Consider the following 57127-nt stretch of genomic DNA (forward strand, 5'->3'; position numbering starts at 1 on the left):
TATGACGCCCTATTCAGACTCGCTTTCGCTACGCCTACGCCTAACGGCTTAAGCTTGCCAAATACACTAAGTCGATGACCCATTATACAAGAGGTACGCTGTCACCCCTCAAAGAGGCTCCAACTGATTGTAGGCATTCGGTTTCAGGTACTGTTTCACTCCCCTCATCGGGGTGCTTTTCACCTTTCCCTCACGGTACTAGTTCGCTATCGGTCATGCACGAGTACTTAGGCTTGGAGGGTGGTCCCCCCATATTCAGACAGGATTACACGTGTCCCGCCTTACTCAAGGATCTGATCTCAACTGACGCATACGGGGCTATCACCCGCTCTGGCCGACGTTTCCAAGTCGTTCTGCTGATTTCGATCAGACCACTGGCCTGGTCCGCGTTCGCTCGCCACTACTAACGGAGTCTCGGTTGATGTCCTTTCCTCCGGGTACTGAGATGTTTCAGTTCCCCGGGTTCGCTTCTCCATACCTATGTATTCAGTATGGGATAATCTGATCATTAAACTTCGGACGACCCGAAGGTCGGACGAAATTTAATGAAGAGATTGGGTTTCCCCATTCGGAAATCTGCGGGTCAAAGGTTGCTCACACCTCACCACAGCTTATCGCAGCGTGCCACGTCCTTCATCGCCTGTGCATGCCAAGGCATCCACCAAATGCCCTTACCTCACGCTTGAAAACCCGCACCACCAACGACATCACTGTCGCTGGCCTTGCGGCCATCAAACGATCACTGTTTCGGCGTCAGAACCCACCAAGGCGGGAGGCCTGACACCAGGTACGTATCTCATTGGCTTGTATACCCAATGAGAACGACCCACGGCATCGTTCAAAAAAATCCATTCACAATGTCAAAGAAATTACCGCGACAGCAGATCTGCCGGGCAAACTGGTTACCTCATTCTGGAACGTTGGTGGAGCCTATCGGGATCGAACCGATGACCTCAAGCTTGCAAAGCTAGCGCTCTCCCAACTGAGCTAAGGCCCCTTATGCAGCAAAAGCCGCAACGAGAAGCGCATGGTGGGCCGAGAAGGATTTGAACCTTCGACCCCACGCTTATCAAGCGTGTGCTCTAACCCCTGAGCTACCGGCCCCCTTACCCTTTCGGGTGCGCATCGCCAAAAGCGACGGCGCGAGAGCCGCAGCTTTCGGCGTTTTCCAGAATGAAGGGACATGAGGGCGGCGGTAATGTTCTTTGGAACGGTTGACGCTCTTCCGGGCAAGCCCGGCGCAGTACAACCAAATCCTTAGAAAGGAGGTGATCCAGCCGCAGGTTCCCCTACGGCTACCTTGTTACGACTTCACCCCAGTCACTGAACCGACCGTGGTCAGCTGCCTCCCTTGCGGGTTAGCCCACTGCCTTCGGGTCAATCCAACTCCCATGGTGTGACGGGCGGTGTGTACAAGGCCTGGGAACGTATTCACCGCGGCATGCTGATCCGCGATTACTAGCGATTCCGCCTTCATGCTCTCGAGTTGCAGAGAACAATCCGAACTGAGACGGCTTTTTGAGATTAGCTCACCCTCGCGGGTTTGCAGCCCATTGTCACCGCCATTGTAGCACGTGTGTAGCCCAGCGTGTAAGGGCCATGAGGACTTGACGTCATCCCCACCTTCCTCCGGCTTATCACCGGCGGTTCCTTTAGAGTCCCCAACTGAATGATGGTAACTAAAGGCGAGGGTTGCGCTCGTTGCGGGACTTAACCCAACATCTCACGACACGAGCTGACGACAGCCATGCAGCACCTGTGTCCTAGTCTCTTGCGAGAAGGAATCCATCTCTGGAAACCGTCCAGGCATGTCAAACGCTGGTAAGGTTCTGCGCGTTGCTTCGAATTAAACCACATGCTCCACCGCTTGTGCAGGCCCCCGTCAATTCCTTTGAGTTTTAACCTTGCGGCCGTACTCCCCAGGCGGATAACTTAATGCGTTAGCTGCGCCACTGGAGCTCCAAGAGCCCCAACAGCTAGTTATCATCGTTTACGGCGTGGACTACCAGGGTATCTAATCCTGTTTGCTCCCCACGCTTTCGTGCCTCAGCGTCAACAACGGTCCAGTGAGCCGCCTTCGCCACTGGTGTTCTTCCGAATATCTACGAATTTCACCTCTACACTCGGAATTCCACTCACCTCTCCCGTGTTCCAGCCATCTAGTTTCAAAGGCAGTTCCAGGGTTGAGCCCTGGGCTTTCACCTCTGACTTGAATGGCCGCCTACGCACGCTTTACGCCCAGTGATTCCGAACAACGCTAGCCCCCTCCGTATTACCGCGGCTGCTGGCACGGAGTTAGCCGGGGCTTATTCTCCCGGTACGGTCATTATCTTCCCGGGTAAAAGAGCTTTACAACCCGAAGGCCTTCTTCACTCACGCGGCATTGCTGGATCAGGCTTTCGCCCATTGTCCAATATTCCCCACTGCTGCCTCCCGTAGGAGTCTGGGCCGTGTCTCAGTCCCAGTGTGGCTGATCATCCTCTCAGACCAGCTAAGGATCGTAGCCTTGGTGAGCCTTTACCTCACCAACTAGCTAATCCTACGCGGGCTCATCCCTAGGCGATAAATCTTTGGTCCGAAGACATCATACGGTATTAGCAGTAATTTCTCACTGTTATTCCGTACCTAAGGGCAGATTCCCACGCGTTACGCACCCGTGCGCCACTAACCCCGAAGGGTTCGTTCGACTTGCATGTGTTAGGCATGCCGCCAGCGTTCGTTCTGAGCCAGGATCAAACTCTCAAGTTCATGCAACCAGCTGCTACGGGGAAAACCGTTGGCAACTGACTGTTGTTCAGGAGCTTATTCTGTTCACAAGATCACTAACGTAACCGGCAAAAAGCCGGTGTGCTATGTGGTATTGAGACATATAAGCTTCGGTTTAACCACGGCACTCGGAACCTGAAATCCCGAACCGTGGACCGCCGCCCACATGTCCCTTCATTTTAACCTACGATGAGAAAGAGCGACACCGAACATTCCCCTGGCGAACCAAGTTCCTGACCGGTGTCAATTTCGAGGTCGGCGGCAAACGCTTTGCTCTGATCCAGAGGACCGGGGCGGTGGGTTCGTCGTCGGCGACGGAGGCGGCTTATGGTCCGCTCGAAAGTCTCCGTCAACAACTTTTTTTCCGACGCTTCCGAATTACTTCGGAAGCTTGAAATCCCCGGCACCGCAACGATTGTTTGCCCACTTTAAGGGTGGGTCAAGTTGACCGTCGCTGTTGTCTTGGCTGCCTGGGGAGCGTCACTCGGAAGCGGCGTCCCCGTTGGCCGGGAGCGCTCCTCTATGGGCGACCCACCGGCCTTGCAAGCGCTTTTTGCGAGATCGTGTAGTTTTCTGTCTCTTCCTTGGAAGAAGCGAACCTTCTCCACAGGGCGCCTGTGGGGACTGCCGCCATCACATCAGGGCAAGCCCGGCAGAATCAGTCCACCCCAATGTCCGGATCCGGCAGAATCGCCTCCACAGTCGCCGCATGGCAGCTCTAGGCCTTGTACAGAATCGGGTATTCCGCCGAATCAGTCGATCAGACGTGCCCGCATCAGCTGGTGATATAGTGCTTCAACGATTCGGCTTCAGCCTCGGCGTCCTCGATCCGGCGTTTCACCAGGTCACCGATCGAAACGAGACCCAGAAGCCGGTCGCCCTCCAGCACGGGCAGATGGCGGAATCGGCCTTCGGTCATGATCGCCATTGCATCAGACACGCTCGTGCGTGCGTCGGCGGTGATCACCGGCGCCGTCATGAGATCAGCGGCGGTGGCATCGTGCACGCCCTTCCCGTGCAGGTGCATGCCGCGGCAGATGTCACGCTCGCTCAACAGGCCGGCGATGACATCACCGTCCATCACCAGCACAGCGCCGATGCGATGTTCATGAAGCAGGGCAACAATGTGGGTGATCGGCAAATCGCGGCCGACTGTGACAAGCGGCTTCTTGCCGACGAGAAATGAACCGAGCATGGTTCGCCTCACAATAAGGGCGCCGCATTGGCGCCGCGGTTGGCAATCATGCGCCCATCATCACCGGAAGGCAAAATACAATGAATGGCCCAGGCCTCAACCCTTCCGATTCGGCTGCTACCAGCGCTGACTGGGTGCCGTTCTGGCGCCTGATCCGCATCGTGGCACTGTGTGCGCTGCTGGCCGTGCTGGCCGCGCTGGGCTGGCTGCAGGTCACAGGTTCGCCACAGCGATGGGAATTGTGGCTGGCGGTGGCGGGCGGCGTAGGCGGCACAGTGTTGCTGTCAGGCGCGCTGATGGGCCTGGTGTTCGTCTCCAATCGCTCCGGCCACGACGACAGCGTGGGCCGGGGCGACTAGGGGCGGGCGTCAATCAGCCGATTCGGTTTCCGCTGCCGGCTTGCGGGTGCGTCGGCGCACGGGCTTTTCAGTCGGAGCAGCTTCGGCGGCGACGGATTCGGCTGGAACCGGAGCTGCCGGGGCTTCCTCCGCATCGCGACGCACGCTCAGGCGACGGCCCTCGCCGCGCGAGACGGGGGGTGGCAGCGCCTGCAGAAACGATTCGCGGTCATCGACCGCCGGTGCATCAGTCGAATCCTGATCCCGCGGCTGCTCTGAGCGTTCCGGCCGGCGATCACGCCGATCACGCTGCCAATCACGGCGGTTGCCGTCGGCGCCACGATCTTCACGGGGCCGATCTTCACGGGGCCGATCTTCACGCGGACGTTCGTCACGGGGACGGTCATCGCGAGGGCGATCATCACGGGGACGTTCGTCACGCGGACGATCATCGCGGGGCCGGTCGTCACGGGTGCGGCCATCACGGTTGCGATCATCCCGGCGACCACGCTCACGGTCATCGCGGGGGCGATCATCACGGGGCCGGTCGTCGCGGGCGCGCTCATCACGGCGTTGATCGCCGTCATCACCACGATCGTCGTCGCTCTCGGCATTGCCGCTGTCGCCGTCCACGCCGTCATCATCGTAGGCGTCGCGGCCGTTACGGCCTTCGGGCTGGCGATCACGATGATCGCCCAAAATGCGGAAATAATGTTCGGCATATTGCAGATAATATTCTGCCGTCACCCGATCGCCGGCCTGTTGCGCATCACGCGCCAGGGCACGATATTTTTCCAGAAGCTGGGTGGCATTGCCGCGCTGGCGGTTATCAAGCCGGGCACCATAATTGTTGCCGCCAGCCATTTGTTGCGGGCGCGGACCTGTGTTGCCGCCTCCACGCCGCCGCCGCTGGTTGTTCCTGATCAAGATCGTTGTCCCCGTTGACTGGCCATATCGCGGCGGCTGTTGGGTGTAATCATGCCCTTCGCGCGGTTCGGACGCCGGGGGCCAACAGGCCCATCCGCGACCGGACTTGCCCTTTGCTGGCGTACCGGCTGATGCTGCGCGAGAGGCAGCCCGCTGCTTTCCTGCTGCGGCTACCTGAATGCGCCTTAGCCGGGCAAATCCCATCCGCCAAGGGAAAAACGACGCAGGCCCCTCAGCGTGCCACCTTGGGCGCCATGCCAGCCATCAACTGGAAGCAGGCTTCAGGGTCCTGCCGCTTCAGGCCGAGCAACTGCATTTCGGCTGCGCCTTCCCGCCCAACCGGGATTTCGGGCACATTGCCCGTGATCCCGGCGATGATCTGCTCGGCGGCTTCGTGGATGGAAATGCCGGCATCAACCGGATCCTCGCCATCACCTTTCTGGCTGCCGTCACCGCGCAAGGCGTTCTTGCCGATGCCGGTGGCGACAAAGCCGGGGGTGAGCACGTGCACCTGCACACCATATTGGGCGATCTCGGCCCTCAGCGCGTCGGACCAGCCGACCAACGCATGTTTGGCGGCGCAATAACCGGTGCGCAGCGGCGAGCCGACCTTACCCGCGACCGAAGCGTTGTTGATGATTCGCCCCGACCCGCGCGCAACCATGGCCGGCAGCACCAGCTGCGTCAGCCGCAGCGGCGCGAAGAAATCCACCTCCATCAGAGTGCGGTAAACCGGGAATTCGGTATCGAGCGCCAGGCTGCGCTGCGATATTCCGGCATTGTTCACCAGCCAATCGACACCGCCGGTCACCGCCGCCACCCGCGCGGCAATGGCCGGCAGCAAATCAAGGTCGGTCACCTCAAATGTTTCAACAATGCTGCCGGGGCATTGGGCGGCAACTTCTTCCAGCGCTGCCTGGTTGCGGCCCGACAGCACCAGCCGCGCGCCCTTTGCCGCCAGCGCCAGCGCCAGCCCCTTGCCGATCCCGGCCGAAGCCCCGGTGATCCAGATGGCCTTGCCTGCAACATCGCTCATTGGAAATAACTCCAGCCGGCGGCCGGCACGCCGATCAACATCGGGTGGGCCCACAAGATCAAGAACCACAACAGCAGCCCGCCTAGCACCGGCACCAGGCCGGGCCAGATCGCGTTCCGTGGTTGGCGGCCGGCCACGATGGCCAGAAACGGAAAATGCGAGGTGCGCGCCATGTGAGCGGCATAGGCGGGGTTCTGCGCCTTCTTCTTGCCGTCCTGCATGGCCGTGCCGAACAACGCCAGTACGGCCACACCGCTGGCCAGCACGATGGTGCGCGGATCAGCGGTCATCATGATGTGCACGCCGGCCCAGATCGCCATACTCCACATCATCGGGTGGCGAGTGATGCGCTGCAGGCCCTTGGGTTCCCCCTTCACGCCCGGCATCATCGCCGGGTTGGGCGCGCTCACCGATCCCACGAAGAAAATGCAAGCCACCAGCATCGCCGCCAGCGCCGGGATGTAAGCGCCTGCCGGCGTATCCCACAGCCGTTCCTTGGGCGTCTCGCGCCACAACTGCACGGCGCTGCCAAAACTGGCCAGCGCCACCAGCGAATAGACGACGGCGAAGCCCTTCTCCCCAAGCCGCGCCACCAGCGGGCCACGCAGGGGATGCGACAGCAATTCATGGCTGACCACGAACAGGCCCACCAGCAGCGCCAGCAGCATCAGATCAGACACGCGATACCCCTCTTCCGGCCGGCAATTCGCCAATTCATTGCGGATATTGCAACGGCAAATCAGTGCGGCCAAGCGCTTTGTAACGCTGCGCCAATAAGGTCTGCCGGCTGGTCATCGGCTGGGCCGCTACATCAATCCATACGGCAACTGGGGAGCTCATCAGTTCCAGCGGATCTCCATCCCACAGCACGATATCGGCCCGCTTGCCCACTTCCAGCCTTATCATGCCATTGTCGATGCGGCGCCCGGCGCCGTCATAGATGGTGGCCCCGCGGATCACCGTCACCTGGCCGGCATAAGGCCGGCACTGGCTTGGCCAGGGGTCCTTGCCCACGCGCACCATGTCGGGCGGTGAGGCGGGTACGTCTTTCGGCTTGTCCTTTGCGACGGCGACAGAGGCCAGCACCACACCGGCGATGCCCAACAACAAAATAGCCCGCATGTTCAATCAACTCCCCTGGTGGCCCCACGTTGGGCCAACAAGCACGCAAGCGCAAATTACCCTACCGCCACTATTTCACGCCGTGCATCAGGCGCTTGAGCAAGGGCGAGATCAGCAGCAGCACGCCGCCAATCGCCGCCGAAGCGAAGCCCATGGTTTCGAACACCCCGGCATAAGTATCGAGGCTGACCTTGAGATTGGTCACCTGCCCGCCCACTGTCTCAACGCTGGCTACCTGCGCCACCAGGCCGCCCACATATTGCGCGCAGGCGATGGAGACGAACCACAGGCCCATCATCAGGCCGACGATGCGCGCGATGGAAAGCTTGGTCACCATCGACAGGCCGACCGGCGAGATCATCAGTTCGGCCATGGAGTGGATGAGATAGAGGCCAGCCAGCCACCAGATACCCACCTTGAAATCATCGCCGGCAAACTGCGTGCCCCACACCAGGAACAGGAAACCACCGCCAACGCCGGCCAGCGCCATGCCGAACTTCACCGGAATGCCCGGTTCCAGCCCGCGCCGGCCCAGCGCCTGCCACAACAGGCTGAACAGCGGCGCCAGCATGACGATGAAGATGGCGTTGAAGAACTGCGTCTGCCCCGGCGAGATTTCAAACAGGCCAAAGATCGACAGATCGGTGTTGCGCGCCGCAAACAGCGTCAGGCTGGAACCAGCCTGTTCGAACAGCGTCCAGAACACGACGTTGAACACGATCAGGATGATGGCTGCCAGCATCATCTGCCATTCAGCGCGGTTGCCATAGACGATCGACCAGATCGGGATCAGCACCACGCAGGCCAGGAAGGTGGCAAACAGCACCTTTCCCAGGATCGGCAAGCCCATCAGATAGCCCATGAAGCCTGCGCCTTCCACCGGCGGTGGCGCCGCCATCAGGTTGGTGAACAGGAACCACACCAAGGGCACGAAGGCGATGGCGCCCAGATAGATCGGAATGTCGCGGTTGGGTGCGCCGACCGGCGGCTCGCCATAGCCTTCCAGCTTCGGCCCGGCGAACTGGATCAAATACCAGCTGAGCGCCATGCCCAGCGCCGCCAGCAGGAAGCCTGCCCACCAGCCATAGGCATCGGCCAGAAACGGACAGGCCAACTGGCTGCCCAGCGAGCCGAGGTTGATGCCCATGTAGAAGATGGTGAAGCCCGCGTCCCGCCGGCTGTCGCCCTTGGCATAGAGGCTGCCAACCATGGTGGAGATATTGGGCTTGAAGAAGCCATTGCCGATGGTGACCGCCGACAGGCCGATCAGCATGATGGTGACGAACAGCACATCGCGCTCCCCGCCGGCTTCGAAACCGCCCTTGTCGATATGGCGGGCTTCGGTACCGTCGGCACCAAGCAGCGAGACGCTGCCATCCTCATTGCCCTTGATCTGCAGTTTCTGGCCGTCGAGCGTGACGAACTGCGCCTTGTCATTGCCCTTGGTTTCGACGCTGACCGCATATTGCTGGCCATCGAATTTGGCCCAGGGCTTGGCCGCCTCACCACCGAAACAGAGCGTGAAATAGCCCAGGGCCATCAATATGGCGCCGAACTTCACGGCTTTCTTCGATCCCAGATAATTATCGGCCAGCAAGCCGCCGACCAGCGGGGTGAGATAGACCAGCGCGGTGAAGCCACCATAGAGGCTGGTGGTCGTGCTGTCGGAAAACAGGAAATGGTTGGCGAGATAGAGCGTCAGCAACGCCCGCATGCCGTAATAACCGAACCGCTCCATGGCTTCGGTGGTGAACAGCCGCGCCAGCTGCGCCGGGTGGCCGAACCATTGCGGGCGGGTATCTGCCGCCGCCGCGCTCGCGTTCTCGCTCAAAATGTCTCTCCCACGCACGCCAGACCCAGGCGCGCCATTTCCGGCACCGGTGATAGCGGGCAGCAACGGTTCCGCCAAGCCGACTTGACCTTGGCCGCCCGCAGGAGTCTGTTCGGGCCATGATCCGTCACCTGCTCCCCGCCCTCCTCGCCCTGCTGCCACTGCCTGCCGTGGCCGCGCCCATGCTGATAACGGCCGATCGGGTGTGGGATGGGGAGGCGATGCACGCGGGCTGGCAGGTGCTGGTCGATGATGGGCGCATCGTGGCGGTGGGGCCGAATCTTGCCGCCCCAGCCGATGCCCAGCGCATCGCCCTGCCCGGCCAGACCTTGCTGCCCGGCTTCATCGAAGGCCACAGCCATCTGCTGCTGCACCCCTATGACAAGGTGCCGTGGGACGATCAGGTGCTGAAGGAAAGCGAGGCCTATCGAGTTGCCCGCGCCGTGGTGCATGCCAAGGCAACGCTGATGGCGGGCTTCACCACCGTGCGTGATCTCGGCACCGAAGGCGCCGGCAATGCCGATGTCGGGCTGAAACGCGCCATCAATGAAGGCCATGTTCCCGGCCCCCGCATGATCATCGCCACTCGCGCGCTGGTCGCGCCCGGAAGCTATGCACCCAAGAACGACGCCTGGGCGGTGCCGCAGGGCGCGGAGGAAGCCGATGGCCCCAATCTTGTCAGCGCCGTGCGCCGCCAGATCGGCGCCGGGGCCGACGTGGTGAAGCTCTATGGCGATTATCGCTGGCACCCCGGCGAAGGCAGCCGGCCCACCTATTCGCAAGGTGAAATCACTGCTGCCGTGGCCGCCGCCCATGATGCCGGGCGGCAGGTTGCAGTGCACGCCAACACCGCCGAAGCCATGCGCCGCGCCTCTGCCGCCGGGGTGGAGGTGATCGAACATGGCAGCGAAGGCGACGCTTCCACCTTCGCACTGATGGCGAAGAACAAGACTGCGCTGTGCCCGACGCTCGCCGCCGGCGATGCCATCGCCCGCTATCGCGGCTGGAACGGCCAGGAACCGGCACCGGCCGATGTGCAACAGGACCGTACCGCCTTCCAGTTGGCGATGAAGGCCGGCGTGCCGATCTGCATGGGCGGCGATGTCGGCGTGTATGAACATGGCACCAATGCCCGCGAAATGCTGCTGATGGCCAAGGCGGGGATGCCCAACGCCGCTGTGCTCACCGCCGCCACGGCCGGCAACGCCCGCTATTTCGGGCTCACCGACCGCGGCCGCATCGCGCCCGGCCTGCTGGCCGATCTGGTGGCAGTGCCCGGCGATCCGCTCGCCGATCTGGCGGCCGTCTCCCGGGTGCGATTCGTGATGAAGGGCGGGGCAGTGGTACGGGCCGACTAGAGGGCGGCTGTCCTACAGGGGGCGATTCCGCTTATCATCCGGCCCGGGTTCACCCGCCGCTCTGTCTCAATCTGCAGTCCCGAACAGCCTCGCGCGCACGAAGAGAAACTGTAACCTTTGTAACCTACAGGCGCGCAGTGGCACGGCGATTTGGCAAAAGCCGCCAGCGCCATTACAGCCGCCGGCCATGGACAGTTTCAACGACACCACCAGCACCACCGCCCTGCTCGCCAGCCGCCGTTCCGGCAAGGCACGCGAAATGGTGGCGCCCGGTCCCGATGCCAGCCAGTTGCAGGCCATATTGGCCGCTGCGGCGCGCGTGCCGGATCATGGCAAGCTGAACCCGTGGCGCTTCGTGGTGATCGACAATCGCGCCGCCTTTGCAGACGCGCTGATGGCCATCTATCTGGCGGGCAAGCCAGACGCCGGTCGGCTGGAGCGTGAGGCGGTCACTCAGTTCGCCACCCAGGCGCCCTGCCTCGTGGTTGTGATCGCCAGCCCCAAGCCCAGCCATATCCCGGCCTGGGAGCAGGAGCTTTCCGTGGGCGCCGCCTGCCAGAATCTGGTGCTGGCCGCGCACGCCCATGGCTTTGTTGCCAACTGGCTGACCGGCTGGGCGGCATTTGACGATCAGGTGCTGGCGCTGCTGGGCGGCGTCGCCCCGGAACGCATCGCCGGCTTCTTCTTCATCGGCAGCCAGGGCAAACCGCTGGAAGAACGCCCCCGGCCCGACCTTGCCGCCATTACCAGCCACTGGCGCGGCTGAACCGCCTCAGCTGCACTGCACCGTGCCGCTGCCGGCGACTTTCTTGATGCAGCGGGCGCCGCCGGTGATGCGCACATCGCCAGAACCGGCGATTCGCACATCGGCCTGACCGCTGGCGCGCGCACTGACATTGCCCGAACCGGCAATGCTGATCGCGGTGTTGGAACAGGCCAGGCCAGCCAGATCAGCATCACCACTGCCGGCGATCTTCACATTGAGCGCACCACAGCGACCGGCGACCTTCACATCACCGGAACCCGAAATCGCCACATTAGCGGTGCGGGTATCAAGGCTGGCCAACAGCAGATTGCCGGAACCCTCCACTCGAATATCGAAGGTCTCGCCACTGCCCTTGTCAGCCTGCACATCGGCAGAGCCCGCCACCGACAGACCATGCAGGGCCGGCAGCGTGACGGCGACGTTCACGTCCTTCCCGCCCCAACCCCAATTGCCCTTCTTGCGGCCGATATGGAGCACGCCCTTTTCAACGCGCACCTCCAGCTTGTCGAGGTCGGCCGCTTCGCCGCTGGCGATAACCGAATAGCCATTGCCCTGACGAACCGAGACGTTGTCGCTGCCGCCGACGGCCACCTTATCAAAGCCTGACGCATCGAACCGGCGTTCCGCAGCGTTGGCTGGAGCGGCGGCAATGGCAGCGGTGAGCAGCAACAGGGCAGGGCGGATCATGGCAGAAGCTCCTTGTGTATTGCTGTATTAATACACAAAGGCTGGACAGCTGCAAGTCCATTACGAAACAGGCGCCGGTCCCTGGGTGGGAAGCGGCGCCTGTGTCATCGCGAAGCCGTGTTGGCTTCGTCGAAGCGGCTCACGCCGCTTTCAGCACTTGTTCGATCTTCTGCTGAGCAGCCGGCTCGTCGATGTTCTCCATCGCGGCCAGTTCACGGGCGAGGCGGCCAATGGCGGCGTCATAGATCTGCCGTTCGGAATAGCTCTGTTCCGGCTGGTCTTCGGCGCGATGCAGATCGCGCACCACTTCGGCGATGCTCACCAGATCGCCCGAATTGATCTTGGCTTCATATTCCTGGGCGCGGCGCGACCACATGGTGCGCTTGATGCGCGGCTTGCCCTTCAGGGTGGTCAGCGCTTCGTTCATGGTGGCCTGGCTCGACAGCTTGCGCATGCCAATGCCTTCCGCCTTGTTGGTCGGAACGCGCAGCGTCATCCGCTCTTTTTCGAAACGCAGCACGAACAGATCAAGCGACGCACCGGCGATATGCTGGCTCTGGATTTCCACCACGCGCCCCACGCCATGCTTGGGGTACACGACATAATCACCGACTTCGAAACCGAGCGGTTTGGCAATTGCCATAGATCCAGTATCCTTCTTTATCAGGCCGCCAGGATCAATCGCGCTGTGCCGGCGGGCGCGCGGCGCTGCCGGGGTACTGCTGACGACCCGTTGACGTGACTGCCTGCCTGTCTTGCATGACCCTGGCCCGTTGCCCGCCTGGCAGGTTGGCGAAGTTGGCGACGGAACCGGCGAACCCGGCCGGAGGCACATCACCGCCGACCACAGAATAGGTCATATCAGAAACTTGTCACAATTGCCATGACAATGGCGGCCCTCGCCGCCGAAATTGGCAGTTTTGGGTCAAAAAGTCTCACTCCCGGCCATTTTCAGGCCGAAAGTGGACCAGTTTTGCGGGCGATTACGAGCCCTTGCCGGGCGTTGGCGTGAAATATTTGTCGAACTTGCCGTCTTCGCCCTTGTGCGAATCGGCATCATCCGGGGTCTCACCCTTCATGGTGATGTTCGGCCACTGGGCGGCGTAGGTGGCGTTGATCTCCATCCACTTTTCCAGGCCGCCTTCGGTATCGGGCAGAATGGCTTCGGCCGGGCATTCCGGTTCGCACACGCCGCAATCAATGCATTCGTTGGGGTTGATCACCACCATGGTCTCGCCTTCGTAGAAGCAGTCCACCGGACACACTTCGACGCAATCCATATACTTGCACTTGATGCACGCTTCAGTGACGACGTAGGCCATAAATCTCCCCTCAAGGCAGCAGCAGCCGCCAAAGGCTGGTTACCCCTGTTATCCGTTCGCGCCTTAGGCGAGGGCGAAGGCTTCTGGCAAGAGGGCATCTTGCGAAGACAGGGTCGCATCAGCGTTGATCGCCGCTCTGCCGGGGGTGAGATCGGTGTAGAAATCGCGGGCTTCGGCATAGGGGCCGCGGTGATCCGGCAGGCCTTCCACGCGCACCACGACCACATCATCACCGCGTGGCCAGCTGAGCACCGCTCCGGCCCTGACCAATGTCGCTGCACGATCCACCACGCGGCCATCGATACGCAATCGTCGGCTTTCACACAGGTCCTGAGCGTGGGATCGGGATGGCGCCAGGCGCGCAAACCAGAGGAACTTGTCCAGCCTCAACCCTGCTCCGTAGACCAAATGCTACCTCCTCATCATCGCGGCCAGACTGGCAAAGGGCGAAGCCTCGTTCCCTCTGGCCGGGGGAACAACTTCGTCCGCAGGCGCTGACCGGCGGATGGCGGGACGTGGCCCGGCCCAGGCGAAATGCGGCGCGCCATCAACGAGGCGCGGGCGATAGCCCAATGCCCGCAGCAGCCGCGCCAACCCATCCTGCGAAAGGCCAAGCGTGGAGGCCCAATTGGGATCTGGCATGAACGGGGCGCGACCATCGCGACGCTCGTGGATATGGCGCGACAGGCGATCGACCATGTCGATGCGCACCGCAATCGCGTCCTTGCCCTGGCCCAGCCGCCAGAAGCCGGCGACCAGCAGCACATTGGCCGGCGCTTCCACGGCCGCGCCCGACAGCGAAACCCGGCCGGGTGCCGGCAGCGGTGGCAGGCTGGTCAGTTCGCTGGCCACGGCCCACAGGGCAAGCCGCCAGCGCGTCGGCTCCGGGCGCAGCAGCGCTGGCACAAACAGATGCAGCGGGCCCATGCGGACGCCGCAGCGGCTGAGCGCCTGCCGGTCGGTGCGGGTCACGCCCACCAATTGTTCGGCGACATGCTCGCGGGCCAGTACGCCCAAACCTTCCACCAGTTGCACGATCAGGCCGCGCGCCGGCGCGGAAACCTCGGCGCGAAGCGCCTGCACCTTAGCCAGCGGCGCCGCGACATGGGCGATGGCTTCACCCACAAAACGCTCCAGCCGCTCCTGCACCCGACGACGATCATCCGGGCCGAGCGCTGAAACGGCGCGATCAAGCTCCACGCGCGGGGTCAGCGCATCGCGGCCCTTGCGCAACACCGCCACCCGCGCGCCCTGCCACAACAGGCGCGGCGGCAGGCTGCCATCGAAATCAAGCGTGAAATCCGCGTCACCCGCTTCGGCCAAGCGCTTGGCGCGGGCGCCCAGTTCGCGCGACAAATGGCGCTCGGCCGCCGCCAACAGCAGCCGTTGTTCGCCGGCGCGGGCTGCCGCATCCGCGGTGAAGCGGAAACCATCGAGGCGGCCGATCACTTCGCCATCCACCGCTACGCCGCCATCGGCTTCGATCAGAACGTGGGCTGATACCCCGCGCGCCTTCAGATCCTTGAGCAACACGGCGGTGCGGCGATCGACAAAGCGCTGGGTTAGCGCGCCGTGCAGCGCGTCAGACAGGCGATCTTCAAGGGCACGGGTGCGTTCTGCCCAATGCGCGGGATTGTCGAGCCAATCGGGCCGGTGCGCGATATATGTCCATGTCCGCGCCGCCGCGATGCGATCGGCAATCGCTTCCACATCACCCGTCATACGATCGAGATGGGCGATTTCCGCCGCAATCCAGGCATCGGGCAGATGGCCGCGGCCTTCGGTGAGATGGCGAAACACACGCCCCACCAGCCGCGTGTGCGCTTCCACCCCGGTCTTGCGATAATCGGGCAGGCTGCACGCCTGCCACAGGCGGAACAGACCGCGTTCACCCAGCGTTCGGCTGCTGGCACGCTCCATCACCCAAGGCTCGCCAGCCAGGCGCTTGAGCACGCCCAGATCGATGGCATCATCCGATCGTACCAACTCGGGACGCGGCGTACGGGCGTCCATTGTCGCCACCAGCTTGGGCAGGCTGGAAAAATCAAGATCGGTGTTGCGCCAGACAAGATGGGTCAGCGGCTCGAAGCGGTGCTCCTCCAGCCCTTCGATCTCCTCCGGCGTGAAACTGCAATTGGCCTCGCTGCCCAGTTGCACCGTGCCAAACGTGCCATCGCGTTGGTGACGACCGGCGCGGCCAGCGATCTGCGCCATTTCCGAAAGGGTCAGCCGACGCTGGCGCTTGCCGTCAAACTTGCCCAGCGCCGCAAAGGCGACATGAGTGATGTCCATGTTGAGCCCCATGCCAATGGCATCGGTGGCAACGAGATAATCGACCTCGCCGGACTGGTACATGGCCACCTGCGCGTTGCGGGTGCGTGGGCTCAGCGAGCCCATCACCACCGCAGCGCCACCCTTTTGCCGGCGCAGCATTTCGGCAATGGCATAGACTTCGGCGGCGGTGAACGCGACGATGGCGGTACGGCGCGGCAGGCGGGACAGCTTCTTCGGCCCGGCATAGGCCAGCGTGGAAAAGCGCGGCCGGGTGATGATCTCGGCCTCCGGGATCAGCTTGCGGATGAGCGGCCGCAGCGTTTCCGATCCCAGGATCATGGTTTCGGCATAACCACGCGCCCTGAGCAGCCGATCGGTGAACACATGGCCGCGTTCGGGATCGGCACCCATCTGGCCTTCGTCGATCGCCATGAAGGCGACTTCCCGATCCAGCGGCATCGATTCGACCGTGCACAGGAACCAACGCGCGCCCGGCGGCACAATCTTTTCCTCACCGGTGATCAGCGCGACTGAGGCAGCGCCTTTGGCCGCCACCACTTTTTCATAGACTTCGCGGGCCAGCAGCCGCAGCGGAAATCCGATCATGCCGCTGGTGTGGCCGCACAGGCGTTCGACCGCGAGGTGTGTCTTGCCGGTGTTGGTGGGGCCCAGCACGGCCGTGATCCGGCTGTTGCCATTGCTGGCGGGCGAGGCGATGAACCGGTTCACCCGTCAGATCTGGAGCGCGGCAGGCGCAGCGGCAAGGGCCTGTGGCAATCGGACCCGGAACAATCAGGATCTGGGCCCGGTGGGCCCACCCGTTGCCGGTGACGCTGCGGCCACCCCATCATGTACAGCCTGCGCGGTTGTGCATGGACATGAAGGTGACACGAGTGAATCGGCGGCGCAAGTGACCGTATAATGACGGCGGCTCGTCCCAGTTGACTTGTCCCCAGATTGTTGTCGGATTGACACGGCGACTCGCGAGAGGCAAATCAACCACAGACACGCCGGAAACGAATTTATCCGGCAAGAGTAGATAGTTAACCGTTCGTAAAGACGGATTGGCCGTCGGCACTGGAGGATCGGGCTTGTATCAACCGGGATTTCAGCCGGCAGCCGGAGGCAGCATTGCGCTGCCGGGCTCGCTGTCTGCGCCCGGCGAGCGCTTGGCCCGCGCTGGACGGGCGCTCGCCCGCGCCGCAGATGCAGAGCGTTTGCGCCTTGCCGATGATTGGCAGCGCCTGCGCCGCGCCGCCGCGCAAGGCGACATTGATCTGGACCTTGGTTCCGCCATCGGCAGCCGCCGCTGGTGGATGAAACTGGCGGCCTGCACGGCGCTGGTGGGCGGTGCCATGCTGGCCGGCAGTGTGGTGCCCCCCCTGTACGAGGCTGCACCAACCCCGCTGACGCCCGCCCAACGCGACGAATCGCGGGCCTACAGTGTCGCGCCGCTGGTGTTTGGTGGTGTTTCAGGGGCCAGCCCGCGGGTTGATCCGCGCCAGCTGCGCCCGCTTGCGGAAGCGCCGGAACGGCCGCGCGTTGAACGCAGCGTCACCATCGGCCGGCGCGGGCTGGCGGGCGCGCTGCGAAATGCCGGCGTTGACGCAGCCGAGGTGGCCGAAGTGACCCGCCTACTGGCCGGGCTGAACCCCGGCGGCAGCGCCCGGGCCGAACTGGTGCTGGGCCGGCGCGAAACCAAATCGGTGCCGCGCCCGCTCGAAAGCCTGGCCCTGCGGGCCGCGTTCGACCTCAGGGTGGAAATCAGCCGCAGCGACGGCGGCCTTATCCTGAAGCGCATTCCTATCAGGGTTGATTCCACCCCGCTGCGGGTAAGCGCACCGGTGAGCGGCAGCCTCAACCGCGCCCTGCGCAGTGCCGGCATTCCCGCCGGGCAGGCCGCCGAGTTCATCAAGCAAATGCGCCACGTCGTCGATTTCCAGCGTGGCCTGGGCAAGGCCGACCGGTTCGATATCATCATCGAACAGGACCGCGCCGAAACCGGCGAGATCCGCCACGGCAAATTGCTGTTTGGTGCGCTGGCCCGCAAGGGCCGCGATCCGGTGGAAATCGGCCTGTGGAAAGGCGAATATTACCAAGCCAGCGGCGAAGGCGTGAAGAAGGGCCTTATGAAGACGCCCGTTGATGGCGCCCGCATGACGAGCAGCTTCGGCATGCGGCTGCACCCGGTGATGGGCTTTTCCCGGATGCACAAGGGCGTCGATTTCAACGCCGGCCATGGCCAGACCATCATGGCGGCCGGCGGCGGCACGGTCAGCTTTGCCGGCTGGCACGGCGGCCACGGCAAATATGTGATGATCCGCCACAACAAGGATCTCGCCACGGCCTATGCCCACATGAGCCGCATCGATGTGCGGCCGGGCCAGCGCATCGGCCAGGGCCAGCGCATCGGCGCGTTGGGCTCCACCGGGCTTTCGACTGGGCCGCATCTGCATTACGAGGTTTGGCTGCGCGGCAAGGCGGTGAACCCGGTGAGCCTGCGCTTCATCGGCGGCGCCGAACTGGGTGGCCGCGACTTGAATGACTTCCAGCGCCAGATGAACCGCTGGCGCGCGCTGGACAGCACCGGTGCTGCACCGAAGGCCGTCACTGCCGACTGACATTTTTTGGCCATGCTGGCCTGCCAAGGGTGCAATGTGAGCCCCGTCACCCGCATCTGCGCCCTGATCGCCGTGCTGCCGCTTCTGCCAGCCGCCGGCCCCTTGCCGCGCCCGCAGCGACCCGTGGCCAGGGTTGTATCTTCAGCCTGGGGTGAGGAAGCTGCGCGGGACAAGGCGGGGGAAGCCGCCGACGTGATCCGCATCGCCAGCATAAAGCCCGGCATGGCGGTGGCCGATATCGGCACTGGCGGCGGCTATTATGTGATGCGCGTGGCACCAGTGGTGGGGCCGCAGGGCCGGGTCTTTGCCCAGGATCTGTCGCCGGGCGTGCTCGAACGGGTGCGCCAGCGCACCCGCGCCGCCAACTTCACCAATGTGCGCTTCGTGCAAGGCAGCCAGGCCAATGCCCGCCTGCCCGCCGCCAGTGTGGATGTGGCGCTAATGATCCACATGTATCACGAGATCGAGCAGCCCTATCTGCTGCTCGATCGCCTGCGCCGCAGCCTGAAGCCGGGCGGCCGCATCGTGGTCGTCGATCTCGACCGCCCGTCCGAAGAGCATGGCATGCCAAAGGCGCTGCTCGCCTGCGAGGTGAAGGCGGTGGGCTATGAACTGATCAGCATGACCGACATAAAGCAGGGTTATGTCGCAATGTTTCGCCCCGGCGTGCGGCCGCGCCCCGAAACTGTGAAGGCCTGCCGCGGCTGAGGAGGCGACTTGCCGCATTTGCGGCCAGCGTGAGGCATGACAGGCAAGCGCATGTCGAAAACCCCGCCGATCGTGCTGTTCTATGGACTTGCCGGGCTGATCCCGTTCCTGGCGCCGCCGCTGGCCACCCTCGCCTTCCCCGATTTCCGCTGGCAGTTCACCGAAGCACTGTTGTGGTGGGCCGCCATCATCCTGTCCTTCCTGGGCGGCGCGCGTTGGGGCGCAGCAGTGCAGAATTCCCAGCCAGCCCCCGGCCTGATCGGGCTGACCATGCTGCCCAGCATCATCGGCTGGCTCGTGCTGCTCGCCCCGCCCAAATATCGCGTGGCACAGTTGTTGGCGCTGGCCGCCGCGCTGCTGGTGCATTTCCTATGGGACTGGACATCCCGCACCCTGCCAGGCTGGTATGGACGGCTGCGGCTGCTGCTCACTGCCGGCGCGGTGGCGGCGCTGGGCTGGCAGGCCGCCTTGCAAGGCTGAATCGGCCCGTTTTTTGACAGTTTCTCCGCTTTTCGTGCGTTTTCGACCGCCACCATACCGAATTTTCAAAGGGCGCCGAACGCCGAGCGTAACCGGCCACGGCGCTGTAGGACGGACTCAGGCGCTCCAGCGCGCGAAGATGGCGGTGGGCAGGAGCAGCCCGCGGGTTTCTTCCCGGATCGCCATGTCGCCCACTTCGATGCTGCCGCCGCGCTCGCCCATCGCCTGGTCCACCAGCGGGTGGAGCGCGAGGGCGGACATGCGAATGGCATAGACGGTGAGCACGAAGAAGCGCGCATCATCCGCCAGCAGTTGCCGGGCAAGATCGACCAGTTCCGGCAGATCGCGTTCCAGCTGCCAAACTTCGCCATCGGGGCCGCGGCCATATTTGGGGGGATCAAAGATCAGGCCGTGATATTTTGCCCCGCGCCGAACCTCGCGGCGCAGGAATTTCAGCGCATCATCGATGATCCAGCGCACCGGCGCATCGCCCAGGCCCGACAGCGCGGCATTCTCGCGAGCGGCCGCCACACTCTTCTTGCTGGCATCAACGTGGGTCACCTGCGCGCCGGCGCGGGCCGCAATCAGGCTGCCGACACCGGTATAGCCGAACATGTTCATCACCCGGTCGCCCGGCTGGATGCGGCTGGCCAGCCAATCGAACTGGCCGCCCATATCGGGGAAGAAACCGAGGTGACGGAAGGGCGTGTTGTTGGCCCAGAAACTGACCTCTCCCCCCGGCGATGGGCGCTTCATGGCCCAACGTTCGGGCACATTGGTCGAAAGCTGCCAGCGGCCGCCGCCGTCTTCATCGCTGCCGCCGATGAACTCGCCATCGGTCTTCCATTCGGTGCTGGCCGGGGCCCACATCGCCTGCGGTTCCGGGCGGATGAAGCGAAAGCGGCCATAACGTTCAAGCTTGCGGCCGTGGCCCGAATCCACCAGCCCGAAATCGGCCCAGGGTTCGGTGACAAGGGTGGCAAGCGCGGTCATGCAGCCGCCTTGTGCCGCCCGATCTCGGCGCGGGCCGGGGCGTTGGCCAGCATGGCGGCACCGGCGGCACGGGCAGCATCCACGGTCACGGCGTCGATGCGGGCCACCAGTTCGGCGGGCGGCAGGAACCGGCCGTGCACGATCAGGCTGCGGCCCAGATAATCGGACGCGCCTTGCGGACCTTCCAGCGCCATCAACAGCCCGGCGACAGCCTGCGCCCGGGCGCGATTGAGTTCCGCCTGCTCAAGGCCCGCCGCTGTTTCATGCAGCACCATCATGATCAGATCGCGCGCGGCGGCCGCCTGCTTGGGATCGGTGGCGGCGTGGACGCTCATCAGGCCGGCATCGACATAAGGCTGCAACGAAGCCGAAACGGTGTAGGCCAGTCCGCGTTCTTCGCGGACCTGCTGGAACAGGCGGGACGACATGCCACCGCCGGCCGCCAGCGTGAACAGCAGCGCGGCATCCTGCGCCGGATCATGATGGCCAGGGGCGGCCCAGCCCGCTGTCAGCTGCGCCTGCTCGATGCGGCGGGCATCGTGGTGGCGGCCAGGGTGGAAGCGCACGTCGTCGCCGACCGGTGACGGATTGCTGCCGGCCGCTGCCGGGAACGCGGCCTGCGCGAGCCGGCACAGTTCGGCATGATCGACCTTGCCGGCAGCCACGAGGGTAAGCCGCTGCGGTGCATAATGATCGGCCTGCCAGCCCAGCAGATCATCGCGGGTGATTCGCGCCAGGCTGGCTTCATCACCCAGGATGGAGCGGCCCAGCGCCTGTTCCGGGAAGGCGGCTTCCTGCAGATGATCGAACACGATGTCATCCGGCGTGTCGCGCGCTTCGCCGAGCTCCTGCAGCACGACTTCCTTTTCGCGGACGATATCGTCTGCATCAAAGCGCGCGCCGGAAACGAGATCGGCGATCAGATCGACGCCCAGCGGCAGATCGCGCGCCAGCAGGCGGGCGTGAAACATCGTGGTGTCGCGGCTGGTCCAGGCGTTGAGCTGGCCACCCACATCCTCCATCTCCTCCGCAATGGCGCGGGCCGAGCGGCGCTTTGTGCCCTTGAACACCATGTGCTCAAACAGGTGGGCGAGACCGTTCAGTTCCGGCCGCTCGAAGCGCGAGCCGGTTTCGGCAGTCACCGCGACCGCCGCCGTTTCGAGGCCGGGCAGCGCCCAGCTGGCGACGCGCAAGCCGTTTTCGAGGATGCTGATCTGCGGTTCGGTCATTTGGCGCGTGCACGTTCCGCGATGTAGGCTTCGATCGCCTGCAATTGGGCGGGAGCGACGTCATAGCGTTCGGTCCGCGTCATCAGATCGGCCAGGCGGGCCGGCAGATCGGGATGGATGTCGGTTGCCGCCTGCACCGCCGCCGGGAACTTGGCAGGGTGGGCGGTGGCGAGCGTGACCATTGGGGCATTGCCCGTGTCACGGCGGGCGGCGGCGAGGCCGATGGCCGTGTGCGGATCGAGCAGTTCGCCAGTGCTTGCCAGCGCCCAGCGCATTGTGTCGGTCATCTCGTCAGCGTCCACACGGGCGGAGCTGAACAGGCCGGCGGCCTTGGCGCGCCAGCTTTCCGGCAGGGCGAGTTTCTTTGTCGCCTCGAACTCGGCCATTGCGGCGGCCAAGGCTGCACCATCGCGGCCCGACAAGTCGAACAGCAGCCGCTCGAAATTGGAGGAGACCTGGATGTCCATCGACGGCGCATCGGTGGGGGCAACCGTGCCGGCGCTGTAATCACCGCTGGTCAGCGCGCGGTGGAGAATATCGTTGCGGTTGGTGGCGACCACCAGTCGTTCGATGGGCAGGCCCATTTGCGCCGCGACATAGCCCGCGAACACATCACCGAAATTACCGGTGGGCACGGCGTAGGACACGGCGCGGTGCGGCGCACCCAGCGAGAGAGCGGATGTGAAATAATAGACGACCTGGAACAGCAGCCGCGCCCAGTTGATGCTGTTCACCGCGGCCAGCGGGAAGCGGGCCGCGAAAGCCGCATCGTTGAACATCGCCTTCACGATGGCTTGCGCGTCGTCGAAATTGCCGTCGATGGCGAGATTGTGGATGTTGGAATCCAGCACCGTCGTCATCTGCCGGCGCTGGACCTCGCTCACCCGGCCATCGGGGTGCAGCATATAGACTTCAACGCCCGAGCGGCCGGCGAGCGCATCGATGGCGGCCGAGCCAGTGTCGCCGGAGGTCGCACCAATCACGGTGATGTGCTGGCCCGATTGGGCGAGGAAGCGTTCAAACACCAGGCCGAGCGCCTGCAGGGCGACGTCCTTGAATGCCAGTGTTGGCCCGTGGAAGAGTTCAAGCAGGAAATGCCGGTGATCGAGCTGCTTTAGCGGCGCCACGGCGGCGTGGGCGAAGCGGCCATAAGCGGCGGTGAAGATCTGGCGCAACGCCGTCTCGTCGAGGCAGCCTGCCGTGAAGCGCTGGCACACGCGAACCGCGACTTCAACATAAGGCAGGCCTGCCATGGCCGCGATCTCGGCTTCGCTGAAGCGCGGCCAGGATTCGGGCACATACAGCCCGCCATCGCTGGCCAGGCCGGCCAGTGTGGCGGCTTCGAAATCAAGGATCGGGGCGACACCCCGTGTGGAGACATAGCGCATGACGGGTTCCCGTTATTCGGGCTTGGCCGCCGGCGCAACCGGGCGCCGCCGTAGATAGAGGCCGTAGATAGCGGCCAGCGCGATGGCGAGGCCAAACCATTGCCCGGCATAGGCCAGGTGATTGTCGGGCAGATCGGCAGCGCGCGGCTGCAGCGGCCGGCCGAGCGGCGGGATCGCCTCATCCGGAATCAGCATGAAGCGTGGCCGGTCCGGGGCTTTGCCATAGGGGCGCTCGATCACCGTGCCGGTCAGTTGGTGATCAAGGGTGATCACGATGTCTTTCGCGTCCACGCGCTTCGTCCAGCCCGCCACCGCCACGATATCGGGCGGGTGGCTGTTGGGCCGGCAGGAGACCACGACATAGAAGCCGGATGTGCCACCGGCAGAGCTTCCGGGGCGAAGATCATAGGGTTTCTTGTCGCCGGCGCGGCAATCGATGCTGGCGCGGCGATACTGGATAGACACATCGCCCATTATCGCGGCGCGGAATTCTTCCGGCGAAACCAGCGGCAGTTTCGGCGCGGCAGCCAGGCGTTCGATCAGATCATGCTTCAACGCCCGCCGATCCAGCTGCCATTTGCCCAATCCGCAGAGGATCAGGATGCCGGCGGCAGTGATGATGGTCGGGATAATCGGGATTCGGCGGCTCACGCCTGTCCTTCGCCGGCATTGTTGCGGAACTCAAGTGCGACCAACAGGCCCTTGGCCAGCCGCATCAGCCCCAGCGACAGGCCGAGCGTGATCGGCCCCCACAGCATCACATGCACCCACCACGGCGGCGCCAGCTTGGCTTCGGTCACCTGGCTGGCGATGATGACGATGGTGGCGACGATGAAGATCAGGAACGGCGCGGCACCGTCACCAACGTTGAAGCGGCCATAATCCAGCCCGCAGGCCGAACAGCGCGGCGCCATCTTGAGCAGGCCAATATACAAGGGGCCGCTGCCACAGCGTGGACAGCAGCCCCTCAGTGCAACCTGAACGGGCGTGGGCCCGATTGTGGGTGTCTCAGCCAAACGCGTGGGGGGCCACAGCCGCGCCGAAGTTCGAACCCCACACATAGATGGCGATGAACAGGAACAGCCACACCACGTCCACGAAGTGCCAATACCACGCTGCCGCTTCGAAACCGAAGTGCTGACGCGAGGTGAAATCACCCTTGTAGGTGCGGGCCAGGCACACCATCAGGAAGATGGTGCCCACGATGACGTGGAAGCCGTGGAAGCCGGTCGCCATGTAGAAGGCGGCGCCATAGATGCTGTCGGCCATGCCATATTCGGCGTGATAATATTCATAGGCCTGCACGCAGGTGAAGATCAGGCCGAGCGCGATCGTCACCCACAGGCCCTGCTTCAGGCCCTTGCGGTCATCATGGATCAGCGCGTGGTGCGCCCAGGTAACGCTGGTGCCCGACAGCAGCAGGATCAGCGTGTTCAAGAGCGGGAACACGAACGGATCGAGCAGTTCGATGCCCTTGGGCGGCCACACGCCTTCGATGCCTTCGTGCATCGACGGATAGAGCGCCGCGTTGAAATAGGCCCAGAACCAGGCGACGAAGAACATCACTTCCGAGGCGATGAACAGGATCATGCCGTAGCGGTGATGCAGCTGCACAACCGGCGTGTGATCGCCGGTGTTGGCTTCGTGGACGACATCCTTCCACCACAGGAAGAACATGGCAGCGACAGCCGCGAGGCCGGCAAAGAAGGCCGGCATGCCCCAACCGGTCTTATGCATCCAGCCGATCGCGCCAGCGGCGAGGATCAGCACCGCCATCGACATCATCAGCGGGCGCGATGACGGATTGAGAATATGATAGCTGTGGGTCTTGGCTCCGGCCATGGCTCAGCCCCTGTCCTTCAAACTGTTACGATTTGTCGCAGCGCTTAGCCTGACCCGAGGTTGCTTGTCCAGCGCCGCATCCGCGGCGGGGGGCTTGTCCAGAGCGGCAACCGCAGTTGCCGGTTTGTCCACCGGGTAGAAGGTGTAGCTCAGCGTGATTTCGTCGATCTTCTTCGCCACTGGATCATCCATGATGGCGGGATCGATATAATAGGAAACCGGCATGTCCACAGTCTCGCCAGCCTTCAGCGTCTGCTCGGTAAAGCAGAAGCAGTCGATCTTGATGAAATAGCGGCCGGCCACGTCGGGGGAGACGTTGTAGACGGCGCGGCCGGTGATGGCCGTGCTGCCGGTGTTGCTGGCGGTGTAGAAGGCCAGGCGCTTTTCCCCGATCGGAATGCTGACCTCGTTGGCCTTGGGTTTGAACCGCCACGCGAGACCCGGCGCCAGATTCGAATCGAATCGCACCTTTATGGTGCGGCCAGCAACGGCCTGCATCTGGTCGGCCGTCGGCGCAAAGGCGGCGACCTGCGTGGTGCCACCAAAACCGGTGACCTGGCAGAACAGGCGATAAAGCGGCACCGACGCATAAGCGAGGCCGATCATGCTGACAGCCATCAGGCCGGCCATCAGGCCCACACGGCGGTTGGCAGCAGCGGTGCTCATGATGCAGCCGTCGTTGTGGGCGCCGACACCTGCCCGCTCATCCGCACCACGGTGATGCCGAAGAACAGCGCCACCATGGCGAACAGCAAGATACCGATGGCCCGGTTGCGGGAGGCGCGGCGCGCCATGAAGGCGGCGCGCTCGTCAGCGGTCCAGGTGGCAGGATCGATGTTCATGGCAGCAGCAGCACATCGGCAACCAGGGCGCCGAACAAGCAGGCCAGATACAGAAGGCTGAACTTGAACAGCTTCTTCTCCGCCACCATGTCCGCCGCCAGCGTGGCGCTGCTGCGATAGACGTTCCATGCCATCACCATGAAAATCACGCCCAGCGTGATCGCCGTGCCGCCATAGGCCCAATCTGTGAGGCCAAGCAGCGGCGGTGCGATGGTGACCGGCACCAGCAGCGCCGAATAGGCGAGGATCTGGCGACGGGTTTCCTTGAACCCGTGGGTGACCGGCAGCATCGGCACACCGGCCTTGGCGTAATCAGCCTCCATGAACAGCGCCAACGCCCAGAAGTGCGGCGGCGTCCACAGGAAGATAATGGCAAAGAGGATCCACGCCAGCATCGGTGTCTCGCCGGCGACGGCAGCCCAACCGCAGATCACCGGGAAGGCGCCGGCGGCGCCGCCGATGACGATGTTCTGCGGCGTGCGACGCTTGAGCCAGGCAGTGTAGACGACCACATAGAACAGGATCGAAACGGCAAGCCAGGCCGCAGCCACCCAATTGAGCGCCAAGCCCATGATGGCCACCGAACCGGTGCCGAGGATAACGCCAAAGGCCAAGGCTTCGGGCTTCTGCAGCTTACCGGCTGGCAGCGGCCGCTTGGCGGTGCGCTTCATCAGCGCATCAATATCGGCTTCATACCATTGGTTGAGCGCGCCGGCGGCCCCCGCGGCGACCGCGATGCACAAGATGCCAGTGAAGGCCAGGAACGGGTGCAGACTGCCCGGCGCTGCCACCATAGCGCAGGCCGCGGTGAAGATGACCAGCGTCATCACCCGCGGCTTGAGCAGCGCGAAATAATCGCGCCAGTCCGCCAGCAGAGGTGTTGGCACCCCGGTGGCGGGCTGGGCAGTTGCGGTGTTGTTCATGACGTCTGGCCTGTCGGGGGGCAGGTTGCCCTGCACCCGGATCGCCGGTTACTTGATGACCGGCAGGGTTTCGAACTGGTGGAACGGCGGCGGGCTGGACAAGGTCCATTCCAGCGTGGTGGCCCCTTCGCCCCAGTAATTGTCTTCCACCTTGCGGCTGGAGAAGAACGACACCAGCAGGTTGAGGAAGAAGAACAGCATGCCCACGCCCATGATGGCATAGCCGTAGGAGGCGATCTGGTTCCAATAGGCGTACATGTCCGGATAATCGGCGATGCGGCGCGGCATGCCATCCATGCCCAGGAAGTGCATCGGGAAGAACAGGACGTTCACGCCGATGAAGAAGATCCAGAAGTGCAGCTTGCCGAGCGTCTCGTTGTACTGCCTGCCGAACATCTTGCCGAACCAATAATACCAGGCGGCGAAGATAGCGAACACGGCGCCCAACGACAGCACATAGTGGAAGTGCGCCACCACATAGTAGGTGTCGTGGAAATAGGTATCCACGCCGGCGTTGGACAGCAGCACGCCGGTGACGCCGCCCACGGTGAACATGAAGATGAAACCGATCGCCCACAACATCGGGGTCTTGAAGCTGATCGAACCGCCCCACATCGTCGCGATCCAGCTGAAGATCTTGATGCCGGTAGGCACCGCGATGATCATCGTGGCGGCGGTGAAATACATCTTGGTGTTCACGTCGAGGCCGACAGTGAACATGTGGTGCGCCCACACGACAAAGCCGATGAAGCCGATGGCGACCATGGCATAGGCCATGCCGAGATAGCCAAAGACCGGCTTCTTGCTGAAGGTGGACACAACCTGGCTGACGATGCCGAAGCCCGGCAGGATGAGGATGTAGACTTCGGGGTGGCCGAAGAACCAGAACAGATGCTGATAGAGCACCGGATCACCACCGCCATCAGCCGAGAAGAAGTGGGTGCCGAAGTTGCGATCGGTCAGCAGCATGGTGATGGCACCAGCCAGAACCGGCAGCGACAGCAGCAGCAGGAAGGCGGTGACCAGCACCGACCACACGAACAGCGGCATCTTGTGCAGGGTCATGCCCGGTGCGCGCATGTTGAGGATGGTGGTGATGAAGTTGATCGCGCCCAGGATCGACGAAGCGCCAGCGATGTGCAGCGACAGAATCGCCATGTCCACAGCCGGGCCGGGGTGGCCCGCAGTGGAGAGCGGCGGATACACCGTCCAGCCGGTGCCGGCGCCATTGGCGCCTGCCGGGCCTTCGACGAACATCGAGCCGCACAGCAGCAGGAACGACGGGACCAGCAGCCAGAACGACACGTTGTTCATGCGCGGGAACGCCATGTCGGGCGCGCCGATCATGATCGGCACGAACCAGTTGCCGAAGCCGCCGATCATGGCGGGCATGACGGTGAAGAACACCATGATCAGGCCGTGGGCGGTGATGAACACGTTCCACAAATGGTTGGCCTGATCGACATTGCCCTGGGTCATGAAGGTGAGCCACTGGATCCCCGGCTCAGCCAGTTCAAGACGCATGATGCCCGAGATCGCGCCGCCGATGGTGCCGGCGATGATCGCGAAGATCAGGTAGAGCGTACCGATATCCTTGTGGTTCGTCGAAAAGAGCCAGCGCTGGATAAAGCCGGGCTTGTGATCATGATCGTGGTCATGAGCACCGGCGGTTGCGGCGTGAGCCATGATACGGGTCCTCTTCTCGAATCTTACTGGGCAGCCGGAGCCGCCACAGCCGCATCAGCGGCCGGGGCAGCTGCATCGGCAGCGGGAATGGCGGTGGGAGCAGCTTCTGCAGGGGCGGCGGCTTCGGCCACCTTGGGCTCAATGCCGTTTTCCTTCTGCTTGGCGGCAACCCAGGCATCGAACTGCGCCTTCGGCAGCACTTCGATGGCGATCGGCATATAGGCATGCTTGGTGCCGCACAGCTCGCTGCACTGACCAAAATACACGCCGGGACGATCGGTCTTGAACCAGGTTTCGTTGATGCGGCCCGGCACGGCATCCATCTTCAGATAAAAGGCCGGCATGGCGAAGCTGTGGATCACGTCGGCCGCCGTGGTGAGGATCTTCACCGTGGCGCCGACCGGCACCACCACGCGGTTATCGACATCGAGCAGCTTGGGCGTGCCGCGCGCGGCAGCCTCTTCGTTGGTGAGCATCACCGAATCAAAAGTGAAGCCGCCCTGATCGGGATACTCATATTCCCAATACCATTGGTGGCCGATGGCCTTGATGGTGATATCGGCCTTGGGCGGATCATATTGATTGGCCAGCAGGCGGAAGCTTGGGAAGGCGATGACCACCAGGATGAGTGCCGGCACCACGGTCCAGATCACTTCGATCACGGTGTTGTGGCTGTTCTTCGACGGCACCGGGTTGGCCGCGGCGCGGTAGCGGAACATGGTCCATGCCAGCAGGATCAGCACGAACACGGCCACGACAAACATCAGCGGGTTGAGCACGTTGTAGACCATGTTGTGGGCTTCAACGGCGATATCAGTGACCGGCGTTTGCAGGTCCCAGCCACCCGTGGGCTGGCCGATACCCGGGGTTGCGGCCTGCAGGGCCGGCACGGCCGCGGGCACATCGGTGGTGGCCACCGGCGGCACCGGCGCAGCCGCCACGGCTTCCTGTGCGAAACTGCGAGCCGAAGCGCCCATCGCCTCGGCGGAAATGATCATCGATATAATGCGGCGCATACTGCCCCTGGCCTGAAACGAGCGGCCTGAGCCGCCAAGAGATGAATTTTCTATGCCGCGCTGCAGCGCAACAGGCAAGCGGAAACCCCGGTCAAAAGCGCACAGGGCCAGCCAATTTGTCAGGCTTTCAGGTTTGCATAGGTGGCAGATAGCCGCGCCATTTGCGCCTTCACGGCTTCCTTCATGTCTTCACCCTGCAGCATCCCGGCATTCCAGACCGCCACATACTCAAGGCCATCGGCAATCGAATGTTCGCGGCCATAGTTCAGCACCTGCTTGATGCCGGTGATGGCCAGCGGGGATTTGGCGCAGATCTCGCGGGCCATCACCTCTGCGGCAGCCAGCGCGTCGGCATGTGTGTCTTCCACCCGATTCACAAAGCCGTAGCGCAGCGCCTCGGCGGCCGGGAACTTGCGGCCAGTATAGGCCAGTTCGCGGATCAACCCCTGCGGCAGCAGGTGCGGGATGCGCTGCAGCGTGCCGACATCGGCAACGATGCCGACATTGATCTCCTGGATGGTGAAATAGGCTTCCGATGAACAGATGCGGATATCGCAGGCGGTGACCAGATCGACGCCGCCGCCGATGCAGCCGCCCTGCGTCACCACGATCACCGGCACCCGGCAATCATCGATGACGTTGAAACTTTCCTGCAACTCCTTCACGTGGCGACGGAAGGCTTCACGCTGGCGACCAAGATCGCCGCCCGTGCTCGCCGCTGCATTCTGCCCGGCCCACTTGAGATCGAGGCCGGCAGTGAAATGCTTGCCGGTCGAGGCGAGGATGACACAGCGCACATCCATGTCATGGGCGATGGCACGAAACACCTGCACCATTTCGGGCCAGAAATCGCCGTTCATGGTGTTGAGTTCGGCGGGGCGGCACAGGGTGATGCGGGCGATGCCGTCGCTCACGCTGTAATCGAGGGTCTTCAGTTCCATCGCAGCCTCCACAAGTCTATGGGAGAGGAATGACCAAGTTCACCGTCAACGGCAATCCTGTCGAATTTCTGATGCAGCCTGATACGCCGCTGCTGTGGGCGCTGCGCGATGCGGCGGGACTGACCGGAACCAAATATGGTTGTGGTGCCGGCTTGTGCGGCGCGTGCACCGTGCATGTGGATGGCAAGGCAACGCGCAGCTGCCAGGTGACGATTGCTGAACTGGAAGGCACGTTCATCACCACCATCGAAGGCCTGTCCGACAATCGCGATCACCCCCTGCAACAGGCATGGATCGCTGCCCAAGTGCCGCAATGTGGCTATTGCCAATCCGGCATGATCATGGCGGCGGCGGCCCTGTTGAAGGACAAGCCCAACCCCAGTGATGACGACATCAACACCACCATCACCAACCTGTGCCGCTGCGGCACCTACCCGCGCATCCGCCGCGCCATCCACATGGCCGCATCAGGCCGGGCGGATGCAGGCATTCCGGGGCCGGAGGTGGACGCCGGCGAAGCCGCCGCGCGCGCGCCGAGTTTGAAGGGTTAGAACGGATTAAGCGTGTAGCCGCGCTGCTGATAGACCGCGTGGGCGGTGATCGCCGAAAGCGACATCTTCACGCCTGGGATGAGATCGGCCTTCGTGATCTTCTGGCCCATCGCCGTCTGCCCGCAGAGATAGAATTCAACACCGGCACCCAGCAGTTTCCTCACCGCATCAAGGCTGCCATTGGCCTTGCCCTCGTTGCGCGCGGCGTAGACTTCGGGCTTCAGCAGGTCCATCGCGCCGGGGCCGTGGACGATCACAACGATCTGCACGTCCTTCTGCGGGACGCCGGCCGCCACATGCATGTTGAGCGTGCGCGCCGCCGTTTCGATCTGCCGGCTGAGCCCGCCGGGCGCGGCCTTGGCCGCAACGTCGAAGGCGATCTTGAACTTGGTGCCCTTGGGCAGCGCCAGGTCGCTGTCTACCGGCGCGATCGGGCCGACAGCGGGCAACACCGGGCCGGGGCCGAAGCCTTCGCGGGATTGCGCCAGCACCGGCGCCTAGAGCAGGAGAGCGGTCAACAACGCTGCGCGGATCATGATGGGGCCTTTCAGAACGGGTTCAGCGTGTAACCTTGCGCCTGCAGGATGGCGTGGGCGCTGCTGGCAGAGATGGCCAGTTCGACGCCAGGAAGCAAGTCAGCCTTTTTCACGCCCATGGCGTTGGCGGCCTGGCCGCAGACCAGAAAGCGCACGCCCTTGGCCAGCATTTCCTTCACCATGGCTTCGCTGGCGTTGGTCGTGCCGGGATTGCGGGCGGCATAGACTTCGTGCTTCGTGAGCTCGGCAATCGCCGGGCCATGCACGACCACGGCCACCGCCACGTCGCGCTCGGCAACGCCGTTGGCGACATGGCTGTTGATGAAGCGCGCTGCCGTTTCAAAGCCGGGGTTCAGTTTGCCGGGCGCGGCCTTGGTGACGTCATAGACATGGCGCAGCACCATGCCTTTGGGGATGGCAACATTATGCTCGACTGGGGTGTGGGTGCCGAAGCCCTTGAACACCGGGCCATCGGTGGCTGCCGCCGGCGCGGCCAGCAGTACCGCGATCAGCAAGGCCCGCATCAGCCGAGGTTCCGCAGGCTTTGCAGCGCGCTTTGCGCTTCGGCCACGGTGCGGCGCACGATCTCGCCGGCCGGCAGGATTTCGGTGATGCCGCCGCCGCCCTGCCCGGCCGCCAGGCACTGGGTTTCAGGGATGACGTCGAGCACGCCCGCGATGGGCCCGAGCCGATTGAGCTGCACCGATTCGGTCACCTGCGCGGCAAACGGCTTGGCGGTGCGGTTGTCGAAATCGCGGTTCGAATCGTTGACGATCGCGCGCAGCGTCTTGCCGGTGAACACCTTGCTGATCACCGTGTCGCTTTCGCTCATGCCCACGATGGCGTCCTTGTATTTCTGGCCGGCATGCGCCTCGTGGCTGGCGATGAAGCGGGTGCCCATCCACACGCCAACGCAGCCAAAGGCCAGCGCCGCAGCGAGCCCGCGGCCGTCATAGAGGCCACCGGCTGCCACCACCGGGATATCAACCGCGTCCACGCATTGCGGCCACAGTGCGACCGAAGCGACACTGCCGGTGTGGCCGCCGCCTTCGGTGCCCTGCGCGATGATCACGTCGCAGCCGGCTTCGGCGGCTTTCACCGCGTGCTTCACGTTGCCGGCCATGCACATCACCACGATGCCGGCCTGTTTCAGTTCGGTGATGATCGCCACCGGCACGCCGAGGCCGGCGATGAACGCCTTGGCGCCGCCCTTGATGATCACGTCCACACTGGCGGTAAGGGTTTCGGGCTGGGCGGTGAGGAGATCGACGCCGAACGGCTTGTCGGTCAGGTCCTTCACGCGCGCCATCTGATCGGCGATGAACTTGGGCGGCAGGCCAGCCATGCCCAAGGAGCCGAAACCGCCGGCGTCGGAAACCGCCGCGCAGACTTCAGCATAGGACACGCCGCCCATGCCGGCGAGCAGGACGGGGTGATCGACACCAAGCAGATCACAGATGACAGTGCGCAGAGCCATGGCGTTACAGACCTTCAGTGATGAAAACGCGATAATCGGCACCGGCAAAGCGATGCTTGACGGCATCCTGATAGGCGGGGCTGCCATACCAAGCCTTCGCCGCTGCCGTGTCAGGGAATTCAACGATCACGGCGCCTTCGATCGGCGCGCCTTCCAGCGTTTCGTGGGCACCATAGAAGGCCAGCGGCTTGGCGATGTGCCCGGCGAGCGTCCCGCCGGCCTTTTCACCATAAGCGCCAAACTCGACCGGATCGCGCAAGCGTTCACGCGTGAAAACAATATAGGCTGCCATGATAACCCCCCAGACATCGCCGCCGTGCGCCGCCGGCGCACGGCGTTGACGATTATTCCGCCGCTGTTGCCGCTTCGCCCCAGCCGATGATGGCCTTGGTTTCGAGGAAATCAGTGAAGGCATGGTCGCCCCACTCGCGGCCATTGCCCGACTGTTTGTAGCCGCCGAATGGTGCCATCATGTCACCGGGGGCCTGGTTGATGTTGACCTGGCCAGTCCGCAACTGGCGCGCAACCTTGCGGGCGTGTTCGGGCTCGCCCGAGATATAGCCGGCGAGGCCGTAGACCGTATCATTGGCAATCGCCACGGCCTGTTCCTCGGACTGGTAGGGCAGCATTGCCAGCACCGGGCCAAAGATTTCCTCGCGCGCAATCGTCATGTCGTTGCTGACATCGGCAAAGATCGTCGGCTTGACATAATAGCCCTTGTCGAGGCCATCCGGGCGCCCGGTGCCGCCGCTGACCAGCGTTGCGCCTTCGTCGATACCCTTCTGGATCAGCCCCTGGATCTTGGTCCACTGCGTCTCGCTGACAACAGGCCCCATCGCGGCATTGCCATCGGGCGAACCGACTGTGGTGGCTTCGGCAGCCGCCTTTGCGATGGCCTTGGCCGCTTCCATCTTGGCGGCAGGGATCAGCATGCGCGTCGGTGCATTGCACGACTGGCCGCTGTTCATCATCACCGACTTGACGCCGCCGGCAACGGCGACCTGCAGATCGGCATCGTCAAGAATGATGTTGGGCGACTTGCCGCCGAGTTCCTGATGAACTCGCTTGACGGTGGGGGCGGCATTGCGGGCAACTTCGATACCGGCGCGGGTGCTGCCGGTGAAGCTGACCATATCGACTTCGCGGTGCGAGGACAGCGCGGCGCCAACAGTGGGACCGTCGCCGTTGACGAGGTTGAAGACACCGGCCGGCACACCGGCGGCGTGCATGACTTCGGCCCACAGGATCGCCGAGAACGGCGCGATTTCAGACGGCTTGAGCACCATGGTGCAACCGGTGGCGATCGCCGGGACGACCTTGCAGGCGATCTGGTTGATCGGCCAGTTCCACGGCGTGATGAAGGCGCACACGCCGATAGGTTCATGGGTAATGAGCGTGGTGCCGCGCAGTTTTTCGAACTCGTAATTCTTCAGCACCTCGATGCCGGTCATCAGGTGGCCAACACCGATTGCGGCTTGCGCCTGCATGGCCAGCCAGCCCGGTGCACCCATTTCCTCGGTGATGGCTGCGGCGATTTCGGCAAAACGCTCCTGATATTTCGCCAGGATGTTCTGCAGCAATTCAACGCGGTCGGCGCGGCTGGTTTGTGAATAGCCCGAAAACGCCTTGCGGGCGGCCATCACCGCGCGGTCGGCGTCAGCGGCGCTGCCCATCGAGATCACGCCGGCCACTTCCTCTGTGGCCGGGTTGATCACGTCCAACAGCTTTGGCGCCGCCGGATCAACCCATTGGCCGTCGATATAGAATTTGGTGTATTGGCGCATGGTTCAGCCTCCCCAGCTGTGTTGTTGGGTCGCTTGTAGCACGCCGATGGGGCGATTCGGCGCTTGGCGCTTTTGATAAGGCTATTTCGCCGGCAGCAGCAGCGTGGCCGCCGCCGCCATGCTTTCCACGCCCGTCGCGATGGTCGGCGCCGGATCGGGGGCCCAGCCGCTGTTGTGCAGGCTGGGGATGGCCGGCCCGCCCTTTTGCGCCGCATCCCACTGTGCCTGAGCAACACCGCCCAGCCAGAAGATCACTGACGGCGCCTTGGCTTCCAGACCGAAATACTGGAAATCCTCCGAGGCCATCGACGGATCGAGATCCACCACCCGGGCCTTGCCGAGCTTTGCTTCGAACTGCGTCTTGATGCGGGCGGCCAGCGCCGGATCATTCAGGGTCGGCACGCCATAACCGGTGTGGCTGATCACCGGCATCAACGCTTCGGGCAGACCAGCCGCAATCGCCTGGCCTTTTGCCACCCGGGCAATGCCATCCAGCAGGCGCTGTTGCTGCTTGGGGTCGTAACTGCGGATCGTCAGTTGCAGCTTCACCTCGTCCGGAATGATATTGTGCTTGGTGCCGCCGTGGATGCTGCCCACCGTGATCACCGCCGGCTTGAACGGATCATTCTCGCGGGAAACGATGGTTTGCAGGGCCGTGATGATGCGGCCCGCCAGCGCAACCGGGTCCTTCGTGCTGGCCGGATAGGCGCCATGGCCGCCGATGCCCTTCACCACCATGTCCATCGACGTGGAGATCGACAGGGCGCGGAACGGCGGCACGCTCACCGTGCCGGCGGGGATGCCGCTGCTGTCGTGCAGGGCCAGCGCATAATCCGGCTTGGGAAAGCGCGTGAACAGCCCATCGGCGATCATTGCCCGCGCGCCGCCACCGCCTTCCTCGGCCGGCTGGCCCACCATCACCACGGTTCCGCGCCAGGCCTTGCGGTTTTCCGCCAGCCAGCGCGCCGTGCCCACCCATACCGACATGTGAATGTCGTGGCCGCAGGCATGCATCACCGGCGTCATCGGGCCGTCGCCATAACTGCCCATCGCCGTGCTGCCATAGGGCAGGCCGGTGGCTTCCTTCACCGGCAGCCCGTCCATGTCGGCGCGGATCAGCAGCGTCGGGCCCTTGCCGTTCTTCAACACCGCCACCACGCCGGTGCGGCCGACTTTTTCCGTCACCTCGAAACCGGCAGCGCGGGCTTCGGCCGCGAGGATGCCGGCCGAGCGGGTTTCCTGAAAGCTGAGTTCAGGGTGGGCGTGCAGATCCTTGTAGAGGGTGACCAGATCAACCGGGGCGCTGAACGCCGGGGCCGCAGCCGCCAGCAGCAGACTGGCAAAAAGGCTCTTCATCGTCTGTCTCCTCGGGGTCAGCGCGCGGCGGGCAACAGCATCATCACGGCGTCGGTCATGGTGGCGACGCCGGTGGCGATGGTGGGGGCCGGATCGGGTGCCCAGCGCGGATTGTGGGGCCCGGGCAGCTTGGTGCCGTCCTGCTGCGCTTTGGCCCACACATCAGCGTTCACCGCGCCCAGCGAGTACATCACGGTCTGGATGCGCGGATCGGCCAGGCCGAACTGGTTGTAATCCTCCGACGCCATCGACGGATTGCCTTCCAGCACCTTGTCCGGCCCCAGCGTCTTCTGAAACAGCGCCTTGATGCGGGTGGCGAGCGCTGTGGTGTTGATGGTGGGTTGCGTGCCGTTGGGGTCCACCGTCACCTCAGGGTAAAGGGTTTCCGGCAGGCCGGCGGCGATCGCCTCGCCGCGAGCGATACGCCTGATGCCTTCGATCAGGCGAGTCTGCACGCCGGCATCGAAACTGCGCACCGTCAGTTGCAGGTGCACGTTTTCGCCGATGATATTGTGCTTGGTGCCGCCATGGATGCTGCCCACGGTCACCACCGCCGGGCGGAACGGATCGTTCTCGCGGCTCACCAGCGTCTGCAGCGCCAGCACGATGCGGCTGGCCAGTACCACCGGGTCCTTGGTGTCGGCCGGGTAGGCGCCGTGGCCGCCAACGCCCTTCACCTCGATGTCCACGGTGTCGGCCGCCGAGGCATTGGCGGCCAGATTGACCTGAACCGTACCGGCAGGGCCGGTGCCATCGTGCAGCGCCAGCGCATAATCGGGGCGGCCGAAACGCGCATAGAGCCCGTCGGCCAGCATGGCGCGCGCGCCCTGGATAATCTCTTCGGCTGGCTGGGCGACCATGATCACCGTGCCGCGCCAGCCGGCCTTCTTCTCGGCCAGCGCGCGCACGACGCCGGCCCACACCGTCATGTGAATGTCGTGGCCGCAGGCATGCATCACCGGGGTTTCGGGGCCGCCTGCATAATGGCCGGTGGCCTGGCTGGCATAGGGCAGGCCGGTGATTTCCTTGACCGGCAGCGCATCCATGTCGGCGCGCACCAGCACGGTGGGGCCGGGGCCGTTCTTCATCACGGCCACGACACCGGTGCCGCCCACTTTCTCGGTCACCTGCCAGCCGGCAGCGCGGGCTTCAGCGGCGAGGATGCCGGCCGAGCGGGTTTCCTGGAAGCCCAGTTCGGGATGGGCGTGGAGATCCTTATAGAGCGCGACCAGATCGACCGGCGCAGCGTCCGCGGAGGTGGCCAGCAGGGCAGCCGCCAGCAGGATCGTCTTCATCTTCTTCCCCCTCAAACCAGAGCCGACAAGCCATCCCACGCCAGCTTGCCGCCCACCAAGATCATCAGCACGTGCATGATGGCATAGAAACGCGGGCCATCAATACGCCGCACCAGCACGGTGCCGGCCCACGTGGACGCCAGCGCCGCCGGCATCAGTGCCGCGGCCAACCACAGATTTTCCGGCGTGAAGGCACCCAGCGCATAATAGGCGGGCACTTTCAGCCAGTTGATCAGTGCGAAAAACACGCTGCTGGTGCCGATGAACATGTCGCGCTGCAACTTCTTCGGCAGCACATGCATCTGGAAAGGCGGCCCACCAGCATGGGCGATCTGGCTGGTGAAGCCGGCCACCGCGCCCATCGCCACACCCTCCCACGCTCTCCCCAGTCGCGCCGGCACCCCGCGATGTTCGGCGCGGATACGTTGGATGGCAAACACGATGGCAATCAGGCCCACCGCCGCTTCCACCACCGATACCGATACGAACCGCGCCAGCGCCCAGCCGGCGAAGATGCCCACGCACGCGCCCGGCACCATGATTTTCAGGATGGCAACGTCGCGGTGGGCACCAAAGGCCTTCACCGAAAACACGTCCTGCACCAACAGGATCGGCAGCAATATGGCCGCGGCCAGCACCGGGCTCATGCCAAGTGCCATGATCGGCACACCCAGCACGCCCAGCCCGGCAAAGCCGCCCTTGGCGAGGCCAAGGATGGTCACGCCCACCAGCGCTGCGACCCAGAAGGCCCAGCCCTGCGCGCTGAGCAATTCGGCAATGCCTGCGGGCACGATCAGGCGGCGCGCAGTTCGATCAGCACCAACCGTGCCGTCCAGCGCGGCCACGGCAGCGCGATGCGCCAGTGGCCGGGCCCGACCGCCTGCAAGACACCCAGCTGGTCGCGTTCACCATCCTCGCCATAACGCAGCCGGCCCATCTCGCCGGCCAGCCGCAGCGTGCCGAGAAACACCAGCCGATCGACATCGGGATAGAGCGTGCCCAGATACTGCTGCGGCCCCGGCGCCGTTTCAAAGCGCAGCACGATGCCATCGGCGCTGAGCCGGCACGGCGCCCAAGCACTGGCCTGCACCGCCGGGCTGACGCGAGGACTGCCCTGCCGCCAACCGAGCTGGATGGTACGGCACTGATGCTCACCCACTGTTGGCAGCGCCGGATTGGTGGTGATCGCATCGCCCACCACCGGGCCCAAAGCGGCCATTTCGGCGGCGGCACCGGCTTCGGCCACATCGGCACGGGCCTGATCCCAGGCTTCGGAAAGCCGTGCCAGCCGGCCGCGATCCTGATCCTTGATCACCGCCTGCCACACATCGGCACGGCGCACGACGGCATAGGGGCGCAGCTCTTCATCCTTGCCGCTGCAGCCGGCCAGAACCAGCAGCGCCAGCAGGGCCAGCGCGCGCCTCATCATTCGCCCAGCATGCCGCGCACGAACCCAGCCAGGCCGAGCTGGCGTTTGCGGCGCAGCCGTTCGGCTTTCAGGATAGCGCGGATTTCGTTCAGGCAGGTTTCGGCATCATCGTTGACGAGGATATAATCATACTCGCCCCAGTGGCTGATCTCGTCGCGGGCCCGGGCCATGCGATCGGCGATCACTTCCGGATGATCGGTGTTGCGGTTCTTGAGGCGGCGTTCCAGCTCCTCAAGATGCGGCGGCAGGATGAATACCCGCACCAGATCGGATGCCGCATCGGTCTGCTGCAACTGCTGCGTGCCCTGCCAGTCGATATCGAACAGCACATCCCGTCCATCGGCCAACGCCGATTCGACCGGCGCGCGCGGCGTGCCATAACGGTTGCCGAACACGGTCGCCCATTCCAGCAGGGCGTTTTCTTCAACCATCGACTGGAACTGATCGTGCGACACGAAATAATAATCAACGCCGTCCACTTCACCGGGACGTGGGCTGCGCGTTGTGGCCGAAACGCTCATGGTGATGCCGCTGTCTTCGGCCATCAGCGCGCGCGACATGGTGGTCTTGCCGGCACCCGAGGGGGAGGACAGCACGAACATCAGGCCGCGCCGGAGTGGACTGCGGGCCGGCGCGCCGGTGCGGGCAAAATGCGTCACTTGCGGCGGAACCGATCAAGGGTGACGACGTTGCTGCCTTCATCCTGGGGTTCGGGCGGCGGCGCTTCCGGCGGCGTTTCGGGTGGCGGCCCCTCGCAGTCCTTGGGCGCGAATTGCAGGGCGAAATTCACCGCCGGGTCCACAAAGCCAACGATGGCATCATAGGGGATCACCAGGCTGGATGGCATCTGGTTGAAACTGAGCCCGATGGAAAAATGATCATCGGCCACGATCAGATCCCAGTAACGATGCTGGATGACGATGGTCATCTCGTCCGGATAACGCTCCATCAGATGTTTCGGGATGGAAACGCCGGGCGCGCGGGTGCGAAAGGCGATGTAGAAATGATGGCCGCCGGGCAGGCCGCCTTCATCCGATATGCGCTGCAACACGCGGCTGACCACACCGCGCAGCGCATCCTGGACGATGTCGTCATAGGGGATCAGGCTGTCGGGCGTGGTGTCGTTCACGAGAGCTGAGCCTTGGCTGAAAAACGGGGGGGGGAATGTCGCTTCCGATTGGCGCGAGGCGTTGTCTAGGTCAAGGGGGGCCAAGGTCAAGCGATATGCCCGCCGCAGTGGTGGATGACATCGCCGCATCCGGGTCGCGCGTATCTTCGCTGGCATTTGGCGGCGCTTGGGGGAGGAAACAGGATGCAATGCGGGAACACCGGACGAATGGCGGCGGCCCTTGCCCTGCTCGCCGGCCTTTCAGGCTGTGTTTCGGCCCGGCGATTGCCGCCGGCCCGGGCCGACGCGCCCGCGCTTGATGCGCCGGCCTTCTTTACCGGTCAAAGCCGAGGCGAAGGCACACTGAAGATCGCCCTGCGCCGGCCGCGCGCCGTGACGGTGGCCAGCGTTGGGCGTTGGGGCAGCGATGGCGGCCTCATCCTCGATCAGACGGTGACGCTGGCGGACCAGCCGGCGACGCAGCGGCAATGGCAGTTGCGCCGTGATGGGCCGAGTGGTGTCGCCGGCAGCCTGAGCGATGCTGCCGGGCCGGTGACCGGCCGCATCGAGGGCAATCGCCTGCACCTGCGTTTCACCATGAAGGGGGGCCTGCGCGCCGATCAATGGCTGGCGCTGCAGCCCGGCGGTCAGATGCTGCACAATGTGATGATCGTGCGCAAATTCGGCCTGCCGGTCGCACGGTTGGACGAGGTGATCATGCGCGAAAATCGATGAGGGGGTTCTGTTGCCCGGCCCTCCCAGTGTCACTTGTGGGTCGGGGGAGCCGTGACTGTGCAAATCGGTGAGGGGGTTCTGTTGCCCGGCCCCCCTCCGGCCGCTGGAATCCACTTCTGTTGCCCGGTGTGGCCCGTACCGCGCTTTCGGCCAGTGAAACTCAGTCCGTGAGGACCGGGTTACGCTGCGATTGCGAATGCCTCGTTGTCGTTGGCATTTATGGTGTTTTGAACGGTTTTACGGCTCATTCAGGCCGGGCAAAAATATCGTCTTTGAACACACGTCGATTCTGGTTCGGCCCCATGCATCGCCCCGACAACGGGTTGAAGAAATGGTGGAGCCGCCGGGTACTGCCCCCGGGTCCGCTGCGTCTATTTCACGGCATCATTTATCGCCATATCCGGCAAGCCGGCATCACTTATGTAGGCGCTGCCCGGCGATTCCTCAAGTCTTGACGAAACGGCGATAGAGCGCCGGCAACAGCAGCAGGGTAAGCAGGGTGGAGGAGAGGATGCCGCCGATCACCACGGTGGCGAGCGCATCGATGGACAGCGCTGTCTGTGCTGCGGCGGGGGCCGCCACTGCAATGGCGGCAAAGAGGCAAATCATGCGGATCATCCCGATCCGCGTAGAGCAATTGCTACAAAAGAAAACCCGTTATATTACGGGTGCTTAGTTGCGATTAGGTCGCGATAGCGGTTGAGCACGGCGCCGTTGATGGCATCCCAGTCAAACGCCTGCGCGGCGGCCAGCCCTGCTTTGCCGTGGCCGGCGCGCAGCACCGGATCGGTGCAATAATTCTGCAGCGCATCAGCATAGCCGGCGATGTCACCTGGCGTCACCAGCGCGCCGGTGGTGCCATCGGTGACCAGACATTCGTTGCCGCTGGCCCGCGCCGCCACCACCGGCAGGCCGCTGGCCATGGCTTCCAAATTGATGTTGCCAAAGGTTTCGGTGGTCGACGGGTTGAGCAGCATGTCCATGCTGGCATAGGCCCGCGCCAGGTTGGTGCCATCAAGAAAGCCGGTGAAGATGGCATCAGGCGCCAGCGTTTCGAACCGCTCCCGCGCCGGGCCATCGCCCACCACCACCAGCCGGTGCGGCACAGCGCGCTGCTTGAGTTCGGCCACCGCTGCCGCCACGGCTTCCAGCCCCTTTTCCAGCACCAGTCGGCCCACGAAGCCGATCACCGGCTCGCTGTCGCCGATACCCAGCGACCAGCGCCATTCCGACGAGCGGCGTTGCGGATTGAAGCGCGCCTTGTCCACACCCCGGCTCCAAACCGCAGGTTCATTGGCGATGATGCGCGCATCCCGCATCATCTCGCCAAAGCCGGGCGTGGTGACGAACACTTCATCGAGCCCGGCATAGAAACGGCGCAGCATCATTTCCATCAGCGGCCGAGCAAAGCCGAAACCATAATATTCAAGATAGGTTTCAAACCGGGTGTGGATGGAGGCCACCACCGGCACCTTCAATTCGCGCGCCAGTCGCTTCAGCGCATGGGCCGCGGGATCGGGGGCGGAAAGATGGATGATATCGGGCGCGAAATCGCGTATTTCGCGCTTCAGCCGATCGGGCACGCCAAGCGCCACCCGATATTCGTCGCGCCCAGGGATCGACAGGCTGGGCACCGAAACCAGCGTGCCGGCCGGTTCGAACGCCGGCGTATCGCTGGTGGGGGAGTAAACCCGCACGTTGCAGCCCTGCCGTTCGAGAAAGGCCACCAGGCGATTGAGCGCCTGGTTCGCCCCGTCGCGCACGTAATTATAGTTGCCCGAATAGAGCACGATCCGCAGCGGGCGGGCGGGCGCCGACGCGGGCGCGGTTTCAAACACTTCGGGCATCTTGAAGGCGGTGGCCACGATCATTTCCCTTATTCACTCGCTCAATCGCATGCCATTGTGGCCAAGACGGGGCAGAGTAAGGGCAGGTCGGCCCAGATCGGGCCAGAACCGAAAAAGCGCCGCCCGGATGGCCGGGCGGCGCCTTTGCGAATTGCGGTTGCCCGCGATCAGGCGGCAGTGGCAGCCCGGCGGCGGCGGGCCACGGCGCCAACCAGGCCGAAGCCAGCGATCAGCATCGCCCAGCTGGCCGGTTCCGGCACGACAGCACCGCCCGAGCTGGTGAACACCAGCTTTTCATAGGCCGACGAGTCGTTGAGGCCTTGAATATCATTGATGCGATAGCCGCCGGTAAAGGTGAGCGTGTGAATGCACAGGCGGCCGATGCCGCTGGCAGTATCGCACTCGTTCTTGTTCGGCGTCTCACCTGCCGGCACGAAGCCGAACGACCAATTGTCCGCATTGTACCAGCCGGTGCCATTGGCGATGTTGGTGGTGCCGTTATTCGCTGCGCCCGTGTTGAACAGCACATCGGTCTTCAGGGCCTGGGCCAGCACCAGCAGCGTGCCCGAGCCCGTCTCCCGGCCGGCCACCAGCAGGCGGTCGCCAGCGCAATCAGACAGGGCGACCGAGGCGCTGCTACCAAAGATCGTCGCCATGGTGGCGGAATAGCACAGCGACCAACCACCGCCGGTGACGGTGCCCACCGCCACGTTGAGCTGCGGCCCGACCGGCAGATAGGTCGCGGCGGCGGCCGGCGAAGCGGCCAGTGCGGCGGCAATGACGAATGTCCGGATCATTTCATTTCCCCTTCTTCAACAAACTGGCTGTCCCCGTCGGGACCAGATCAAAAAATCCAATTAAATCATGCGGAAACCGCCGTTTTGCGTCGACGCGCCATCAAGCCCACCAATCCAAAACCGGCAATCAGCATCGTCCAGGCGGTCGGCTCCGGCACACCGGCCAACGGGCCGCCGCTGGTCAGATCACTTGGCACGAAGCCGCTGCTGGTCAGGCCGGGATCACGGCCGACACTGAAGGGCGTGGTGCGGCCGTTGCCGAACTGCATGTCGGAAAACGGGGCAAAGAGTTCAGCGTTGGTTGTGGCCGCGAACGCGGGGGCAGGTGTTGGCGCGGCACCGGCATTGGTGGTGGCCTGCGCCGGGCCGGCGATCACGGCCGTGGCCGCCACCGCGAGGATCATCCTGTGCATGTGAACGTCTCCGTACTGGCCTACCCTGGCTCCCATCAAGATGCACAGCCCGTGCCAAGTCGGTTATCGAAAGGTTAATCCTATTATATTCTGATACTTGAGTGGGATGACGGCTGAATTGGCATTCGCTCGCTGTAAACTTCGCCGACATTTCCAGCCGCCACACGAAACAGGGCGCGGCGGTTGCTCGCCACGCCCCTTTCATCGCGCCGCCGATTGGCGGTGCTTTGGATCAGCCTTCGGTCTGCAGCACGGAACGCACCGCATCGCGGCTGGCAGCCGCCACGCGCAGGCGGCCGATGCCAGCGCCGGTCCCGGCCGGAATCAGGCGGTGGCCGATGACGTTCTCCTTGAGAGCAGTCAGGGCATCGATCTTTTCCCCGATTCCGATACGCAATCGCATGTCATTGTAGCCAAGACGGGGAAGAGCGAGGGCAGCGTGACCGAGCGAGGGCCTGAAATGAAAAGCGCCGCCCGGATGGCCGGGCGGCGCCTTTGCCTTGTACTGCGTGTCGCGATCAGGCGGCGACAGCGGCCTTGCGACGACGCTGGGTCGCGCCAACCAAGCCAAAGCCGGCGATCAGCATTGCCCAACTGGCCGGTTCCGGCACGCCGCCAACAGTGGAGCTGCCGAAAGTGATATTGTCATAGGCAACGAAGTTGGCACCGCCACCGAAGTCGATCGACTTGGCGACACCGGCGAAGTTCACGCCGATTGCCGTCCAGTTGCAATAGAAGCCCGACGCATTCGGCGGGCAACCCTGATTGGCCTGCAGAGCCAAGTTCAACGTGGCCAGCACGTTGCCGGTGGCACCAAGGCCATCATAAACGCGGATGAATGCCTGGGAATTGGACGAGTAGTTGAACGAGAAGCCGTTGCTGAAGCCCGCAGCATAGTCCAGCGTGACGGCGCCGCCCGACAGGAAGAACAGGATGCCCTGCTTGCCAAGTGCCTGATCCGGTTCACAGCAGCCATTGAAATTGTTGATCGCTAAGGCGTTGCTGGAGAAGGCCGCGCCAAAGTTGGTGCCGCTGGTGCCGTGGCCGCTGGTGCCGCCATTGTAGAAATTATTGACGGCCGTGCTGTTGCCAAGCCCCGGGTTTACGACGTTGGTGAAATCGAGTGTGACGACTGCTGCTGATGCCATCGAGGCCGAAGCGGCCAGAGCAGCCGCAGCTGCAAATTTCACGATTTTCATGATCATTCCCCCGAACAAACGCAACGCCGGCCAACCGCTGACACGGCTCAATCCAGCGCAGCACAAGGAACGACTCACGCGTCAATGCGCCAAACTGAACAATCCCTTTATAAATAATTAATATAAATGTTCAAAAAGGTTACGATTTCGTTAATTCAAATGCCATATGCGGTGCTTACACGGCCGTTCACAGCCAGCTCCAGGAATTGTGAAAAGACAGACCTTTCGGACTGAGCTGGCGGCGAGGGCGCATGAAAAAGGGGCGCGGCGGTTACCCGCCACGCCCCTCATTCCGTGCCGCCGATTGGGCGGTGCGGTCGATCAGCCTTCGGTCTGCTCCAGCGCCTTGGCGTTGGCCTGCTGCACAGAGCGCAGCACCGCATCGCGGCTGGCAGCGGCCACACGAAGGCGGCCGATGCCGGCGCCGGTGCCGGCCGGGATCAGGCGGCCGACGATGACGTTTTCCTTCAGACCAGTCAGGGTATCGATCTTGCCCTGCACCGCGGCTTCGGTGAGCACGCGGGTGGTTTCCTGGAACGACGCCGCCGACACGAACGACTTGGTCTGCAGCGAGGCCTTGGTGATGCCGAGCAGCACCGGCTTACCGGCGGCCACGCGACCATCCTGACCAAGCTTGGCGTTTTCTTCGTCCATCTCCTCGCGGTCGACCTGTTCGCCCACCAGCAACGTGGTGTCGCCGCTTTCGGTGATTTCCACCTTCTGCAGCATCTGGCGCACGATCACTTCGATGTGCTTGTCGTTGATGCGCACACCCTGCAGGCGATAGACTTCCTGGATTTCAGCGCAGAGATATTCGGCCAGCGGCTCCACACCCAGCACTTCCAAAATGTCGTGCGGGTTGGGGTTGCCATCGATCAGATAGTCACCCCGGCGCACGAAGTCGCCTTCCTGCACGGCCACGTTCTTGCCCTTCGGCACCAGATACTCGGCGACGTCCCCACCATCTTCCGGACGGATATTGATGCGGCGCTTCGTCTTGTAATCCTTGCCGAATTCGACACGCCCATCAACACGCGCAATCACCGCGTTGTCCTTGGGAATGCGGGCTTCGAACAGTTCGGCCACGCGCGGCAGACCGCCGGTGATGTCGCGGGTCTTGGCGGCTTCACGCGGAATACGCGCCAGCACGTCACCGGCCGAAACATCCTGGCCATCGGCCACCGACAGAATGGCATCGGTGGCGAGCATGTAGCGCGCCGATTCACCCGACTGGTCATCAAGCAGGGTGATGCGCGGACGCAGATCGTCCTTCTTGTTGCTCGACTTCCATTCGGTGACGACCTTGTTGGCGAGGCCGGTGGCTTCGTCGACTTCTTCCTTCAGGGTCGTGCCTTCGATCAGGTCCTGGTATTTCACCTTGCCCGACTTTTCGGTGATCACCGGCAATGTGTACGGATCCCACTCAGCCAGACGATCGCCCTTCTTCACCGTGATGCCTTCAAGGTGCGTGATCAGCGCGCCATAAGGGATACGGTGGATCGAGCGTTCGCGGCCTTCGCTGTCGCGCAGGACGAGTTCGCCGTTACGCGCCATCGAGACGTTGCGGCCACGGCTGTCGGTGATGGTGACGATGCCGCGGAATTCGATGAGGCCATCAACCGGCGCATCGAGCGTGGACTGTTCCGACACCTGCGCCGCACCACCGATGTGGAAGGTGCGCATGGTCAGCTGCGTGCCCGGTTCGCCGATGGACTGCGCCGCGATGACACCCACGGCTTCGCCCATGTTCACCGGCGTGCCGCGCGCGAGGTCGCGGCCATAGCAGGTGGAGCAGACGCCGCCCTTGGTTTCGCACAGCAGCGGCGAGCGGATTTTCACTTCCGCCACGGCCGCTGTTTCGATGCGGGTCACGTCGGATTCGGTCAGCAGGTGACCGGCCGGCGCCACGACTTCACCAGTCTTGGCATCGACGATGTCAACCAGCACGGTACGGCCCAGGATACGCTCACCCAGCGACACGATGGTGTTGCCGCCTTCGACGATGGCCTTCATCAGCATGCCGCGCGGGGTGCCGCAATCTTCCTCGACGACGACGCAATCCTGCGAAACGTCGACCAGACGACGGGTCAGGTAACCCGAGTTGGCGGTCTTCAGCGCGGTATCGGCCAGACCCTTGCGGGCGCCGTGGGTGGAGTTGAAATACTCCAGCACGGTCAGGCCTTCCTTGAAGTTCGACAGGATCGGCGTTTCGATGATCTCGCCCGACGGCTTGGCCATCAGGCCGCGCATGCCGGCCAGCTGCTTCATCTGGGCTTGGCTACCACGGGCACCGGAGTGCGCCATCATGTAGATGGAGTTGATCTGCGCTTCACGGCCATCCGGCCGCTTCTTCTTGGCGCTGATTTCCTTCATCATTTCACCGGCAACCAGATCGCCGCACTTGGACCAGGCGTCAACGACCTTGTTGTACTTCTCGCCCTGCGTGATCAGGCCGTCCTGATACTGCTGCTCGAAGTCCTTCACCTCGGCCTTGGTCTTGTCGACCAGCACGGCCTTGGCAGCGGGGATCACCATGTCGTCCTTGCCGAAGCTGATGCCGGCCTGGAACGCGTGGCGGAAGCCCAGCGCCATGATGGCATCGGCAAACAGCACCGTCTCCTTCTGGCCAGTGTGGCGATAGACGGTGTCGATGACGTCGCCGATCTCCTTCTTGGTCAGCAGACGGTTGATGGTTTCGAACGGCACCTTGTGGCTCTTGGGCAGCGTTTCGCCCAGCAGCAGGCGGCCCGGCGTGGTGTTCACGCGCTTCATGTAGAGCTGACCGTTCTCATCGGTCTGCGGCACGCGGGCGATGATCTTGGTGTGCAGGGTCACGTTCTTGTTGAACAGCGCCTGGTGCACTTCGCTCATCGTGCCGAAGGCCATGCCTTCGCCCGGTTCCTTCTCGGACTCCATCGACAGATAATAGAGACCCAGCACCATGTCCTGCGACGGCACGATGATCGGCTTGCCGTTGGCGGGGGACAGGATGTTGTTGGTCGACATCATCAGCACGCGCGCTTCCAGCTGGGCCTCGAGGCTCAGCGGGACGTGCACGGCCATCTGGTCACCGTCGAAGTCGGCATTGAAGGCCGAGCAGACGAGCGGGTGCAGCTGGATGGCCTTGCCTTCGATCAGCACGGGTTCAAAGGCCTGAATGCCCAGGCGGTGCAGCGTCGGCGCGCGGTTCAGCAGCACGGGATGCTCGCGGATCACCTCGTCAAGGATGTCCCAGACTTCCTTGCGTTCCTTTTCCACCCACTTCTTGGCCTGCTTCAGGGTCATCGAAAGACCCTTGGCGTCGAGGCGCGAATAGATGAACGGCTTGAACAGTTCGAGCGCCATCTTCTTCGGCAGGCCGCATTGATGCAGCTTGAGTTCCGGACCGGTGACGATCACCGAGCGACCCGAATAATCGACGCGCTTGCCGAGCAGGTTCTGGCGGAAGCGGCCCTGCTTGCCCTTCAGCATGTCGGACAGCGACTTCAGCGGACGCTTGTTGGCACCGGTGATGGTGCGGCCACGGCGGCCGTTGTCGAACAGCGCATCCACGGCTTCCTGCAGCATGCGCTTTTCGTTGCGCACGATGATGTCAGGCGCGCGCAGTTCGATCAGGCGCTTCAGGCGGTTGTTGCGGTTGATCACGCGGCGATAGAGATCGTTCAAATCCGACGTCGCAAAGCGGCCACCATCCAGCGGCACCAGCGGGCGCAGTTCCGGCGGGATCACCGGCACCACCTGCATCACCATCCATTCGGGCTTGTTGCCCGAGTTGATGAAGCTCTCGACGATCTTCATCCGCTTGATGATCTTCTTCGGCTTCAGTTCCGACTTGGTGGTGCGCAGCTCTTCGCGCAGCGTCTCCATCTCGCCTTCAAGATCGAGTTCCTGCAGCAGGATGCGGATGGCTTCGGCACCGATGCCGGCCTGGAAGGCGTCTTCGCCATATTCCTCCTGGGCGGTCATCAGTTCTTCTTCAGTGAGAAGATCGAACTTCTTGAACGGCGTCATGCCCGGATCGAGCACCACATATTGTTCGAAATAGAGCACGCGCTCCAGCTGCTTGAGCTGCATGTCGAGCAGCATGCCGATGCGGCTGGGCAGCGACTTCAGGAACCAGATGTGGGCAACCGGCGCGGCCAGTTCGATATGGCCCATGCGCTCGCGGCGGACCTTCGACACGGTCACTTCCACGCCGCACTTTTCGCAAACGATGCCCTTGTACTTCATGCGCTTGTACTTGCCGCACAGGCACTCGTAATCCTTGATCGGGCCAAAGATGCGGGCGCAGAACAGGCCATCACGCTCCGGCTTGAAGGTCCGGTAGTTGATGGTTTCAGGCTTCTTGATCTCGCCGAACGACCAGCTGCGGATCTGCTCCGGGCTGGCGATGGCAATCTGGATCTGGTCAAACGTCTCGGGCTTGGCGGCCGGCGAGAAGAAATTCATCACTTCGTTCGTCATCTTCTTTCCTCCGTTTCCCCTCCCGCTCGCGGGAAGGGCTGGGGGTGGGCAGAGTGTGGGGTGGGGAATAACCGGCGGTGAGGCCGGTTATTCCACCTCCTCGTTGCTCTGCAGCTGGACGTTGAGGCCCAGCGACCGCATTTCCTTGACCAGCACGTTGAAGCTTTCGGGGATACCGGCTTCGAACGTGTCGTCACCCTTGACGATGGCTTCATACACCTTGGTGCGGCCCACCACGTCATCGGATTTGACGGTGAGCATTTCCTGCAAGGTGTAGGCCGCGCCATAGGCCTGCAGCGCCCACACTTCCATTTCCCCGAAGCGCTGGCCACCGAACTGGGCCTTGCCGCCCAGCGGCTGCTGGGTAACGAGGCTGTAGGGACCGATCGAACGGGCGTGGATCTTGTCGTCCACCAAATGGTGCAGCTTGAGCATGTAGATATAGCCCACGGTGACACGGCGATCGAAGGCATCGCCGGTGCGGCCATCGAACAGCTCGACCTGACCGGAGGTTTCCAGCCCGGCCAGTTCCAGCATGTGCGACACGTCCGCTTCCTTGGCGCCATCGAACACCGGGGTGGCCATCGGCACACCGCCCACCAGGTTGCGGGCCAGTTCGATCACCGCGGCATCGTCATAATCGGCGATGTCGAGCAGATACTGCGGGCCATAAATGACCTTGAACAGCTCGCGGATCTCGTTGGCTGTGCCCGATGCCATGGTCTGGTGAATATTCTCCAGCATCTCGGCGATCTTCTTGCCGAGGCCGCGCGCGGCCCAGCCCAAGTGGGTTTCGAAGATCTGGCCGACGTTCATGCGGCTGGGCACGCCCAGCGGGTTGAGCACGATATCGACCGGAGTGCCATCGGCCAGGAAGGGCATGTCTTCCTGCGGCAGGATGCGGGAGATGACGCCCTTATTGCCGTGACGGCCGGCCATCTTGTCACCCGGCTGCAGCTTGCGCTTCACCGCGACAAAGACCTTCACCATCTTCAGCACGCCCGGCGGCAGTTCGTCGCCGGCCTGCACCTTGGATTTCTTGTCTTCAAGGCGAGCGGTGATGGTGGTGTGGGCTTCATCCCACTGCGCCTTCAACGCTTCCAGGCCGGCCTGCATGGCATCATCGGCCACGCCGAACTTCCACCATTCACGGCGCGGCTGTTCTTCCAGCATGGCCTCGTCGATGGCGGCGCCCTTCTTCACGCCCTTGGGCGCGGCGACCACTTCCTGACCCAGCAGCGCATCGCGCAGACGGGCATAGGTGGCGCGATCAAGGATGGCGCGTTCGTCGGTGGCGTCCTTTTCAAGGCGCTCGATTTCCTCGCGCTCGATCTGCAGGGCGCGTTCGTCCTTGTCGATGCCATGGCGGTTGAAGATGCGCACATCAACGATGGTGCCCGACACGCCCGGCGGCAGACGCAGCGAGGTGTCACGCACATCGCTGGCCTTTTCGCCGAAGATGGCGCGCAGCAGCTTTTCTTCCGGCGTCATCGGCGATTCACCCTTGGGGGTGATCTTGCCAACCAGGATATCGCCCGGTTCCACTTCGGCGCCGATGTAGACGATGCCGGCTTCGTCGAGACGGGCCAGCGCGTCTTCACCAACGTTGGGAATGTCGCGGGTGATGTCTTCCGGGCCCAGCTTGGTGTCGCGGGCCATCACTTCGAATTCATCGATATGGATCGACGTGAACACGTCTTCCTTGACGATCTTCTCGTTGATCAGGATCGAATCTTCGTAGTTGTAGCCATTCCACGGCATGAACGCGACGAGCACATTGCGGCCCAGCGCGAGTTCACCATCTTCGGTGGACGGACCGTCGGCGATGATGTCACCCTTCTGCACCAGGTCACCCACGGTCACCAGCGGGCGCTGGTTGATGCAGGTGGACTGGTTGGAGCGCTGGAACTTCATCAGCGTGTAGATGTCGACGCCCGACTTGCCCGGCTCCACGTCCTGCGTGGCGCGGATCACGATGCGGGTGGCGTCCACCTGGTCAACGATGCCGGTGCGCTTGGCGGCGATGGCAGCGCCCGAATCGCGCGCAACCGTGCCTTCCATGCCGGTGCCCACGAACGGGCTTTCGGCCTTCACCAGCGGCACAGCCTGACGCTGCATGTTGGAACCCATGAGCGCGCGGTTGGCGTCATCGTTTTCCAGGAACGGGATCAGCGACGCGGCGACCGAGACCAGCTGCTTGGGCGACACGTCGGCCAAGGTGATGGTGCTGGCCGGGGCCATCAGGAATTCCCCGGCCTGACGGGCGGAGATCAGTTCCTCGACATAGGTGCCGCCGGCATCGATGCCGGCGTTGGCCTGCGCGATGGTGTGGCGGGCTTCTTCCATGGCCGAAAGATAGACGACATCGTCGGTCAGCTTGCCGTTATCCACCTTGCGGTACGGCGTTTCGATGAAGCCATATTTGTTGACGCGACTGAAGGTGGCGAGGCTGTTGATCAGACCGATGTTCGGGCCTTCCGGCGTTTCAATCGGGCAGATGCGGCCATAGTGCGTCGGGTGAACGTCGCGCACTTCGAAGCCGGCGCGCTCACGGGTGAGACCGCCCGGGCCGAGGGCCGAGACGCGGCGCTTGTGGGTGACTTCGCTGAGCGGGTTGGTTTGGTCCATGAACTGCGACAGCTGCGAAGAGCCGAAGAATTCACGCACCGCAGCCACGGCCGGCTTGGCGTTGATCAGGTCGTTGGGCATGACGGTGTCGATATCGACGCTCGACATGCGCTCCTTGACGGCGCGTTCCATGCGCAGCAGGCCAACGCGATACTGGTTTTCCAGCAGTTCGCCGACCGAACGCACGCGGCGGTTGCCGAGGTTGTCGATGTCGTCGATTTCGCCCTTGCCGTCCTTCAGTTCGACCAGCGTCTTCACCACCGAGGCGATGTCCTCGCGGCGCAGCACGGTCACATCATCCGGGCAGTCCAGCGCCAGACGCATGTTCATCTTCACGCGGCCCACGGCCGACAGGTCGTAACGGTCCGGATCGAAGAACAGGCCATAGAACATGGCTTCGGCAGTTTCACGCGTCGGCGGCTCGCCGGGGCGCATGACGCGGTAGATTTCGGCGAGCGCATGGTCGCGCTCTTCCACCTTGTCGGCCATCAGCGTGTTGCGGATCCACGGACCCACCGACACATGGTCGATGTCGAGCAGTTCGATGCTGGTCTGGCCGGCGCGGTCGATCTTTTCCAGATTTTCCGCGGTCAGTTCGTCACCGGCCTCGATGTAGATTTCACCGGTGGCTTCATTGATCAGATCGAACGCCGAATAACGACCGAAGATTTCCTCGGTCGGGATCAGCAGGCTGGTCAGGCCATCAGTGGTGGCCTTGCGCACCATGCGCGGCGTGATCTTGGTGCCCGATGGGAACACGACTTCGCCGGTGTCAGCGTTGACCACGTCAAACGTCGGCTTGGCATTGCGATAGTTGGCTTCAACGAACGGCACTTTCCAGCCGGCTTCGTTGTTCGCGCCATGGCCGCGCACCCAGATGACGCGGTTGTAGAACAGGTTGAGGATCTCTTCCGAATGCCAACCCAGCGCATAGAGCAGGGTGGTGACCGGCAGCTTGCGCTTGCGATCGATACGGACGTTCACGATGTCCTTGGCGTCGAATTCCAGGTCCAGCCACGAACCGCGATACGGGATCACGCGGGCAGCAAACAGATATTTGCCGCTGGCGTGGGTCTTGCCGCGATCATGATCGAAGAAGACGCCTGGCGAGCGGTGCATCTGCGAAACGATCACGCGCTCGGTGCCGTTGATGATGAAGGTGCCGTTGCCGGTCATGAGCGGCATGTCGCCCATGTAGACGTCCTGCTCCTTGATATCGAGCACGGAGCGGGTTTCGGTATCGGGATCCACTTCGAACACGATCAGCCGCAGCGTGACGCGCATCGGCGCCGCATAGGTCATGCCGCGCTGGCGGCACTCGTCCGTGTCGTACTTCGGTTCTTCCAGCTCGTAATGCACGAAATCCAGCTCGGCAGTGCCGGCGAAATCGCGGATCGGGAAGACGCTGCGCAGCGTCTTTTCAAGGCCGGAGACATAGCCCACCGCCGGGTTGGACCGCAGGAACTGTTCATAGCTTTCGCGCTGCACCTCGATGAGGTTCGGCATCTGCACGACTTCGCCGATATGGCCGAAGTTCTTGCGGATGCGGCGGCGGTTGTTGAACGGCTTCACGCCCTGGGGCGGCTTCATCTGGGTGGCCATGTGTTCTGGTCGCCTTCTGGTCAAAATTTCGCTTCCAGCAGGCAAGCCTGTCTGGAAAAACAGCAAAAACCGCACAGCACCCCGCTGCAGCGGAATGTCGCACGGTCACTGGCGATAGAAGCCCTGCCACCCTTCCTCCGTCGCGGCCCGATCGCGCTACGGGCCGTGTCTCGAAAGGCAGCAGGCCGGCCGGGAATCGAGATCCCCTCCGGTGATGAGCGGCAGATAGGCGTTTTGTTGGATTTGGGCAAGGGGGAGTGCCGGGTGCGGCGACACGCCAATGGAAAAAGGGGCAGCCCCGGCTGGAGCTGCCCCTTTCCTGTTTCCTGCCGGACGGGCCGGCATGAAGCGTTGAAGCTTACTTGAGTTCCACCGTCGCGCCGGCTTCTTCGAGCTGCTTCTTGATCTTCTCGGCGTCAGCCTTCGACACGGCTTCCTTGACGGCCTTCGGAGCCGATTCCACCAGGGTCTTGGCTTCGGTCAGGCCCAGGCCGGTGATGGCGCGGACTTCCTTGATGACGTTGATCTTCTTGCCACCGTCGCCGGTGAGGATCACGTCAAATTCGGTCTGCTCTTCAGCAGCCGGAGCAGCAGCGGCGGCCGGACCAGCGGCAACGGCCACGGCCGCAGCGGCGGACACGCCCCACTTTTCTTCCAGCATCTTGGCGAGGTCAGCGGCTTCCAGCACGGTCAGGGCGGAAAGCTGTTCAACGATCGAGTTCAGGTCAGCCATTGTATTTCTCCATTGTTTTCAGATTGGTTTGTCGTGTTCGAAAGCCTCAGGCGGCATCTTTTTCGGCATAGGCCGAGAAGACGCGAGCCAGCTTGGCGGCCGGCGCACTGGCCAGCTGGGCCAGCTTGGTCGCCGGGGCGTTGACCAGGCCAATGATCTTGGCGCGCAGCTGGTCGAGCGACGGCAGTTCGGCCAGGGCCTTCACGCCATTCACATCCAGAACCGTGCCAGCCATGGCACCGCCAACGATCTCGAACTTGTCGGTCGTCTTGGCGAATTCCACCGCGACTTTGGCAGCGGCCACCGGATCGGTGGACGTGGCAAGGCCGATCGGGCCGGTCAGCAGATCACCGATCGGCTGGTAGGGCGTGCCTTCGAGCGCAATGCGCGCGAGGCTGTTCTTCGTCACCTTGTAGCTGGCACCGGCAGCGCGCATCCGGTTCCTGAGGTCGCTCGACTGAGCAACGGTCAGGCCATGGTTGCGGGCGACCACGACAACCGAAGTTTCGGTCAGCGTTTTGGCCAGGCTGGAGACGGCGTCGGCTTTTTGGGCGCGATCCATGCTCACTCCTTGGTTTCATGCCCGCAAGACCGTCTTTCGACGACCCGGCGGGCCGGTGATGACGCAGCATGACGCTGCGCCGGCTCATGAGCCTTGCGCCTGCCAATCACCATCGCTGGGAAGGAGCGGGCACCAGGCCCGTCCGAAGAGGATCGTCACCACACCGGGGATACCCAGCGCAGACCGGATCAGGCACGCGGCCCGACCAGGGAAAACCAACCTCGTCTCATGCAGGCCCAAACGGCTTAAGGTGAAACACCACCTGCAATCTCGGACGGTCGCCCGGCCATTGCTGACCGGAACGGATGCGGCGCGATAGGGGGAAGCGCCAGCAGAGTCAAGCGATGACCGAACGGAAAAGGGCCGGAGCAGTCTCCCGCTCCGGCCCTTTTTTGTTTCAGTGATCGCTGGCGATCAGGCGTACTGGCCGGTCGACGACGGATCGACCTTGATGCCGGCGCCCATCGACGAGCTGACCGCAACCTTGAGCAGATACTTGCCCTTGGCGCCGGTCGGCTTGGCCTTGATCACGGCATCAAGCAGCGCGTTGAAGTTGGCGCGCAGATCGTCCTGCGGGAAGCTGGCCTTGCCCAGGATGCCATGGATGATACCGGCCTTTTCAACGCGATATTCAACCTGGCCACCCTTGGCTGCCTTCACGGCTTCACCAACGTTCATGGTAACGGTGCCCAGCTTCGGGTTCGGCATCAGGCCCTTGGGGCCCAGCACCTTGCCAAGACGGCCAACCAGACCCATCATGTCCGGCGTGGCGATGCAGCGATCGAAATCGATCGTGCCGCCGGTCACCAGTTCCAGCAGGTCTTCAGCGCCAACCACGTCGGCGCCGGCGGCCTTGGCTTCATCAGCCTTGGCACCGCGGGCGAACACGCCCACGCGCACGGTCTTGCCGGTGCCCTTGGGCAAGGTGACGACGCCGCGCACCATCTGATCGGCATGGCGGGGATCGACGCCCAGGTTCAGCGAGACTTCGATGGTCTCGTCGAACTTGGCGGTGGCCAGGCTCTTCACCAGGCCGATGGCTTCGTCGATCGAATACAGCTTGTCGCGGTTCACCGCGGTGGCCAGAGCCTTGGCCTTCTTGGTCATAGCCATGTGATCAGCCCTCCACCACTTCAAAGCCCATTGCGCGGGCCGAACCTTCGATGGTCTTCATCGCCATCTCGATGCTGTTCGCGTTCAGGTCGGGCATCTTCTGCTCGGCGATGGCGCGGATCTGCGACTGCTTGATCTTGGCAGCCGGTGCGCCCTTGCCCGGCGTGGTGCCGCCCGACTTCAGGCCAGCCGCCTGCTTCAGCAGGAAGGAGGCCGGCGGCAGCTTGGTGATGAAGCTGAAAGAACGATCGGCATAGACGGTGATGACCGTCGGGATCGGGGTGCCCTTTTCCAGGGATTCAGTCTTGGCGTTAAACGCCTTGCAGAATTCCATGATGTTCACGCCGCGCTGGCCCAGTGCCGGGCCGATCGGCGGCGAGGGGTTGGCGGAACCCGCCTTCACCTGCAACTTGATATAACCAGTAATCTTCTTGGCCATGTGGCCGCTCCTTGTTGTGTGGTGCTAGCGGCCGGGGCAACCGGCCTCCCACGCCTGTGGTGAAAGCGCTGAATTACTTCTGCTTTTCCACCTGTTCGAAGCCGAGTTCGACCGGGGTTGCCCGGCCGAAGATCGACACCGAAACCTTGACGCGGCCATGATCGTAGTCGATTTCCTCGACCAGGCCGTTGAAACTGGCAAATGGGCCATCGAGCACGCGCACGCTGTCGCCGATCTCGAAATTGGCCTTCTTCTTGATCTTGGCCGCAGGGGTTTCCTCGGTCTTGGTGTTCAGCATGCGGGCGGCTTCCGCCTCGCTCACCGGCTGCGGCTTGTTCTGCTGGCCCAGGAAACCTGTCACCTTGGGCGTGTTCTTGACGAGGTGATAGACGTCGTCGGTCATCGCCAGCTTGGCCAGCACATAACCGGGCATCGATTTGCGCTCGATCTGGCGCTTCTTGCCCTTGAATACTTCGGTGACGGTCTCAGCCGGCACCTCGACAGCATCGATGAACGCTTCAAGGCCCATGCGGCGGGCTTCGGAAAGGATCGATTCCTTCACCTTGTTCTCGAAACCGGAATAGGCGTGAATGATGTACCAGCGCGACATAGGGTTCCTCAGGCAGCGAGGCTGAGCAGGAATTTGACGGTGCGACCAAGGATCTGGTCGATGCCAAGGAAGAAAACCGACAGCAAGGTGGTCATGATCAGCACCATGATCGTCATGCGCACCGTGTCGGGCAGGGTGGGCCAGGCGATCTTGCGGGT

At 63.4% G+C, this 57127-nt stretch carries 54 protein-coding genes, 2 tRNA genes, 2 rRNA genes, 1 other RNA gene and 3 pseudogenes (2 of these 62 running past the window's edge); 9 read left to right on the top strand and 53 right to left on the bottom strand.

What is annotated here, in order from left to right:
* The 5 genes from G566_RS0103640 to G566_RS0103660 form a co-directional block, all read right to left on the bottom strand.
* Positions 1-685: ribosomal RNA gene (locus G566_RS0103640) — 23S ribosomal RNA — on the bottom strand; it reaches 2104 nt to the left of the window's first position.
* A gap of 236 nt (positions 686-921) precedes the next feature.
* Positions 922-997 (bottom strand) — tRNA-Ala (locus G566_RS0103645).
* A 31-nt stretch (positions 998-1028) separates the two neighbouring features.
* A tRNA-Ile gene (locus tag G566_RS0103650) sits at positions 1029-1104 on the bottom strand.
* A gap of 157 nt (positions 1105-1261) precedes the next feature.
* Positions 1262-2748 (bottom strand): 16S ribosomal RNA (locus tag G566_RS0103655).
* The 16S and 23S rRNA genes sit together here with 2 tRNA genes alongside, the layout of an rRNA operon.
* Before the next feature lie 793 nt (positions 2749-3541).
* On the bottom strand, positions 3542-3961 hold the full coding sequence (locus G566_RS0103660) for a CBS domain-containing protein (RefSeq protein WP_022679322.1): 420 nt from the start codon (positions 3959-3961) through the stop codon (positions 3542-3544).
* A gap of 80 nt (positions 3962-4041) precedes the next feature.
* Here G566_RS0103660 and G566_RS0103665 point away from each other — a divergent pair, with 80 nt between their 5' ends.
* Entirely contained in the window at positions 4042-4320 is a 279-nt protein-coding gene (locus G566_RS0103665) for a hypothetical protein (protein WP_022679323.1), read from the top strand.
* Between the two features lie 9 nt (positions 4321-4329).
* On the opposite strand, the gene G566_RS13400 is transcribed toward G566_RS0103665, so the two are convergent.
* The 5 genes from G566_RS13400 to G566_RS0103690 all read right to left on the bottom strand — a co-directional run bounded on the left by G566_RS13400 (position 4330) and on the right by G566_RS0103690 (position 9215).
* Positions 4330-5430 (bottom strand): DUF4167 domain-containing protein, encoded by a 1101-nt coding sequence (locus G566_RS13400; RefSeq protein WP_084706742.1) that lies wholly within the window; start codon positions 5428-5430, stop codon positions 4330-4332.
* Positions 5431-5458: 28 nt separating this feature from the next.
* Positions 5459-6262 carry an SDR family NAD(P)-dependent oxidoreductase gene (locus G566_RS0103675; protein ID WP_022679325.1) on the bottom strand — a complete coding sequence of 268 codons (804 nt, stop codon included), beginning with the start codon at positions 6260-6262 and terminating at the stop codon, positions 5459-5461.
* Complete coding sequence (locus G566_RS0103680; protein WP_156874414.1) at positions 6259-6942, bottom strand: NnrU family protein; 684 nt, start codon at positions 6940-6942, stop codon at positions 6259-6261. Before G566_RS0103680 ends, G566_RS0103675 begins: the two co-directional genes overlap by 4 nt.
* Positions 6943-6976: 34 nt before the next feature.
* Positions 6977-7384 (bottom strand): hypothetical protein, encoded by a 408-nt coding sequence (locus G566_RS15890; protein ID WP_207789906.1) that lies wholly within the window; start codon positions 7382-7384, stop codon positions 6977-6979.
* A gap of 70 nt (positions 7385-7454) precedes the next feature.
* Positions 7455-9215, bottom strand: coding sequence for a peptide MFS transporter (locus G566_RS0103690; RefSeq protein WP_022679328.1), 1761 nt, complete (start codon positions 9213-9215; stop codon positions 7455-7457).
* A 119-nt stretch (positions 9216-9334) separates the two neighbouring features.
* Here G566_RS0103690 and G566_RS0103695 point away from each other — a divergent pair, with 119 nt between their 5' ends.
* The gene (locus tag G566_RS0103695) at positions 9335-10573 is read left to right on the top strand and encodes a metal-dependent hydrolase family protein (protein WP_022679329.1); all 1239 of its coding nucleotides are present in this window, start codon (positions 9335-9337) and stop codon (positions 10571-10573) included.
* Positions 10574-10760: 187 nt separating this feature from the next.
* Entirely contained in the window at positions 10761-11339 is a 579-nt protein-coding gene (locus G566_RS0103700; protein ID WP_029131221.1) for a nitroreductase family protein, read from the top strand.
* 6 nt (positions 11340-11345) lie between these two features.
* Here G566_RS0103700 and G566_RS13405 read toward each other — a convergent pair whose 3' ends face one another.
* The 5 genes from G566_RS13405 to G566_RS13420 form a co-directional block, all read right to left on the bottom strand.
* Positions 11346-12026, bottom strand: coding sequence for a head GIN domain-containing protein (locus G566_RS13405; protein WP_051135926.1), 681 nt, complete (start codon positions 12024-12026; stop codon positions 11346-11348).
* Between the two features lie 139 nt (positions 12027-12165).
* Positions 12166-12669, bottom strand: coding sequence for a CarD family transcriptional regulator (locus tag G566_RS0103710; RefSeq protein WP_022679330.1), 504 nt, complete (start codon positions 12667-12669; stop codon positions 12166-12168).
* Positions 12670-13009: 340 nt separating this feature from the next.
* Complete coding sequence (gene fdxA, locus G566_RS0103715) at positions 13010-13348, bottom strand: ferredoxin FdxA (RefSeq protein WP_022679331.1); 339 nt, start codon at positions 13346-13348, stop codon at positions 13010-13012.
* A 63-nt stretch (positions 13349-13411) separates the two neighbouring features.
* Positions 13412-13756 carry a S4 domain-containing protein gene (locus G566_RS14990; RefSeq protein WP_336433246.1) on the bottom strand — a complete coding sequence of 115 codons (345 nt, stop codon included), beginning with the start codon at positions 13754-13756 and terminating at the stop codon, positions 13412-13414.
* Between the two features lie 3 nt (positions 13757-13759).
* On the bottom strand, positions 13760-16351 hold the full coding sequence (locus tag G566_RS13420) for a helicase-related protein (protein ID WP_022679333.1): 2592 nt from the start codon (positions 16349-16351) through the stop codon (positions 13760-13762).
* A gap of 440 nt (positions 16352-16791) precedes the next feature.
* Here G566_RS13420 and G566_RS13425 point away from each other — a divergent pair, with 440 nt between their 5' ends.
* From G566_RS13425 to G566_RS0103740, 3 genes are read left to right on the top strand one after another with little or no spacing between them, the layout of a single operon-like run.
* Positions 16792-18243: a peptidoglycan DD-metalloendopeptidase family protein gene (locus tag G566_RS13425; protein ID WP_156874415.1), complete on the top strand. Its 1452-nt coding sequence runs from the start codon at positions 16792-16794 to the stop codon at positions 18241-18243.
* A 36-nt stretch (positions 18244-18279) separates the two neighbouring features.
* On the top strand, positions 18280-18951 hold the full coding sequence (locus tag G566_RS0103735) for a class I SAM-dependent methyltransferase (RefSeq protein ID WP_029131222.1): 672 nt from the start codon (positions 18280-18282) through the stop codon (positions 18949-18951).
* A gap of 51 nt (positions 18952-19002) precedes the next feature.
* Entirely contained in the window at positions 19003-19431 is a 429-nt protein-coding gene (locus G566_RS0103740) for a DUF3429 domain-containing protein (protein ID WP_169522752.1), read from the top strand.
* Positions 19432-19548: 117 nt separating this feature from the next.
* Here G566_RS0103740 and G566_RS0103745 read toward each other — a convergent pair whose 3' ends face one another.
* The 12 genes from G566_RS0103745 to G566_RS0103800 all read right to left on the bottom strand — a co-directional run bounded on the left by G566_RS0103745 (position 19549) and on the right by G566_RS0103800 (position 30291).
* Positions 19549-20424 (bottom strand): class I SAM-dependent methyltransferase, encoded by an 876-nt coding sequence (locus G566_RS0103745; RefSeq protein WP_022679337.1) that lies wholly within the window; start codon positions 20422-20424, stop codon positions 19549-19551.
* Positions 20421-21653: a M16 family metallopeptidase gene (locus G566_RS0103750; RefSeq protein WP_022679338.1), complete on the bottom strand. Its 1233-nt coding sequence runs from the start codon at positions 21651-21653 to the stop codon at positions 20421-20423. Before G566_RS0103750 ends, G566_RS0103745 begins: the two co-directional genes overlap by 4 nt.
* Positions 21650-23041, bottom strand: a complete 1392-nt coding sequence (thrC, locus tag G566_RS0103755; protein WP_022679339.1) for a threonine synthase — start codon at positions 23039-23041, stop codon at positions 21650-21652. The genes G566_RS0103750 and thrC overlap by 4 nt, the downstream gene beginning before the upstream one ends.
* A 12-nt stretch (positions 23042-23053) precedes the next feature.
* Positions 23054-23692 carry an SURF1 family protein gene (locus G566_RS0103760; RefSeq protein WP_022679340.1) on the bottom strand — a complete coding sequence of 213 codons (639 nt, stop codon included), beginning with the start codon at positions 23690-23692 and terminating at the stop codon, positions 23054-23056.
* Positions 23689-23976: a DUF983 domain-containing protein gene (locus G566_RS0103765; RefSeq protein ID WP_243442405.1), complete on the bottom strand. Its 288-nt coding sequence runs from the start codon at positions 23974-23976 to the stop codon at positions 23689-23691. The genes G566_RS0103760 and G566_RS0103765 overlap by 4 nt, the downstream gene beginning before the upstream one ends.
* A gap of 73 nt (positions 23977-24049) precedes the next feature.
* Positions 24050-24883, bottom strand: a complete 834-nt coding sequence (locus G566_RS0103770) for a cytochrome c oxidase subunit 3 (RefSeq protein ID WP_022679342.1) — start codon at positions 24881-24883, stop codon at positions 24050-24052.
* 3 nt (positions 24884-24886) lie between these two features.
* On the bottom strand, positions 24887-25549 hold the full coding sequence (locus tag G566_RS0103775) for a cytochrome c oxidase assembly protein (RefSeq protein ID WP_022679343.1): 663 nt from the start codon (positions 25547-25549) through the stop codon (positions 24887-24889).
* Positions 25546-25725 (bottom strand): hypothetical protein, encoded by a 180-nt coding sequence (locus tag G566_RS0103780; RefSeq protein ID WP_022679344.1) that lies wholly within the window; start codon positions 25723-25725, stop codon positions 25546-25548. The genes G566_RS0103775 and G566_RS0103780 overlap by 4 nt, the downstream gene beginning before the upstream one ends.
* Positions 25722-26648: a heme o synthase gene (locus G566_RS0103785; protein ID WP_022679345.1), complete on the bottom strand. Its 927-nt coding sequence runs from the start codon at positions 26646-26648 to the stop codon at positions 25722-25724. The genes G566_RS0103780 and G566_RS0103785 overlap by 4 nt, the downstream gene beginning before the upstream one ends.
* Before the next feature lie 48 nt (positions 26649-26696).
* A complete protein-coding gene (gene ctaD / locus G566_RS0103790) occupies positions 26697-28334 on the bottom strand; it encodes a cytochrome c oxidase subunit I (RefSeq protein WP_022679346.1) in 1638 nt (545 codons plus the stop codon).
* Between the two features lie 23 nt (positions 28335-28357).
* A complete protein-coding gene (gene coxB, locus G566_RS0103795) occupies positions 28358-29332 on the bottom strand; it encodes a cytochrome c oxidase subunit II (RefSeq protein ID WP_022679347.1) in 975 nt (324 codons plus the stop codon).
* Between the two features lie 137 nt (positions 29333-29469).
* The gene (locus tag G566_RS0103800; protein ID WP_022679348.1) at positions 29470-30291 is read right to left on the bottom strand and encodes a crotonase/enoyl-CoA hydratase family protein; all 822 of its coding nucleotides are present in this window, start codon (positions 30289-30291) and stop codon (positions 29470-29472) included.
* Positions 30292-30320: 29 nt separating this feature from the next.
* On the opposite strand from G566_RS0103800, the gene G566_RS0103805 reads away from it, so the two are divergent.
* Positions 30321-30842: a (2Fe-2S)-binding protein gene (locus tag G566_RS0103805; protein ID WP_022679349.1), complete on the top strand. Its 522-nt coding sequence runs from the start codon at positions 30321-30323 to the stop codon at positions 30840-30842.
* Here G566_RS0103805 and G566_RS0103810 read toward each other — a convergent pair.
* The 11 genes and pseudogenes from G566_RS0103810 to G566_RS0103860 form a co-directional block, all read right to left on the bottom strand.
* The gene (locus G566_RS0103810) at positions 30839-31333 is read right to left on the bottom strand and encodes a DsrE family protein (RefSeq protein WP_022679350.1); all 495 of its coding nucleotides are present in this window, start codon (positions 31331-31333) and stop codon (positions 30839-30841) included. The genes G566_RS0103805 and G566_RS0103810 overlap by 4 nt on opposite strands.
* Before the next feature lie 56 nt (positions 31334-31389).
* Positions 31390-31668: pseudogene (locus G566_RS15910) on the bottom strand (DsrE family protein); the annotation flags it as partial.
* Between the two features lie 233 nt (positions 31669-31901).
* Positions 31902-32855, bottom strand: a complete 954-nt coding sequence (locus G566_RS0103820) for an NAD(P)H-dependent flavin oxidoreductase (RefSeq protein ID WP_022679352.1) — start codon at positions 32853-32855, stop codon at positions 31902-31904.
* Positions 32856-32859: 4 nt separating this feature from the next.
* Complete coding sequence (locus G566_RS0103825; protein ID WP_022679353.1) at positions 32860-33147, bottom strand: DUF1330 domain-containing protein; 288 nt, start codon at positions 33145-33147, stop codon at positions 32860-32862.
* A 52-nt stretch (positions 33148-33199) separates the two neighbouring features.
* The gene (locus G566_RS0103830; RefSeq protein WP_022679354.1) at positions 33200-34639 is read right to left on the bottom strand and encodes an aldehyde dehydrogenase family protein; all 1440 of its coding nucleotides are present in this window, start codon (positions 34637-34639) and stop codon (positions 33200-33202) included.
* Between the two features lie 81 nt (positions 34640-34720).
* On the bottom strand, positions 34721-35995 hold the full coding sequence (locus tag G566_RS0103835; RefSeq protein WP_022679355.1) for an amidohydrolase: 1275 nt from the start codon (positions 35993-35995) through the stop codon (positions 34721-34723).
* Between the two features lie 17 nt (positions 35996-36012).
* Positions 36013-37290 carry an amidohydrolase gene (locus tag G566_RS0103840; RefSeq protein WP_022679356.1) on the bottom strand — a complete coding sequence of 426 codons (1278 nt, stop codon included), beginning with the start codon at positions 37288-37290 and terminating at the stop codon, positions 36013-36015.
* A gap of 11 nt (positions 37291-37301) precedes the next feature.
* The gene (locus G566_RS0103845; protein WP_084706764.1) at positions 37302-38081 is read right to left on the bottom strand and encodes a sulfite exporter TauE/SafE family protein; all 780 of its coding nucleotides are present in this window, start codon (positions 38079-38081) and stop codon (positions 37302-37304) included.
* A gap of 2 nt (positions 38082-38083) precedes the next feature.
* Positions 38084-38716 carry a DUF4893 domain-containing protein gene (locus G566_RS0103850; RefSeq protein ID WP_022679358.1) on the bottom strand — a complete coding sequence of 211 codons (633 nt, stop codon included), beginning with the start codon at positions 38714-38716 and terminating at the stop codon, positions 38084-38086.
* Positions 38716-39321 carry a guanylate kinase gene (gmk, locus tag G566_RS0103855; RefSeq protein ID WP_040605404.1) on the bottom strand — a complete coding sequence of 202 codons (606 nt, stop codon included), beginning with the start codon at positions 39319-39321 and terminating at the stop codon, positions 38716-38718. Before gmk ends, G566_RS0103850 begins: the two co-directional genes overlap by 1 nt.
* A gap of 53 nt (positions 39322-39374) precedes the next feature.
* Positions 39375-39848 carry an SspB family protein gene (locus tag G566_RS0103860; RefSeq protein ID WP_022679360.1) on the bottom strand — a complete coding sequence of 158 codons (474 nt, stop codon included), beginning with the start codon at positions 39846-39848 and terminating at the stop codon, positions 39375-39377.
* Positions 39849-40055: 207 nt separating this feature from the next.
* On the opposite strand from G566_RS0103860, the gene G566_RS0103865 reads away from it, so the two are divergent.
* A complete protein-coding gene (locus tag G566_RS0103865; RefSeq protein ID WP_022679361.1) occupies positions 40056-40562 on the top strand; it encodes a DUF3833 family protein in 507 nt (168 codons plus the stop codon).
* A 105-nt stretch (positions 40563-40667) separates the two neighbouring features.
* Here the strand turns inward: G566_RS0103865 and ssrA are convergent.
* The 7 genes and pseudogenes from ssrA to G566_RS0103895 form a co-directional block, all read right to left on the bottom strand.
* Positions 40668-41014: a transfer-messenger RNA gene (gene ssrA, locus G566_RS14995) on the bottom strand.
* Positions 41007-41180, bottom strand: coding sequence for an efflux RND transporter permease subunit (locus tag G566_RS15850; RefSeq protein WP_022679362.1), 174 nt, complete (start codon positions 41178-41180; stop codon positions 41007-41009). The genes ssrA and G566_RS15850 overlap by 8 nt, the downstream gene beginning before the upstream one ends.
* A gap of 44 nt (positions 41181-41224) precedes the next feature.
* Complete coding sequence (locus G566_RS0103875) at positions 41225-42409, bottom strand: glycosyltransferase family 4 protein (RefSeq protein ID WP_051135939.1); 1185 nt, start codon at positions 42407-42409, stop codon at positions 41225-41227.
* 167 nt (positions 42410-42576) lie between these two features.
* On the bottom strand, positions 42577-43206 hold the full coding sequence (locus G566_RS15760) for a PEPxxWA-CTERM sorting domain-containing protein (RefSeq protein WP_022679364.1): 630 nt from the start codon (positions 43204-43206) through the stop codon (positions 42577-42579).
* A gap of 65 nt (positions 43207-43271) precedes the next feature.
* A pseudogene (locus tag G566_RS15915) lies at positions 43272-43367 on the bottom strand (PEPxxWA-CTERM sorting domain-containing protein); the annotation flags it as partial.
* Between the two features lie 484 nt (positions 43368-43851).
* A complete protein-coding gene (locus G566_RS15295; RefSeq protein ID WP_022679366.1) occupies positions 43852-44022 on the bottom strand; it encodes a hypothetical protein in 171 nt (56 codons plus the stop codon).
* 115 nt (positions 44023-44137) lie between these two features.
* Complete coding sequence (locus G566_RS0103895; RefSeq protein WP_207789907.1) at positions 44138-44767, bottom strand: PEPxxWA-CTERM sorting domain-containing protein; 630 nt, start codon at positions 44765-44767, stop codon at positions 44138-44140.
* Here G566_RS0103895 and G566_RS15575 point away from each other — a divergent pair.
* Entirely contained in the window at positions 44745-44939 is a 195-nt protein-coding gene (locus tag G566_RS15575) for a hypothetical protein (RefSeq protein WP_169522747.1), read from the top strand. The genes G566_RS0103895 and G566_RS15575 overlap by 23 nt on opposite strands.
* A gap of 236 nt (positions 44940-45175) precedes the next feature.
* Here G566_RS15575 and rpoC read toward each other — a convergent pair.
* The 8 genes and pseudogenes from rpoC to secE form a co-directional block, all read right to left on the bottom strand.
* Positions 45176-49282, bottom strand: a pseudogene (gene rpoC / locus G566_RS0103900) (DNA-directed RNA polymerase subunit beta'); the annotation flags it as partial.
* An 87-nt stretch (positions 49283-49369) separates the two neighbouring features.
* Positions 49370-53500: a DNA-directed RNA polymerase subunit beta gene (gene rpoB, locus G566_RS0103905; RefSeq protein ID WP_156874416.1), complete on the bottom strand. Its 4131-nt coding sequence runs from the start codon at positions 53498-53500 to the stop codon at positions 49370-49372.
* Between the two features lie 370 nt (positions 53501-53870).
* Complete coding sequence (rplL, locus tag G566_RS0103910; protein ID WP_022679370.1) at positions 53871-54245, bottom strand: 50S ribosomal protein L7/L12; 375 nt, start codon at positions 54243-54245, stop codon at positions 53871-53873.
* Positions 54246-54291: 46 nt separating this feature from the next.
* Positions 54292-54807 carry a 50S ribosomal protein L10 gene (gene rplJ / locus G566_RS0103915; RefSeq protein ID WP_022679371.1) on the bottom strand — a complete coding sequence of 172 codons (516 nt, stop codon included), beginning with the start codon at positions 54805-54807 and terminating at the stop codon, positions 54292-54294.
* 414 nt (positions 54808-55221) lie between these two features.
* On the bottom strand, positions 55222-55920 hold the full coding sequence (rplA, locus tag G566_RS0103920; protein ID WP_029131231.1) for a 50S ribosomal protein L1: 699 nt from the start codon (positions 55918-55920) through the stop codon (positions 55222-55224).
* A gap of 4 nt (positions 55921-55924) precedes the next feature.
* Positions 55925-56359: a 50S ribosomal protein L11 gene (rplK, locus tag G566_RS0103925; protein WP_022679373.1), complete on the bottom strand. Its 435-nt coding sequence runs from the start codon at positions 56357-56359 to the stop codon at positions 55925-55927.
* Positions 56360-56432: 73 nt separating this feature from the next.
* Positions 56433-56969 carry a transcription termination/antitermination protein NusG gene (gene nusG / locus G566_RS0103930; RefSeq protein ID WP_022679374.1) on the bottom strand — a complete coding sequence of 179 codons (537 nt, stop codon included), beginning with the start codon at positions 56967-56969 and terminating at the stop codon, positions 56433-56435.
* Between the two features lie 8 nt (positions 56970-56977).
* A protein-coding gene (gene secE, locus G566_RS0103935) for a preprotein translocase subunit SecE (RefSeq protein WP_084706765.1) crosses the window boundary here: on the bottom strand, positions 56978-57127 show its 3' portion. 78 nt of this gene lie beyond the right edge of the window; 150 of the gene's 228 nt are visible here — the last part of the coding sequence; its start codon lies beyond the right edge, outside the window; it ends in the stop codon at positions 56978-56980.

It is taken from the genome of Sandarakinorhabdus limnophila DSM 17366, assembly GCF_000420765.1.
GTDB classification, from domain to species: domain Bacteria; phylum Pseudomonadota; class Alphaproteobacteria; order Sphingomonadales; family Sphingomonadaceae; genus Sandarakinorhabdus; species Sandarakinorhabdus limnophila.

Coding starts and splice junctions, on each gene's coding strand:
- G566_RS15850 (WP_022679362.1), bottom strand. CDS start 41,180: ATGATCCGCATGATTTGCCTCTTTGCCGCCATTGCAGTGGCGGCCCCC.
- G566_RS0103840 (WP_022679356.1), bottom strand. CDS start 37,290: ATGAAGACGATCCTGCTGGCGGCTGCCCTGCTGGCCACCTCCGCGGAC.
- G566_RS0103805 (WP_022679349.1), top strand. CDS start 30,321: ATGACCAAGTTCACCGTCAACGGCAATCCTGTCGAATTTCTGATGCAG.
- rpoB (WP_156874416.1), bottom strand. CDS start 53,500: ATGAAGCCGCCCCAGGGCGTGAAGCCGTTCAACAACCGCCGCCGCATC.
- G566_RS0103695 (WP_022679329.1), top strand. CDS start 9,335: ATGATCCGTCACCTGCTCCCCGCCCTCCTCGCCCTGCTGCCACTGCCT.
- coxB (WP_022679347.1), bottom strand. CDS start 29,332: ATGATCATTTCCGCCGAGGCGATGGGCGCTTCGGCTCGCAGTTTCGCA.
- G566_RS0103830 (WP_022679354.1), bottom strand. CDS start 34,639: ATGCGCCAATACACCAAATTCTATATCGACGGCCAATGGGTTGATCCG.
- G566_RS0103820 (WP_022679352.1), bottom strand. CDS start 32,855: ATGGCTCTGCGCACTGTCATCTGTGATCTGCTTGGTGTCGATCACCCC.
- G566_RS0103875 (WP_051135939.1), bottom strand. CDS start 42,409: ATGCCCGAAGTGTTTGAAACCGCGCCCGCGTCGGCGCCCGCCCGCCCG.
- G566_RS0103770 (WP_022679342.1), bottom strand. CDS start 24,883: ATGGCCGGAGCCAAGACCCACAGCTATCATATTCTCAATCCGTCATCG.
- G566_RS13405 (WP_051135926.1), bottom strand. CDS start 12,026: ATGATCCGCCCTGCCCTGTTGCTGCTCACCGCTGCCATTGCCGCCGCT.
- G566_RS13400 (WP_084706742.1), bottom strand. CDS start 5,430: ATGGGATTTGCCCGGCTAAGGCGCATTCAGGTAGCCGCAGCAGGAAAG.
- G566_RS0103785 (WP_022679345.1), bottom strand. CDS start 26,648: ATGAACAACACCGCAACTGCCCAGCCCGCCACCGGGGTGCCAACACCT.
- fdxA (WP_022679331.1), bottom strand. CDS start 13,348: ATGGCCTACGTCGTCACTGAAGCGTGCATCAAGTGCAAGTATATGGAT.
- gmk (WP_040605404.1), bottom strand. CDS start 39,321: ATGTTCGTGCTGTCCTCCCCCTCGGGTGCCGGCAAGACCACCATGTCG.
- G566_RS0103895 (WP_207789907.1), bottom strand. CDS start 44,767: ATGGCATCAGCAGCAGTCGTCACACTCGATTTCACCAACGTCGTAAAC.
- thrC (WP_022679339.1), bottom strand. CDS start 23,041: ATGCGCTATGTCTCCACACGGGGTGTCGCCCCGATCCTTGATTTCGAA.
- G566_RS0103675 (WP_022679325.1), bottom strand. CDS start 6,262: ATGAGCGATGTTGCAGGCAAGGCCATCTGGATCACCGGGGCTTCGGCC.
- G566_RS0103700 (WP_029131221.1), top strand. CDS start 10,761: ATGGACAGTTTCAACGACACCACCAGCACCACCGCCCTGCTCGCCAGC.
- G566_RS0103850 (WP_022679358.1), bottom strand. CDS start 38,716: ATGAGGCGCGCGCTGGCCCTGCTGGCGCTGCTGGTTCTGGCCGGCTGC.
- rplK (WP_022679373.1), bottom strand. CDS start 56,359: ATGGCCAAGAAGATTACTGGTTATATCAAGTTGCAGGTGAAGGCGGGT.
- G566_RS0103660 (WP_022679322.1), bottom strand. CDS start 3,961: ATGCTCGGTTCATTTCTCGTCGGCAAGAAGCCGCTTGTCACAGTCGGC.
- G566_RS0103825 (WP_022679353.1), bottom strand. CDS start 33,147: ATGGCAGCCTATATTGTTTTCACGCGTGAACGCTTGCGCGATCCGGTC.
- G566_RS0103745 (WP_022679337.1), bottom strand. CDS start 20,424: ATGACCGCGCTTGCCACCCTTGTCACCGAACCCTGGGCCGATTTCGGG.
- G566_RS0103750 (WP_022679338.1), bottom strand. CDS start 21,653: ATGACCGAACCGCAGATCAGCATCCTCGAAAACGGCTTGCGCGTCGCC.
- ctaD (WP_022679346.1), bottom strand. CDS start 28,334: ATGGCTCACGCCGCAACCGCCGGTGCTCATGACCACGATCATGATCAC.
- G566_RS0103865 (WP_022679361.1), top strand. CDS start 40,056: ATGGCGGCGGCCCTTGCCCTGCTCGCCGGCCTTTCAGGCTGTGTTTCG.
- G566_RS0103740 (WP_169522752.1), top strand. CDS start 19,003: ATGTCGAAAACCCCGCCGATCGTGCTGTTCTATGGACTTGCCGGGCTG.
- G566_RS0103800 (WP_022679348.1), bottom strand. CDS start 30,291: ATGGAACTGAAGACCCTCGATTACAGCGTGAGCGACGGCATCGCCCGC.
- rplL (WP_022679370.1), bottom strand. CDS start 54,245: ATGGCTGACCTGAACTCGATCGTTGAACAGCTTTCCGCCCTGACCGTG.
- G566_RS0103665 (WP_022679323.1), top strand. CDS start 4,042: ATGAATGGCCCAGGCCTCAACCCTTCCGATTCGGCTGCTACCAGCGCT.
- nusG (WP_022679374.1), bottom strand. CDS start 56,969: ATGTCGCGCTGGTACATCATTCACGCCTATTCCGGTTTCGAGAACAAG.
- rplA (WP_029131231.1), bottom strand. CDS start 55,920: ATGGCTATGACCAAGAAGGCCAAGGCTCTGGCCACCGCGGTGAACCGC.
- G566_RS0103710 (WP_022679330.1), bottom strand. CDS start 12,669: ATGGCAATTGCCAAACCGCTCGGTTTCGAAGTCGGTGATTATGTCGTG.
- G566_RS15890 (WP_207789906.1), bottom strand. CDS start 7,384: ATGCGGGCTATTTTGTTGTTGGGCATCGCCGGTGTGGTGCTGGCCTCT.
- G566_RS0103775 (WP_022679343.1), bottom strand. CDS start 25,549: ATGAGCACCGCTGCTGCCAACCGCCGTGTGGGCCTGATGGCCGGCCTG.
- G566_RS0103780 (WP_022679344.1), bottom strand. CDS start 25,725: ATGAACATCGATCCTGCCACCTGGACCGCTGACGAGCGCGCCGCCTTC.
- G566_RS15295 (WP_022679366.1), bottom strand. CDS start 44,022: ATGCGATTGCGTATCGGAATCGGGGAAAAGATCGATGCCCTGACTGCT.
- rplJ (WP_022679371.1), bottom strand. CDS start 54,807: ATGGATCGCGCCCAAAAAGCCGACGCCGTCTCCAGCCTGGCCAAAACG.
- G566_RS0103835 (WP_022679355.1), bottom strand. CDS start 35,995: ATGAAGAGCCTTTTTGCCAGTCTGCTGCTGGCGGCTGCGGCCCCGGCG.
- G566_RS15760 (WP_022679364.1), bottom strand. CDS start 43,206: ATGATCCGGACATTCGTCATTGCCGCCGCACTGGCCGCTTCGCCGGCC.